The 57,671-nt window shown below is 37.1% G+C and carries 50 protein-coding genes, 1 other RNA gene and 1 riboswitch (2 of these 52 cut by a window edge); of the genes, 19 read left to right on the forward strand and 32 right to left on the reverse strand.

Annotated elements, in window-relative coordinates; all coding sequences use genetic code 11:
• The 5 genes from sucC to pdxH form a co-directional block, all read right to left on the reverse strand.
• Positions 1–711, reverse strand: the 5' portion of a protein-coding gene (gene sucC, locus BMY50_RS02335) for an ADP-forming succinate--CoA ligase subunit beta (RefSeq protein WP_093317787.1). It extends 480 nt beyond the left edge of the window; the window shows 711 of its 1,191 coding nt (coding positions 1–711); it begins with the start codon at positions 709–711; its stop codon lies beyond the left edge, outside the window.
• Between the two features lie 103 nt (positions 712–814).
• Positions 815–1,669, reverse strand: coding sequence for an HD domain-containing protein (locus BMY50_RS02340; RefSeq protein ID WP_093317812.1), 855 nt, complete (start codon positions 1,667–1,669; stop codon positions 815–817).
• Positions 1,670–1,906: 237 nt separating this feature from the next.
• Entirely contained in the window at positions 1,907–3,055 is a 1,149-nt protein-coding gene (locus BMY50_RS02345) for an NADH-quinone oxidoreductase subunit D (protein WP_093323492.1), read from the reverse strand.
• Positions 3,056–3,130: 75 nt separating this feature from the next.
• Positions 3,131–3,622 (reverse strand): NADH-quinone oxidoreductase subunit C, encoded by a 492-nt coding sequence (locus BMY50_RS02350; protein WP_093323499.1) that lies wholly within the window; start codon positions 3,620–3,622, stop codon positions 3,131–3,133.
• Positions 3,623–3,625: 3 nt separating this feature from the next.
• On the reverse strand, positions 3,626–4,273 hold the full coding sequence (gene pdxH / locus BMY50_RS02355) for a pyridoxamine 5'-phosphate oxidase (RefSeq protein WP_093317814.1): 648 nt from the start codon (positions 4,271–4,273) through the stop codon (positions 3,626–3,628).
• 204 nt (positions 4,274–4,477) lie between these two features.
• Between pdxH and BMY50_RS02360 the strand changes: the two genes are divergently transcribed.
• Positions 4,478–5,041 carry a YqgE/AlgH family protein gene (locus BMY50_RS02360; RefSeq protein ID WP_093317815.1) on the forward strand — a complete coding sequence of 188 codons (564 nt, stop codon included), beginning with the start codon at positions 4,478–4,480 and terminating at the stop codon, positions 5,039–5,041.
• Between the two features lie 95 nt (positions 5,042–5,136).
• Here BMY50_RS02360 and BMY50_RS02365 read toward each other — a convergent pair whose 3' ends face one another.
• The 7 genes from BMY50_RS02365 to BMY50_RS02395 all read right to left on the reverse strand — a co-directional run bounded on the left by BMY50_RS02365 (position 5,137) and on the right by BMY50_RS02395 (position 9,925).
• Positions 5,137–6,546, reverse strand: a complete 1,410-nt coding sequence (locus BMY50_RS02365; RefSeq protein ID WP_093323503.1) for a sigma-54-dependent transcriptional regulator — start codon at positions 6,544–6,546, stop codon at positions 5,137–5,139.
• Between the two features lie 41 nt (positions 6,547–6,587).
• An RNA gene (gene rnpB, locus BMY50_RS02370) (RNase P RNA component class A) lies at positions 6,588–6,965 on the reverse strand.
• A gap of 235 nt (positions 6,966–7,200) precedes the next feature.
• Positions 7,201–7,635, reverse strand: coding sequence for a c-type cytochrome (locus tag BMY50_RS02375; protein ID WP_093317816.1), 435 nt, complete (start codon positions 7,633–7,635; stop codon positions 7,201–7,203).
• A 1-nt stretch (position 7,636) separates the two neighbouring features.
• A complete protein-coding gene (locus tag BMY50_RS02380) occupies positions 7,637–8,269 on the reverse strand; it encodes an SCO family protein (protein WP_093317817.1) in 633 nt (210 codons plus the stop codon).
• A gap of 31 nt (positions 8,270–8,300) precedes the next feature.
• A complete protein-coding gene (locus BMY50_RS02385) occupies positions 8,301–8,741 on the reverse strand; it encodes a hypothetical protein (RefSeq protein WP_093317818.1) in 441 nt (146 codons plus the stop codon).
• Between the two features lie 17 nt (positions 8,742–8,758).
• Positions 8,759–9,388: an AlbA family DNA-binding domain-containing protein gene (locus BMY50_RS02390; RefSeq protein ID WP_093317819.1), complete on the reverse strand. Its 630-nt coding sequence runs from the start codon at positions 9,386–9,388 to the stop codon at positions 8,759–8,761.
• A 48-nt stretch (positions 9,389–9,436) separates the two neighbouring features.
• Entirely contained in the window at positions 9,437–9,925 is a 489-nt protein-coding gene (locus BMY50_RS02395) for a DUF4442 domain-containing protein (protein WP_093317820.1), read from the reverse strand.
• Positions 9,926–10,091: 166 nt separating this feature from the next.
• Here BMY50_RS02395 and BMY50_RS02400 point away from each other — a divergent pair, with 166 nt between their 5' ends.
• Entirely contained in the window at positions 10,092–11,324 is a 1,233-nt protein-coding gene (locus BMY50_RS02400; RefSeq protein WP_093317822.1) for an MFS transporter, read from the forward strand.
• Between the two features lie 46 nt (positions 11,325–11,370).
• On the opposite strand, the gene BMY50_RS02405 is transcribed toward BMY50_RS02400, so the two are convergent.
• The 6 genes from BMY50_RS02405 to BMY50_RS02430 form a co-directional block, all read right to left on the reverse strand.
• The gene (locus BMY50_RS02405) at positions 11,371–14,511 is read right to left on the reverse strand and encodes an efflux RND transporter permease subunit (RefSeq protein WP_093317828.1); all 3,141 of its coding nucleotides are present in this window, start codon (positions 14,509–14,511) and stop codon (positions 11,371–11,373) included.
• 140 nt (positions 14,512–14,651) lie between these two features.
• On the reverse strand, positions 14,652–14,957 hold the full coding sequence (locus tag BMY50_RS02410; RefSeq protein ID WP_093317829.1) for a DUF190 domain-containing protein: 306 nt from the start codon (positions 14,955–14,957) through the stop codon (positions 14,652–14,654).
• Between the two features lie 67 nt (positions 14,958–15,024).
• Positions 15,025–16,032: an efflux RND transporter periplasmic adaptor subunit gene (locus BMY50_RS02415; RefSeq protein ID WP_093317830.1), complete on the reverse strand. Its 1,008-nt coding sequence runs from the start codon at positions 16,030–16,032 to the stop codon at positions 15,025–15,027.
• 53 nt (positions 16,033–16,085) lie between these two features.
• Positions 16,086–17,339: a TolC family protein gene (locus BMY50_RS02420; protein WP_093317831.1), complete on the reverse strand. Its 1,254-nt coding sequence runs from the start codon at positions 17,337–17,339 to the stop codon at positions 16,086–16,088.
• Between the two features lie 308 nt (positions 17,340–17,647).
• Positions 17,648–19,021, reverse strand: coding sequence for a HAMP domain-containing sensor histidine kinase (locus BMY50_RS02425; protein ID WP_093317853.1), 1,374 nt, complete (start codon positions 19,019–19,021; stop codon positions 17,648–17,650).
• Between the two features lie 32 nt (positions 19,022–19,053).
• On the reverse strand, positions 19,054–19,737 hold the full coding sequence (locus BMY50_RS02430; RefSeq protein ID WP_093317854.1) for a response regulator transcription factor: 684 nt from the start codon (positions 19,735–19,737) through the stop codon (positions 19,054–19,056).
• A 515-nt stretch (positions 19,738–20,252) separates the two neighbouring features.
• Between BMY50_RS02430 and BMY50_RS02435 the strand changes: the two genes are divergently transcribed.
• The 5 genes from BMY50_RS02435 to BMY50_RS02455 all read left to right on the forward strand — a co-directional run bounded on the left by BMY50_RS02435 (position 20,253) and on the right by BMY50_RS02455 (position 27,012).
• On the forward strand, positions 20,253–20,888 hold the full coding sequence (locus tag BMY50_RS02435; protein ID WP_093317855.1) for a DUF6266 family protein: 636 nt from the start codon (positions 20,253–20,255) through the stop codon (positions 20,886–20,888).
• 18 nt (positions 20,889–20,906) lie between these two features.
• Positions 20,907–21,809: an oxygen-dependent coproporphyrinogen oxidase gene (gene hemF, locus BMY50_RS02440; protein ID WP_093317856.1), complete on the forward strand. Its 903-nt coding sequence runs from the start codon at positions 20,907–20,909 to the stop codon at positions 21,807–21,809.
• Between the two features lie 191 nt (positions 21,810–22,000).
• Positions 22,001–24,604 carry a DNA gyrase subunit A gene (gene gyrA, locus BMY50_RS02445; RefSeq protein WP_093317857.1) on the forward strand — a complete coding sequence of 868 codons (2,604 nt, stop codon included), beginning with the start codon at positions 22,001–22,003 and terminating at the stop codon, positions 24,602–24,604.
• A gap of 25 nt (positions 24,605–24,629) precedes the next feature.
• Positions 24,630–25,754: a tetratricopeptide repeat protein gene (locus BMY50_RS02450; protein ID WP_093317860.1), complete on the forward strand. Its 1,125-nt coding sequence runs from the start codon at positions 24,630–24,632 to the stop codon at positions 25,752–25,754.
• 70 nt (positions 25,755–25,824) lie between these two features.
• Positions 25,825–27,012, forward strand: coding sequence for a tetratricopeptide repeat protein (locus tag BMY50_RS02455; RefSeq protein ID WP_093317862.1), 1,188 nt, complete (start codon positions 25,825–25,827; stop codon positions 27,010–27,012).
• Positions 27,013–27,110: 98 nt separating this feature from the next.
• Here the strand turns inward: BMY50_RS02455 and BMY50_RS02460 are convergent, their stop codons facing one another.
• Positions 27,111–28,076, reverse strand: coding sequence for a KpsF/GutQ family sugar-phosphate isomerase (locus tag BMY50_RS02460; protein ID WP_093317864.1), 966 nt, complete (start codon positions 28,074–28,076; stop codon positions 27,111–27,113).
• A gap of 97 nt (positions 28,077–28,173) precedes the next feature.
• Here BMY50_RS02460 and recQ point away from each other — a divergent pair, with 97 nt between their 5' ends.
• Positions 28,174–30,363, forward strand: a complete 2,190-nt coding sequence (recQ, locus tag BMY50_RS02465; RefSeq protein WP_093317866.1) for a DNA helicase RecQ — start codon at positions 28,174–28,176, stop codon at positions 30,361–30,363.
• Positions 30,364–30,486: 123 nt separating this feature from the next.
• Positions 30,487–31,302, forward strand: coding sequence for a 3-deoxy-8-phosphooctulonate synthase (gene kdsA / locus BMY50_RS02470; protein ID WP_093317868.1), 816 nt, complete (start codon positions 30,487–30,489; stop codon positions 31,300–31,302).
• Between the two features lie 33 nt (positions 31,303–31,335).
• On the opposite strand, the gene BMY50_RS02475 is transcribed toward kdsA, so the two are convergent.
• From BMY50_RS02475 to BMY50_RS02485, 3 genes are read right to left on the reverse strand one after another with little or no spacing between them, the layout of a single operon-like run.
• The gene (locus tag BMY50_RS02475; protein WP_093317870.1) at positions 31,336–32,283 is read right to left on the reverse strand and encodes a transglutaminase family protein; all 948 of its coding nucleotides are present in this window, start codon (positions 32,281–32,283) and stop codon (positions 31,336–31,338) included.
• Between the two features lie 16 nt (positions 32,284–32,299).
• The gene (locus tag BMY50_RS02480) at positions 32,300–33,235 is read right to left on the reverse strand and encodes an alpha-E domain-containing protein (RefSeq protein WP_093317874.1); all 936 of its coding nucleotides are present in this window, start codon (positions 33,233–33,235) and stop codon (positions 32,300–32,302) included.
• Positions 33,236–33,237: 2 nt separating this feature from the next.
• Positions 33,238–34,698, reverse strand: a complete 1,461-nt coding sequence (locus BMY50_RS02485) for a circularly permuted type 2 ATP-grasp protein (RefSeq protein ID WP_093317877.1) — start codon at positions 34,696–34,698, stop codon at positions 33,238–33,240.
• A 563-nt stretch (positions 34,699–35,261) separates the two neighbouring features.
• Here BMY50_RS02485 and BMY50_RS02490 point away from each other — a divergent pair.
• Entirely contained in the window at positions 35,262–35,510 is a 249-nt protein-coding gene (locus BMY50_RS02490) for a hypothetical protein (protein ID WP_093317880.1), read from the forward strand.
• A 385-nt stretch (positions 35,511–35,895) separates the two neighbouring features.
• On the opposite strand, the gene BMY50_RS02495 is transcribed toward BMY50_RS02490, so the two are convergent.
• The 4 genes from BMY50_RS02495 to BMY50_RS02510 form a co-directional block, all read right to left on the reverse strand.
• Complete coding sequence (locus BMY50_RS02495; RefSeq protein ID WP_093317881.1) at positions 35,896–36,582, reverse strand: SIR2 family NAD-dependent protein deacylase; 687 nt, start codon at positions 36,580–36,582, stop codon at positions 35,896–35,898.
• A 93-nt stretch (positions 36,583–36,675) separates the two neighbouring features.
• Positions 36,676–37,263 (reverse strand): DUF6580 family putative transport protein, encoded by a 588-nt coding sequence (locus BMY50_RS02500; RefSeq protein ID WP_093317882.1) that lies wholly within the window; start codon positions 37,261–37,263, stop codon positions 36,676–36,678.
• A 117-nt stretch (positions 37,264–37,380) separates the two neighbouring features.
• Entirely contained in the window at positions 37,381–38,835 is a 1,455-nt protein-coding gene (locus BMY50_RS02505) for an alpha-L-fucosidase (protein ID WP_093317883.1), read from the reverse strand.
• A gap of 6 nt (positions 38,836–38,841) precedes the next feature.
• Positions 38,842–40,668 carry an alpha-L-fucosidase gene (locus tag BMY50_RS02510; protein WP_093317893.1) on the reverse strand — a complete coding sequence of 609 codons (1,827 nt, stop codon included), beginning with the start codon at positions 40,666–40,668 and terminating at the stop codon, positions 38,842–38,844.
• Positions 40,669–40,871: 203 nt separating this feature from the next.
• On the opposite strand from BMY50_RS02510, the gene BMY50_RS02515 reads away from it, so the two are divergent.
• Both BMY50_RS02515 and BMY50_RS02520 read left to right on the forward strand, forming a co-directional pair.
• On the forward strand, positions 40,872–41,981 hold the full coding sequence (locus tag BMY50_RS02515; protein WP_093317894.1) for an AI-2E family transporter: 1,110 nt from the start codon (positions 40,872–40,874) through the stop codon (positions 41,979–41,981).
• A 122-nt stretch (positions 41,982–42,103) separates the two neighbouring features.
• Positions 42,104–43,057 carry an aldo/keto reductase gene (locus tag BMY50_RS02520; protein WP_093317895.1) on the forward strand — a complete coding sequence of 318 codons (954 nt, stop codon included), beginning with the start codon at positions 42,104–42,106 and terminating at the stop codon, positions 43,055–43,057.
• Between the two features lie 70 nt (positions 43,058–43,127).
• Here BMY50_RS02520 and BMY50_RS02525 read toward each other — a convergent pair whose 3' ends face one another.
• From BMY50_RS02525 to mqnE, 3 genes are read right to left on the reverse strand one after another with little or no spacing between them, the layout of a single operon-like run.
• Positions 43,128–43,847 (reverse strand): menaquinone biosynthetic enzyme MqnA/MqnD family protein, encoded by a 720-nt coding sequence (locus BMY50_RS02525; RefSeq protein WP_093317896.1) that lies wholly within the window; start codon positions 43,845–43,847, stop codon positions 43,128–43,130.
• Positions 43,848–43,873: 26 nt separating this feature from the next.
• Positions 43,874–44,503: a histidine phosphatase family protein gene (locus tag BMY50_RS02530; RefSeq protein WP_093317897.1), complete on the reverse strand. Its 630-nt coding sequence runs from the start codon at positions 44,501–44,503 to the stop codon at positions 43,874–43,876.
• 24 nt (positions 44,504–44,527) lie between these two features.
• A complete protein-coding gene (gene mqnE / locus BMY50_RS02535) occupies positions 44,528–45,727 on the reverse strand; it encodes an aminofutalosine synthase MqnE (protein ID WP_093317899.1) in 1,200 nt (399 codons plus the stop codon).
• A gap of 214 nt (positions 45,728–45,941) precedes the next feature.
• Between mqnE and BMY50_RS02540 the strand changes: the two genes are divergently transcribed.
• The 4 genes from BMY50_RS02540 to BMY50_RS02555 all read left to right on the forward strand — a co-directional run bounded on the left by BMY50_RS02540 (position 45,942) and on the right by BMY50_RS02555 (position 50,722).
• Entirely contained in the window at positions 45,942–46,484 is a 543-nt protein-coding gene (locus BMY50_RS02540; protein ID WP_139202168.1) for a GNAT family N-acetyltransferase, read from the forward strand.
• A 279-nt stretch (positions 46,485–46,763) separates the two neighbouring features.
• A riboswitch (SAM riboswitch) is annotated at positions 46,764–46,872 on the forward strand.
• A gap of 243 nt (positions 46,873–47,115) precedes the next feature.
• Positions 47,116–48,420: an O-acetylhomoserine aminocarboxypropyltransferase/cysteine synthase family protein gene (locus tag BMY50_RS02545; RefSeq protein ID WP_093317906.1), complete on the forward strand. Its 1,305-nt coding sequence runs from the start codon at positions 47,116–47,118 to the stop codon at positions 48,418–48,420.
• 31 nt (positions 48,421–48,451) lie between these two features.
• The gene (locus BMY50_RS02550; RefSeq protein ID WP_093317911.1) at positions 48,452–49,510 is read left to right on the forward strand and encodes a homoserine O-acetyltransferase family protein; all 1,059 of its coding nucleotides are present in this window, start codon (positions 48,452–48,454) and stop codon (positions 49,508–49,510) included.
• A gap of 30 nt (positions 49,511–49,540) precedes the next feature.
• Complete coding sequence (locus tag BMY50_RS02555; protein ID WP_093317912.1) at positions 49,541–50,722, forward strand: homoserine dehydrogenase; 1,182 nt, start codon at positions 49,541–49,543, stop codon at positions 50,720–50,722.
• 74 nt (positions 50,723–50,796) lie between these two features.
• Here BMY50_RS02555 and BMY50_RS02560 read toward each other — a convergent pair whose 3' ends face one another.
• From BMY50_RS02560 to BMY50_RS02570, 3 genes are all read right to left on the reverse strand, one after another.
• Complete coding sequence (locus BMY50_RS02560) at positions 50,797–51,990, reverse strand: BaiN/RdsA family NAD(P)/FAD-dependent oxidoreductase (RefSeq protein ID WP_093317913.1); 1,194 nt, start codon at positions 51,988–51,990, stop codon at positions 50,797–50,799.
• Positions 51,987–53,048, reverse strand: a complete 1,062-nt coding sequence (locus BMY50_RS02565; RefSeq protein WP_093317914.1) for an oxidoreductase — start codon at positions 53,046–53,048, stop codon at positions 51,987–51,989. Before BMY50_RS02565 ends, BMY50_RS02560 begins: the two co-directional genes overlap by 4 nt.
• A gap of 137 nt (positions 53,049–53,185) precedes the next feature.
• Positions 53,186–54,277, reverse strand: a complete 1,092-nt coding sequence (locus BMY50_RS02570; RefSeq protein WP_093317915.1) for a YncE family protein — start codon at positions 54,275–54,277, stop codon at positions 53,186–53,188.
• Positions 54,278–54,574: 297 nt separating this feature from the next.
• On the opposite strand from BMY50_RS02570, the gene BMY50_RS02575 reads away from it, so the two are divergent.
• From BMY50_RS02575 to BMY50_RS02590, 3 genes are all read left to right on the forward strand, one after another.
• Positions 54,575–54,808 (forward strand): hypothetical protein, encoded by a 234-nt coding sequence (locus tag BMY50_RS02575; RefSeq protein WP_093317916.1) that lies wholly within the window; start codon positions 54,575–54,577, stop codon positions 54,806–54,808.
• Positions 54,809–55,229: 421 nt separating this feature from the next.
• A complete protein-coding gene (locus tag BMY50_RS02580; RefSeq protein WP_093317917.1) occupies positions 55,230–55,730 on the forward strand; it encodes a hypothetical protein in 501 nt (166 codons plus the stop codon).
• A 173-nt stretch (positions 55,731–55,903) separates the two neighbouring features.
• On the forward strand, positions 55,904–57,671 hold the 5' portion of the coding sequence (locus BMY50_RS02590) for an outer membrane beta-barrel protein (RefSeq protein WP_139202169.1). The gene runs 911 nt beyond the window's last position; only the first 1,768 of its 2,679 coding nucleotides appear in the window; its start codon is at positions 55,904–55,906; the stop codon falls past the right edge of the window.

Below are 57,671 nucleotides of genomic sequence, written 5' to 3' on the forward strand. Positions count from 1 at the left end.
ATCTGGATGACGGTATAAAGCATTTTCGTCTAGATTTACTTTCGCATCAACAGCCAATATTTTGTCATCAGATGTTTTAAGAACCGGATTAATTTCAAATTGAGAAGAATCAGTTGCGTCATAAGCTTTATATAAAGCAGCAACAAATTTAGTCATATCTTTAAAAGCAGCACCACTTAGCCCCAAATTAAAAGCAATTTTACGTGCTTGGAAACCTTGTAAACCAATCGCTGGATCTACTTCTTCTTTTTGAATTAGATGAGGCGTTTTTTCTGCAACTTCTTCGATATCCATACCACCTTCTGTCGAATACATAATGATGTTACGACCATGTGCTCTATCCAATAAAACACTCATGTAAAACTCTTTAGTCTCGCTAGCACCTGGATAGTAAACGTCTTGTGCAATAAGCACTTTATTTACTTTCTTGCCAGCTGGGCCAGTTTGAGGAGTTACCAATTGCATGCCGATGATTGCTTTTGTTTTCTCTCTAACTTCATCGATGTTTTTGGCAAGTTTAACGCCGCCGCCTTTTCCGCGACCCCCTGCATGGATTTGCGCTTTTACAACAACCCAGTCAGAATTGAAATCTTGTTTTAACTTTTTCGCAGCTTCTACCGCCTGTTCAGGATTATCAGCAACGATACCTTCCTGAATGCGCACTCCGAAACTCTTCAATATAGCTTTACCTTGATATTCGTGAATGTTCATTATTTAAGAATTTTGCGGTAAAAATAGCATTTTATATTGTATATCACAATGATAATAGTGGCTAAAATGAAAGATTTTATGTATTTATTAATAAAATTTATTTTCAAGAATATGTGGCGTCTATATATCGTTTTTTAATCTGAATTTCCGCTTTTTCTCTTAAGAAATTTTTAAAACCTTCGAGCGACTTAATAGCTTTTATTGACGTTACTCCTTCGTATGTGCTACGAATTTTGTTAAGTAATAACGTGTCAGTTAAAAAAAGATCATTTGCCGTTAAAACACCCTTTGTTAATCCTCTTTTTATAATCTTTGCTAACTGTATGTTAGCATAAACATATTCGGGGTGATTATAAATTTCCTGATTTACTTTTTTTGATAAATTATTGATCCAAATGGCCTGATTCTCCTTTTCAATAACAATCTTATTGTTTCTAATAGAAAGAAACCTAATGAAATTAATGGCTTCTTCTCTACTTATTAAACCATATTGTAAAGCATCTCGAAGCGTATAATCTATACGGTCTGCGCATAAGTTCGGTGAGGGTTGCTCTAAGATTTCAAAATTTCCTTCCGTTATTTCTTGAATGTGATAACCGTACTGATGCAAGACATCTGGAATATCTGATTTTAGCAATAGTTCCATAAATACTTTTTCATGATAACTCTCTGTTAGATCTTCCATAACGTAATCCCCAACATGTGAAAAAGCTGTATGAGATATATCATGAAGTAAACCTGCAATCTGTTCCATCTCACTTCCTCCAAGTTTTTTTATTAAAAGCATTACACCGATTGAATGGTCTAAACGGGTGTGGGAAGCCTGTGGATTAATAAGAAAGATGCCACCACTTTGATGTATACCTTGTAGTCTCTGAACGGCTTTTGTTTTTAAAAGACTAGCTATAACCATTGGCATCTCGAAATTTCCGTACAGAATATTACTAATATTTACCATAGCACATAAATGAGCAATACGTTTACTAAAAAAATTACTTTCAACATGCAATTATACTAAAAATAATAGTAAATAACGAAATTACTATCAAGTTAAATAGTAGAGTAGGGAAATAGTTGAATAGTTAAGTGGTTGAATAGTCAAGTAGTTGAATAGTCAAGTAGTTGAATAGTTAAATAGACTCACAACTCGTAACTGGCAACTCACAACTAATAACGAATAACGAATAACCAACACCTACCGATCTACTTCGCCCAATACAATATCAATAGAACCGAGTATAGCGATTAAATCTGCAATGAGTATGTTTTTCGACAATTCAGGAAGCACAGAGAGATTGTTAAAGCTTGGAGCCCTAGCTTTGACGCGTTTTGGAATATCAGAACGGCCATCTGTAATAAAATAAAATCCCAGCTCACCTTTTGGATTTTCAGCCCTTATATAATAGTCTTGCGCTTTTGGAGAAACTTTTTTAGGGACAAAGCCTCTCGGATCAAAGTCGGGTGTTCGCTTTAACTCTTTTTGTAACCTTTCTAAACATTGTTCAATGATTTTAACGGATTCTACAATTTCGTCTACTCTCACTTTATAACGATCCCAACAATCACCTTTTGCACCCATTTCTCCTTTTCCAATTGGAATATCAAATTCGATCTCAGGATATGCAGAATATTCATCAACACGTCGTAGATCCCATTTTAAGCCAGATGCACGTAACATCGGTCCTGAGCAACCGTAATTGATAGCCACTTCTAAAGGCAATACACCAACATTGGCCGTCCTTGAAATAAAAATTTGGTTGTTTGTTAATAATTCATCCAATTCAACCAATTTAGGTTTAAAATAATCAATGAATTCTTTACATCGTTCTTCAAAGCCTACAGGTAAGTCGTAAAATAAACCCCCAACCCATATATAATTGTAGAGCATTCGTGAGCCAGAGGCCCATTCTAGCATATTCATGATGTGTTCCCGATCTCTGAAACACCACATAAAAGGCGTAAATGCTCCAATATCAATACCATATGTGCCAATCGCGATCAGATGGGAAGCAATTCTATTTAGCTCACAAACTAGTACACGAATGTATTCGATTCTTTTCGGAATTTGTTTATCTATACCAAGCATACGTTCAACCCCCATAACAAAAGCATGGCTGTTATTCATTGATGCTAAATAATCCATTCTATCAGTAAATGGGATCGTCTTTCCATAATTCATGGATTCTGCATGCTTTTCGAAGCAACGATGCAGGTATCCCATGTGTGGAACAACTTCTTTTACGATCTCTCCGTCAGAAATAATTTCCAATCTTAATACACCATGGGTGGATGGATGTTGCGGCCCTATGTTTATAACCATTTCTTCTGGGCCTAAGTTTGCCATTTTTTCCTGGTAGGCTTTTAAGGCCGCATGTGTATCCGTTGTACTCACTTCGTTGTCTATAATATTTTATTGTCTCTACTTAATTGGTATCCCATGATAAAGCTCCGCGTCTTTATAGTCCTTTCGTAAAGGATACCCTTGCCAATCGTCAGGTAAGAGAATGCGTCTAAGGTCGGGATGCTTATCAAAAAATATTCCCATTAAGTCATATGTTTCACGTTCATGCCATTCGGCAGTTCGCCAAACGCTGCTGACACTCTCTATTTTAGGAAGCTGAGATTCTTCCCTTATGTTCGCAAGTTTTACTTTTAGTGTTAATTGTGTTTTATACGGAATGGACGCTAGGTGATAAACCACACCAAACCCTTCTTCGCCGTAATCTACACCCGAAATGCACGATAAAAAGTCGAACCAAGTCTCTTTATTTTCTTTTAATTCGGTACAAACACGCACAATATAATCTTCGTGTATAATCAAAGCAGGTTGCAACCCTTGCAATTCTTCATCTACTATACATTCTTGTCCAAATTTAGACAAAAGGATGTCTTTAATAACTGTTAATTCCATCATTTATGGCGCAAGCCTTTCTATATTCCAACCTTTGTCAATTTTAGTATAAAGTATTCTATCGTGTAAACGACTAGCACGACCTTGCCAAAATTCAATTAAAGTTGGTAAGAGCTTGTAACCTCCCCAATGTGGTGGTTTTGGTACTATTTGATCTTTATATTTTGCAACGATTGACTGTAAGTTTTGTTCCAAAACGTTTCTATCTGTAATGACTTGACTCTGAGGGGAAGCCCAAGCTCCAAACTGACTTTCTATTGGTCTACTGTGAAAATATTTTTCGGATGTCTCGGGGTTTACTTTTTTTACTAAACCGTTGATTCTTACCTGTCTTTGTAAAGCCGGCCAAAAAAAGACTAGAGAAGCATTCGGATTAGCTGTAAGTTCTTGCCCCTTATTACTTTGATAGTTTGTGTAAAAAACAAATCCGTTATCTTCTAAATCTTTAAGAAGAACAATACGCGCATTAGGGGTCCCATTAGTGCTTACGGTGGCTAAAGTCATCGCATTTACTTCTTCTAAGCCGGCCTGTACGGCTTGTTCAAACCAAATTGAAAATTGAATTAAAGGGTTTTTATCTACTTGTTTTTCATCTAGTTCTAGTAGACGATAGTCAGTTCTTATATCTTCAATATTAATATTCTTTTGCATCCACTGTATTATTATGCCATTTGTTATTCCCGTAGTACAAACTTAAAAAAACATACTAATTATTAAGACTTAAATATGTAAATTGATGGTAAATTAAGTTTGAAATCTGTTGGGGGGCAAAATCTGCAAAACATATTGTTATATGCTTAAAATTTCGGCCTCATATTTGTAGTAAAAGATTATACTTAATGATATAAATAGCATATGCTTAGCAACATAACCCCACAACAAGGTAGCTTACTGCTCTCCGAACCATTCATGTTAGATCCTAATTTCCAACGTTCAGTTATTTTGTTGTGTGAACATGGTGAAGAAGAATCGTTGGGACTAGTTTTGAACCAACCGAGCTCACTTCTTCTAAAAGACGTTATGCTTGATATGCCAGATGCAGAATATCAGTTATTTGTTGGCGGGCCAGTGGGACAAGATAGCGTGCAATTTATTCATAAATGTTATGATCGTTTAAATAGTGGAATTGAAATAAGAGAAGGGCTTTATTGGGGTGGGAATTTTGAAGCATTAAAGCTGTTGATTAATGATCGATCCATCCGGATGGACGAAATCAAATTTTTTATAGGATATTCGGGATGGGGAGACGGACAATTAGCAAAAGAATTAAAAGAAAATACCTGGATGATAGGAAACAGCTATAATCCGGATATTGTATTCGTAAATGATGAGGAAAATTTATGGAAGCAAGCTGTCATTAGTTTGGGGCCAAGATACGCACATGTAGCAGGATTTCCACAGAATCCGATGTGGAATTAAGTAGCAAGATATAAGACGCAAGTAGCAAGATAGATGTAGAACTTAATAAATATCTTGATACTTGATACTCGGTACTTGATACCAGCTTTCTTATCTCAATTCTCTCTCTTCAAACCGTATTTTTCGATTTTACTATAAAGATGACTTCGCTGAATTTCAATGTCATCGGCAGTCTTAGAAACATTCCAAGCGTTATTTTCGAGTTTATATTTTATATATTCCCTTTCCGCATAGTCTTTATATTCCTGAAAAGACGAAAATTGATCAAAATGATTAAAACCTGCAATAACAGTTGGTGGATCAACTTTCCCTCCTGTTTCTGTTGTAGAAGGTTCTATAATAGGTCCTCCAGGATTAGCATACGCATAGACGTCTTTATCTGTTATCGATTTATCACTCAATATAATAAGTCTTTCTACCATATTGCGTAGCTCGCGGATATTACCTGTCCATGGAAGAGATTTCAATGCGTCTATAGCACCATTTGATATTTTTTTGATAGGCATACCGTAGTCGCTACAAATTTCTTCACAAAATTGTTCAGCAATGGTGGGAATGTCACTTCTTCTTTCCGATAGAGGAGGTACATGAATTAGAATTACACTTAAACGGTGATACAAATCCATTCTAAAATTACCTGCTTCTATTTCTTTCGAGAGGTCCTTATTTGTTGCAGCAATAACACGTACATTTACCTCTATTTCTTTATCCCCGCCAACTCTGGTAATTTTATTTTCTTGTAAAGCACGTAGAACTTTAGCCTGGGCTGATAAGCTCATGTCCCCAATCTCATCTAAAAAAAGTGTTCCCTTATCTGCTTGCTCAAATTTACCAATGCGTTGTTTTACCGCCGACGTGAAAGATCCTTTTTCATGTCCAAATAGTTCACTTTCAATTAGCTCAGAAGGTATAGCAGCACAGTTAACTTCAATCAGAGGAGAATTAGCTCGATTAGACTTTTCATGTAGCCACCTAGCTACCAGCTCTTTACCACTTCCATTTGCACCAGTAATGAGCACCCTTGCTTCTGTAGGAGCAACGCGTTCAATGGTTTCTTTTATTTTCGAGATGGCTTCTGATTCGCCTAATATTTCTCTTGTTTTACTAACCCTACGTTTAAGAACCTTTGTTTCTGTAACTAAATTTCCACGCTCAAGTGCATTGCGCACCGTGATAAGCAATCTATTTAAATCGGGCGGTTTAGAGATAAAATCATAGGCTCCTTTTTTACTAGCTTCTACGGCAGTTTCAACTGTACCATGACCGGATATCATAATAAATGGTAGGTCAGGTTTTATTAACTGAGCTTCTGATAGCACTTCCATACCATCCATTCTGCCCATTTTTATATCGCATAACACCAAGTCGACATTGTCCTTTTTGAGAACCTCAAGCCCATCAATTCCATTATCAACATCTACTACGTGATAATCTTCATATTCTAATATCTCCCGCAACGTACTTCTTATCGCACGTTCATCATCAATAATTAATATTTTAGTCATAGTTGTATATTGCGTAATATTCGCAATTATATGTTGATTAAATAAAAAGTAAGCCTATAAGCCGGGTTCTGTTTCCGCCAGCAGGCGGATATCTATCATTTATCTAGCCCTACAATCACTCATAGGATCAAACGACCTACCCATTCTGAATCCGCTAAAAGCGAAGGGAGCGAGCAACCCCATTTCAGAACCTATTTGGCCTTTCAATTCCCGGGGTTTACCGCAATGTATGTCGCCATACAAGGCCGTGAGCTCTTACCTCACGTTTTCACCCTTACTCCGATAATCGGGGCGGTTTATTTTCTGTGGCACTTTCCGTTCCCGACGAATCGGGACCTTCCCGTTAGGAAGCGAGATGCTCTGTATTGCCCGGACTTTCCTCCTCATCTATAAGATGCGGCGATAGATCAGCTTACTTTTCCTGCAAACCTACTATAAAAATATTAAAATTGGAAATAGGTATGTTGGTTATTAGTTGTTGGTTATTTGTTATTGGTAGCAAGATAACCTTATTAGTTGTGAGTTGCCAGTTACGAGTTGTGAGCATGAGCGATAAGTGATCATACTCCAAAACTGATTTAACGGTTCTCCTATTAGACTAGTGAACTATTTAACCACTTAACTACTCAACTATTTCCCTATTTAACCACTTAACTATTCAACGATTTCACAATTCTTCAAACTAGTACTTACCTCTTCTGTACTGATAAGTCCCAATTCATTTCCAAATGAATTTCCTATATAAGTTAGGATATAAGCAATTTCCTGATCTGTTAAATTGCTATTTGCAGGCATTTTCGTGTCAAATTTCCGATTGTCTACGGTTAATTGTTGTCCTATTCCGTATTTGACAAAACAAGCCAATTGATTTCTATGGCCACGAAGAAAAGACGTATCCGTTAGGGGAGGGTAAAGGTCACTCAGTCCTTCACCATTTTGACTATGGCAATTTTCGCAATTGCTCGTATATAATGACTTTCCATTTGCAAAGAACTGAGCTTTCTTTATTTCCTCTTCTCCCTGGCATGCATTGGCAAGAACTAAAATTACTGCACAGACAAACAAAATGGAAATGAGCGGATTTCTCATATTAATGATATTCTTTTAATAATATGTCCATGTCATCCATCAATTGTGAAACTTGTTCATCATTCGTTCCATCGTAGGCACCGCGAATTCTTTTATCTTTATCAATAAGAATGAGCCACCCTTGGTGCTCAAAACCACCGGGAGCACTGCTGTTTTCTTTTGCGTAAACCATATATTTATCGGCAATACCGTAAATCGATTCCTGTGAGCCATGCACGAACTGCCATTGATCACCATTTACACCAAGTTTTGTGGCATATTTTTTTAATACCCAGGGGGTGTCATACTTCGTATCTATACTATGTGAGAGTATTTTTACCTCCTTATTACCTTTGTACTTATTGAGTACTTTTAATAGGTTTTTACTCATAATAGGACATATGCTCGGGCATGAGGTGAAGAAAAAATCGGCCACGTATATGCTGTTGTCGAAATCCTTATTGTTAATGATAACACTGTCTTGATTAATGAAAGAGAAGGGTGGTATCGTTTGATAAATCGTATCAGTTACCATTTTACCATCTATTTCCTTTGTAGTCGGTTCTCTTTCTCCTAATATAGGGAGCTTTTTATTGCTTTGACCGCACGCTATTAAAAATAGCATTACAATAAGCAATGCTGGGTATCCTTTCATTGATATGGTCGTTTTGTTTTTATGTGGCGCCTTATTTGCTATATTTTCCTAGGATCTGTTTGCTTTGTTGCTCGGCCGCCGCAAATTTGTCCTTTAATACCTTTACTTTTTCAAGCTCACTTTGAAGATATATTTTAACCTCATCAGCATTCTTGTTTTCTGGTGCCGGCTCAAAATCATGCATCCAATCTGTCATAGATTCGTTCGCATGCCCCAACGTAATCTGCAACTGGTTTAATGCCTCTTTCTCTTTTAAGGTATCAAGGCCTGGCGTTATCTTTTGTAAACTATCCATCCTTATGAGCAGGTTTTTAACTTTTATATTATCGCGTACAAAAGTACCCATCATCGGCATTATGGAATCGTGCACTGCTATAATTTCTGTTTGAAGTTGCTTGTTGTTATTTGTGTCATTATTGCAGGCAATGAAGAATACACCTAATAAAAGAGTGTTTATAAATATTTTAATCATGTTATTATTATTTTATTTTAAATAATGGCAGGTAGATAGAATTCGGCTTCCCTCGTTGTATCAACTTTTATAATTCCCGCTAAAATCATATTTACCAATAGGCGCTGTGTTTTTCTTCTGGATAACTGAAGGTGTTTGCAAATGTCTATGAGCAATACTTTCTCATTATCATTTAAGTAACTCAATAGCTGTTTTTCTTTTTCTGTATAAGCAATTAAAACGCCTTCTGGTTCAGCATGCCTCTTTAGGACATCTACAACTACCTTTCCGGCGAGAATACTCTTATCTTTTACTCGAATGTAAACCCACCATTTACCGTCTTCCCCAAGCGCATAATGTGGTTTTGTATCACTTTCGGGAATTTCGGCAATAAGCACTAATTTATCGTCGACAAACGTTTCCTCAAATTTAATATCTACCACAGGTTTGCAATATCTATTGGCTGCTTTTTCGAGAATATATCGTTCTTCATCTTCATTCTTTACTCCTGTAATATGGCCATCATCGGCAACGCCAATGAGTAATCTGCCCCCTTTGTTGTTTGCAAAAGCTACTAATGTTTTGGCTATTTTACTTTCATTGCTGATTTTATTCTTAAAGTCAATCTGTTCGCCTTCTCCTCTTATTATAGTTGCTCTTACATTCATCTAAAATAATTTATTTAAAGCCCAATTGTAATGATGGTTGAAAAGATATCAGTAAGCTATCGTAGGTTGCTCATCTCGATATTTCAGATTTCTAACGTAAACCTCATTTATCACCTGCGCGCATAAAACACCTTTACTATCTTTTATCTCCATCGGAAATTTTTTGATAAATTTTCCTAAGTTATCTAAGTCGTTTTTTGCCTGGTCAATTTCTTTCTCCGTGATTTTTATCTGAAAATATAGGGAAGTACGTCCAGGCTTAATATAATCAATAGAAGCACTTTTTAGCCAGACCCGCGTTTTGTATCCTTTTCTCTTAAATATCTGATCAAATAATAAAGCAAAAAAAGGATCTGAAGCGGCATAAATAGTTCCACCAAAAATAGAAGCATTGTAATTTCTATTAAGTATACTGCGGACAATTTTTACATCTACCCCCTTAAAACCTTTATGAAATTTCTTTACCCAAATTCGTTGGAATAGGAGTGGAGGATATAAACGCATTACCCATTTTAATGTACGCTCTGAAACCTTCATGAATATAGATTAAATGCGTGTTGGCATATACCGTTAACCGCCAAGATTGGCTAAAGTAATAAGATTTTTCTATTGGACATAATTTAAGTTTAAACTATGTGAATGTTTAACAAATACTTGACTAAAATTTCTATTTTAGCCCAGCAATTACTAGAATGCTAGCCGAATGAAAGATGAACAGTTAACGCAACAAACGTCAAAAGTATGGATGCTCGTTTTGGTTGCCTCTTTAGGTTATTTCGTAGATATTTATGACCTGGTTATTTTTTCTATCGTACGAGTTCCAAGTTTTAAAGAAATAGGAGTATCGACGGATTCTATGCGGACTGACGGAGAATATGTATTAAACATGCAAATGATTGGTCTTCTGCTGGGAGGTGTGATCTGGGGGATTATTGGCGACAAATATGGCAGGGTGAAGGTTCTTTTTGGTTCTATATTAATGTACTCATTAGCCAACATTGCCAATGGCTTTGTACAGGGAGTACATACTTATGCATGGATTAGGTTTATTGCAGGAATAGGACTCGCGGGGGAGTTGGGAGCAGGAGTAACCTTGGTGAGCGAAAGCATGCCCCGGAATAAGCGCGGTTACGGAACCATGTTAATCGCTGGAATAGGTGTTCTCGGTGCAATTGCAGCATTTTATGTGGCGGAGCATTTTAATTGGCGAAATGCCTACATGGTAGGAGGCGGTATGGGTTTGTTACTTTTAGGCATGCGTGTGGGAACTTTTGAATCTGGACTGTTTAAGCAGGCGGAACAGAAAAAAGTGGTAAAAGGTCAATTTTTGATGCTATTTCAAACAAAAGAACGGTTTTTAAGATATTTATATTGTTTACTCATTGGTTTGCCGATATGGTTTGTTGTTGGGGTATTAATTACGCAAGCACCTGAATTTGGCCAGGCATTAGGTGCTACCGAACCCTTAAGCGCAGGAAAAGGGATTATGTATGCTTATATAGGAATTTCCTTAGGTGATGTTTTTGCAGGACTCTATGCCCAAATCACCAAATCAAGGAAAAAAGCTGTTTTCTTTTTTCAGTTAATGATTATAATAAGTTCAATTTGGTATCTTATGAGTGCTGGTATTACTCCTGAGAAGTTTGTTTGGCTAGCTTTTTTTATGGGCTTTGCGGTAGGATATTGGGCAACATTTGTGACCATTGCTTCCGAGCAATTCGGAACCAATTTAAGGGCAACGGTGGCTACTACTGCACCAAATTTTGTTAGAGGCGCTTTGGTGCCAAGTACCTTTTTATTTGAATTTTTTGTGCACCAATTTAATATCATCACAGCTGCGACAATTATGGTTGTTTTATTGAGTGCTGTTGCTATATTCGCATTAACACAGCTAAAGGAAAGCTTCGATAAAGATCTGAATTATATAGAGGAATAAACAAAAGCAGCACTGTATTCATTCGCTGCTTTTGTTTAATTTTTAACTAATCTCCTTTCGATTTTTTTCGATTAACCCACCAAAACAACGGTGGAATTAATAAAGGAGCAAATAATAATGTACTTGTTAAACCTCCAATAATAACAGTTGCTAAGGGTCTTTGTACATCTGAACCAATCCCACTTGAGGTGGCTGCAGGAAAAAGACCTATTATAGCAACAACTAATATGGTTAAGACTGCCCTCAGCTGCTTCTTGGAAGTATCACCAATTAATTGTTTTTGCTGTTCTATAGGAAGCGCGTAGGTAGATAAATTATTGAATTTCCGATTGAGGGAAGAGACAATGAGTACACCAGCCATTACTGAAATTCCAAAAATGCTCACAAAACCTACACCGGCAGATACGTTAAAGTAATACCCCCTCAATAGTAAAGCAATAATTCCACCTCCTAAAGCGAACAGAATGCAACTCATTGTTAAGAAAGTATCTTTGAAATTGCGGTACAAGAGGTAGAGAAAAGCAAATACTAAAGTAATGGTTAAAGGAATAGTAAATAGAAGTTGTTTTCCTGCTCTTTCCAAATTTTCATATTGTCCTCCATAAATGATATCATAACCTTTAGGGATATGTATTTGATGATATATTTTCCGCTGTAATTCCTTTACAAAACTTACCTGATCCCTGCCTTCAATATTCGTGCGAACGGTTATCATTCGTTTACTTCCGTAATGATAAATATTCGTTTGACCTTCCATAAAACCAATGTCTGCTAATTGATTCATCGGAATCAAATTTCCTGAAGCAGACGTTACTAATAAACTTTTTAAAGCGTCGATGTTGTCTCTATATTGCGGAAGATATCTCACCACGATATCATATCGTTTTGTTCCATCGTATATTTCGGAGATGGTTTTACCCCCAATGGCAGCTTCAATCATATTCTGAATATCCGAGATGTTTATCCCAAAGCGTGCGGCATTCTCTCGATTTATCTTGACTGCTATCTGTTCTTGGGGTCCTTCTTGTTCAATATTCACAGATTCACTTCCTTTCATGTTCCGAACGATATTCGCAATGCTATCTGCCTTCTGTCGCATCATGTTTAAATCCTCGCCAACAATAGAAACAGCTAAATCCGCAGCTGAGCCTGTTACGATTTCCATCACTTGATCGATAATTGGCTGACCACTGGAGAAACTAACGCTTGGTAGTGCTTGGGATAGATCAGTTTTAATATTATTTACTAAGATAGTTTTAGCAATGGTATCACTCCACAGCTTATAGTCTTTTAAGCCCACTAAAATTTCATTTCTATTGGCAGGAAACGGGTCAGTACCATCATCATTACGACCCGTTTGGGTAATAACAAAAGCAATCTGCGGATATTTAGCGATTGTTTTTCTAATAAGTGGAGCGTATTTGGCATTCTCTTGAATATTAATACCAGATGGGAAGTTGCCACGGAGAAATATAGAGCCTTCGTCGAGAGAGGGGAGGAATTCTGATCCTAATTTTGCTCCAGCTAAGATAAAAATTGCTACCACCGAAAAACCAACAATAACGGTAAGTTTATATTTTCCCATAAATTGCTGTAATGTTTTACCGTAAGCATTCTCCATAAAATCCAATATCCGGTTACGGCGCTCCTTTAAAGGTTTATCAGGGTTGTTGAGCGCTTTGTGGTAAACAAAGGAAATTAAAACGGGAATGATTGTTAACGCGGCAATCATAGATCCTATAACTGCAAAGGCCAGCGTTAATGCCATGGGTGAAAATAGCTTACCCTCTACACGTGTCATTAATAAAATAGGCATATAAGCCAATATAATGATGGTTACGGAAAAGAAGATCTCGCGACCTACTTCCTGAGCGGATAACAAAGTGATTTTAATAATCCCTTCACTTTTCTCTTCCTTAGTTGCACTTCGATATCTTCGAATAAGATGTTCTACCATGACACATGCGCCATCTACTATAATTCCAAAGTCGATGGCTCCTAACGACAACAAGTTCGCCGGAATACCGGTTAATCGCATCAATATAAATGCAAAGAGCAAGGAAAAAGGAATGGTCAATGCCACTACCAACGCGCTACGAACACTCCCGAGAAAAAAGATTAAGAGGATGATGACAATGCTTACACCTTCAAAGAGCGTATGCGCAACTGTTTCCAAAGAATGGTTTATAAGGAAGCTCCTGTCGTAAAGCGGGCGGATTTTTACACCCTCGGGCAAATCATGATCCTGAACATCCTGTATGCGCTGTTTTAATTGCGCTAAGGCATCACTTGGGTTTTCATACCTACGCAATAAAACCACTCCCTCCACACCATTATTAACATCTATACTGTCGGCCGTAACAGTATAACCCAACACACCATTTGGTGGTGGTGGACCCACCTCAACGTTCGCCACATCCCTAACAAATATAGGCATGCCATTTACCGACTTCAGTACTATGTTAAGTATATCATTTTCCGATTTTATAGCTCCAAGTCCGCGAACAGCAAAACCCTGCCCACCACGATTTATGATATTTCCCCCAGTATTTTGATTATTATTATCAACAGCTGTTTCGATATCAGCAATACTCAGGCTGTATTTGCGTAACTTCTCAGGCGAAGCAAAAATATGATATTGCTTCATTGGTCCACCGAATGTTGTCACATCTGCAATTCCAGGGGTCTGTAAAAGTGCTGGTTTAATCACCCAATCTTGTAGATCACGTAGTTGAGTGGGGGTGAAGCTTGGTGGTGCTTCCACTACATAGCGCATAATTTCACCGACAGCCGTTGATAGTGGCGCTAATTCGGGAGAAACCCCATCGGGAAGTTCTACGGATGATAAACGCTCTAATACCTGCTGACGGGCAAAATAATCGTCTGTACCGTCTTTAAAGGTTAACTGTACAACACTTAAACCAAAAATAGTACGGCTTCTACGATCCAATACATTTGGCGTATTTTGTAAAGCTCTTTCTATTGGAACAGTAACCTGTTGTTCTACTTCTTCGGCGGCGCGACCAGGGAAAGGCGCAACTACAATTACATTTGTATCTGCAATATCAGGATAGGCTTCAATTTTCAGTTGCGTAAAGCAATAGTATCCTACCGCCATTAAAAGAATACCGATGGCAACAACTGTCCAACGATTTTTTAATGAGAATATTAATAAATTCCTTATCATTGTTTTTCCTATTTATTTTGCTGATTATCAGTAGCAAGATTATGTTAGTTGTGAGTTATCAGTTACGAGTTGTGAGTATCAAGACATATTCAACTACTCTCTACTTGACTACTCAACTATTTCCCTACTCAACTACTTAACTAATCCACCCATTCTCTTACCTCATGTACCACGATGTAACCTGCTTTGGTAACGGTTCTGAAGGCTTTTAATACTTCGTTTACTTTGTCATTTTCATCGATAAAGGTGATAAGAAGTGGTACCTCATCGAAACTAAATAAATCGTTAGGCCTATTGAGATGATGTCCGTTTATATATCCAAGGCTTCCGTTAAAAGCGGTGGCCCCTTTAATGCGATGTTTTATTAGAAACTGCATAATGAATTCATAAAGCGGCTGGCTGTGCATGAATTCGTTCTTGTCGATAAATATCTGTACCTGTAACATGTTTGTGTGATTTTTACTTCGGCTTGAGCTCTCGGTGATTCAGGCCATTTTTTTTTGAACCATTAACTTAGTAGCCAAATGACAATCCTTTTAATTGAATTGCTCCTGTAGTGACAACCTGATCTTTTGGTTTTAATCCATCTAGAATAACCAGGCGTTCACCTATCTGTTGTCCGGTATGGATTTGTTTCCGTTCAAATTGGCCATCGCCTTTTTTAATAAAAACATAGTCTTTCCCATCAACCGTAATGAGTGATTCTTTTCCTATAGTAATATTGTCGCCGGTATTTTTTAGGTCGAAAGAAGCCTGTGCAAACATACCCGCTTTTAACAGCTCACTGTTTCCCAAAATACTGACGCGGAGCTTGATCATTCTGGTAATATTGTCGACTACATCCGCGACGTCTTCTACTACACCTGTGAAGGTTTTATTCGGGTATGCAGAGAAAGTAATGTTACATTTAGCCCCCTCATGAATATTACTGATTTGATTTTCAGGAATATCGCATATTACATAGGCCTTACCAACGGGTGCTCTGCGAAGTGCTTCCGGGTTAAATCCTCCTTGCTTTAAATCAGCCTCATGTTGTATAAGTGCAGCTTTTTCATTTGCAAGGTTACTTTTTTCTGAAGCAAGAGCTGTTTGTGCTTCCAATACGTCTCTACCAGTGGCTGCACCATGATTAAGTAAATCGGATGCTCTTTCCAATTCGATTTCTTTTTGTTTGATATTTATCTGTTGAATTTGATGGATATTCGTTTGATGTTGAGCCAGCGCAGTATAACTACTCGCCAAATCAGGATTATCAAATAATACCACGTTTTGCGAAGCTCCGGCAACGGAAGCAACAACAGTAGCGGCAATTTTTCCGGGAGCGGTATAGGAAGCTGATAACGCACCGTCGCTTACCTTATCCGTTTTAAAGAAACTCTTCATGGCATTATCTTTAAAAATAATCTGCTGTCCGCCATTGTTTATTATTGGCGCCTCGACTTTAGTGGAGGTATCGGCCTGATGAGAGGTACAACTTACCCCTAGTAGGGATGTGCACAATAAAAAAATATATGATTTCATTAGAAATTGATTGTTAAACATTAAATGGACAATTCATTTTAATTAATAGCGACCTACTGAACCAGTTGTGTAATCAACCCGGTAGCATAGAGCAATTGGATATAGCTTTGTCGATAAGATTGGAGTGCGTCATAGTATTGCTGCTGCGTTTCAAGCCAGCTCCTTTGCGCTTCCAGGAAATCAATAAGGGTGGTGCCACCCCTTAGATATGCATACTTAACGTTGTTTAAAATATGTTCAGACTGCAGCAGTAAACCGTCCGTAAACTTATGTGTATTCTGTTGCTGTGTTAGATAACTTGCATAAGCGGTTGTAACTTCCGACTGTGCCTTGTTTTTAATGGCCTGGTATTGTTGTTCGGATTGGTTTTTAAGAACATATGCTTTTTTTATCTCCCCTTGATTACGTGAAAAAAGAGGGAGATCAAAAGTTAGCGCAAACCCAACGTAATTTATGGTGTTCTGTGGGTTCCACATAAAACCAAATTCAGGTACCGGAACGGCCAAGCTTTTTTGTAAACTAATATTTTTATCGGAAACAGTAATGAGTGATTGTGCCAGTTTGATATCACTTCTATAAGATAAAGCTTTCTGCAGCAAAGTGTCACCATTATTCGCTATCCCTAATACAAATTGATCATTCATGTCTATATCTTCCAATGATTTAGCCCCAACGAGGTAAGAAAGTTCTGTTAATCTATTTTTTAGATCTTGTTCCGCAGATCTTACTTTTAACTCATATTCTTTTGCCAATAACTGGGTACGCATGAAATCCGTTTGTGTAATCACCTGTTTTTCCATGCGAATCGAATTGATGTCGCTGAGCGAATCGACATTACTTTTAGCTATTCGAAGTATATCCAATTGTTTATGAGCAGTATATACTTCCATCCATTTTAATGCAACATCCGCAAATACTTGTCGCTGATTTTCTTGGTAACCTTTTTGAGCAAGATCAATATGCTGATTTGCGAGTTGAATTTTTTTCTGACGTTGACCAGCTAACTGAAAAGGCTTGGTGAGGGTAAACATAACCTGCCTGTTTAAAGGATCCGACCACGTTGTATTCGCGGCAAAATTTTTATTCTGCGCCAACTGAATGGTTTCATTATGGAAAATAGGGTTTGGCCGTAAAGCTGCCGTTGTACTGTCGGCTTGTGCCACATTTATTTGATAAGCTACTGTTTTTAAATCAGGATTTGATTTACTAGCTTGCTTAAGCGCCTCCATAAGCTTTAATTTTTGCGCATAGACGGATGGCAGGAGAAACAAGCTGAACAATAGGCTCATGAAAACAATTTTTTTCATCTGTTTATATTTTGTTTTTTAGCTGTTAGATGGAGCCTTTGATGATTAAGATAATCATTGCCCTGTGCGTTTAATGATTATCTTAATCATGTTGGGTTCATAAATTCATTTTTTAATTCATGACAAAATTGAAAAATGATAAGCTGAACAGCCGTTAGAAAGCCTTTATATTTTTATTAGAAAATCGTTAGAGCGAAGTGAGTGATGAACTATGAATGAAGAACTATGAGTAATGAACTATGAACGAGTAAATGGTTTGATGCTCACAACTCATAACTGGCAACTCACAACTAATGTAATCTTGCTACTTAACTACTTACGTGCGGGAGCATTATTTTAAAGTTTGTACCCACATTTATTGAAGAAGAGACTCTTATCTGACCATGGTGTAGTCCGATAATTTTTTTGCAAAGGGCCATACCAACCCCATATCCTGGGGAATGGATTTTATTTCTTCCGCGATAAAAAGGAGTGAAGATTTTATTGATATCTTCCTCGCTTATACCGACCCCTTTATCAGTAAAACTAAGTATTGTATATTGGTTTTGATAAGATATATATACATCGCAAGCATGGTCGTCGGAAAATTTGCATGCATTATCCATAATATTTGCAAATGCCACCTGTAGGAGATAAGCATTTCCATTCATCATAATAACCTCTTCAATAGCCGGAATTTCGTCAAAATTAATTTTGATATAATAGAGGGGATTTTGCTTTTGGAGCTGTTGTCTTGCATCTAAGAGAACTTCGTCTATCCTGATCGTTCTGAAAGATATCTGCGCTGGGTCATAGCTTGCTTTTGCTAAATCTAATAAGCTATTAGTAAGCTTAGCGAGCGATTGCGCATCCGTTAGCGTTAGTTTTATAATATCTTGATATTGCTGGATACTCCGTTGCTTATTTGTAGATAATTCCAGTTCAGTAATAATTGAAGAAAGAGGAGTACGCAATTCATGCGCTATATTAGAAACAAATTCTTTCTGTGCCGTAAAAGATTTTTCTAATCTATTAAGCATTTCATTAAAGGTAATAGCCAGTTCTGCTAGTTCATCTTTTCCATTACCAATACTTATTCTCGAATCAAGATTGTTGGCCGTTATTTCGTCTACATTTTTTACCATGTTCGATACAGGTTTAAGCGCCTGTTCGGCAGAGAACCTACCAGCAACTATGATTAATAAGATGGAAAGGCAGAAAGCAATAGCAAGGTATTCAAGAATAGTACCCAATTTTTCTTCGCCATATCGATCTATTGCCGCTGCAGTAATTATGTATGATTTATTATCGTGTTCGAGTGTAAATGCGGTGACATTGTATTTGCCGAAATGATATCGAACCTCTTTGTGCAGGGCTATAGAATCGAGAAGTCCTTTTGTTTCTTTAACAATATCTTTATTTTCCGCATCGTGATATACCAGGTGATAATTATGATCGTATATGGCCACTTCCTCATTAACTATTCTCGGCGTGTTATTGGCGTAAATTGTTTGAAGCACTTCAGGTTTGATGTTTAAATCAAATAAGAAGTAAACTTTGGTAATAGCGCGTTGTTTAATTTGGTCATAGAATTCCTCTTTTTGATCATTAGAAAAGGAAATATAAAAAAAGAGCGCGAATACTAATAGGATACCAGCAAAAAGCAATGAATACAATAATGTAAGTTTGGTTCTTATCTTCATTAGAAATATGCTTTTAACTTAACAAGAAAGAATTATGGGATAGTTTTAAAAATAAAGCCCATACCAGGCTTCGTGTGTATATACTTTATATCATAATCCTTATCTATTTTTTTTCGTAGATAATTTATATATACATCAATAAAATTAGTGCCTGTATCAAAAGTGGTATCCCAGACCTTATCGGCTATCTCTACTCGTGGAAGCACCCTGTCTTTATTTCTGATCATATATTCCAGCAGCTTAAATTCTTTTGGGGTTAAACTAATTTCATTTTCGCCCCGTTTAACCGTTTTTGAGTGGAGATTCATTTCTAAATCGCCTACGCGTAGAACAGCAGAAACAATACCCGATGTATTATCTTTTCTTTTTAGCAGTACCTTAATGCGTGCTTCCAACTCCCTAAAATCAAAGGGTTTGACTAAGTAATCGTCTGCGCCGGCATCAAAACCCTCTACTTTATCATCGGTGGTTCCCAACGCCGTTAACATAATGATAGGCAGGTCCGGATTTACCTCCTTGATTTCTCTACATAAATCGATACCATTGAGTTTAGGAAGAATAATATCAGTAATAATAAGATCATATGCGTTTTGAAACGCTAGTTTCTTCCCCAGCAGACCGTCGTATGCGACAGTTACTTTATAACCAGTTTCTTCAAGGCCTCTTTGAATGAGCTGCGCAATACGCGCTTCATCTTCAATTATTAGGATTTTCATATGCGTAAGAATAGACAAATGTAAGTGTTAATAAAAGAAAAATTTAATGTAGAAATGTTTTCAATTAGCCCTAAACAAAAAAAGGCCTCAACCGGGGAGATTGAGGACCTTTACTAACCAATTATAAACCTAAATTATGATAGAACAAAGATAAGTTGATTTACCTGGATTTCCAATATATGCAAGAGACCCAGGTAAGTGTTTATTGTTTTTTACGCTTAAATACAGCTTGTTATGTCTTTTTACTGATAATATTTTGACCGAATTTAATAAGTTCTATGACCCTGTAGCTGATCAGATTCAATTGTCACGGTATAGAAGTAACCAAGTTACCTATTTTAATAGGGACTTTATAGGGAGATAACAGGGACATAACAGGGAGATTATAGGGATATATCCTTGTAATCTCCCTGTTATGTTCGATTGATTATTTATTAAATATTCTGTTAGATATAAAAACTTTACTGACTTTTTGTTAAATTCGTTTCATTATAAACCTATTATTCAAACAAGAAATGGCAATCAATAGAAACGGAGCAAATGGCACCTTTAAAGGCAAAGTAGGAAGTGTTATTGGGTATGAATGGCGTGGAATACCTGTGATAAGAGGACTTCCCAAAAAAAGAACAAAAAAACCTTCAGATAAAGAACTAAGTAACCGTGAGCGCATGCGTATTACGCAAGTTTTTCTTCAGAAGATTAAAAATTTTATTCGTTTGGGTTTTGCCGAGGATGCCAGAATAAAAAACATCTCTGCCTTTAATGCGGCCATCAGCTATAATAAAAAGTATGCTATAGCAGGTGAATATCCTGAACTTACTTTAAATTACAGCGCAGTGTTAGTAGCTAAGGGGAATCTCCTTCCTCCACAGCATCCATTTGTAAAACTTATTGATGATAAACTAATTTTTAGTTGGAAACGTCATATAAACTGCAAGAGACAACGTGTGATGTTGCTGGTTTTTGACGAACATAATACATATGGGCATATGATCTTGGGCGGTGCTTCTCATGACGAGGAGCAAGAAGTAATTTCAATTGAAGGCGAGGACCTTTCATCAGGAACTGTTTTACATAGCTATATAGCCTTCATATCCGATATGCACGATGCGATATCTGATAGCGTATATTGTGGATCGCTTAAAGTGTAAATTATTATCTTTGCTCCCATGATTAATAGAGATGATATTGCTGTGGCCTACCAGCAAATTCAAGATGAAATATGTAAGGGATTGGAAATAGCTGATGGAGGTGCAATCTTTAAAGAAGAAGTCTGGGAAAGGGAAGGTGGAGGCGGTGGACGCACGAGGATTATTGAAAATGGAGATGTAATTGAAAGAGGGGGTGTTAATTTTTCAGCGGTACATGGTAAGCTTCCGGAAAAAATCAAAACAGCTTTTAATGTTAATGAAGATGATTTTTTTGCTACGGGTGTATCTATTGTGATTCATCCAAGTAATCCATGGGTTCCTATTATACATATGAATATACGTTATTTTGAGCTTAATGAGGAGGTGAGGTGGTTTGGGGGAGGCATAGATTTAACACCTCATTACGTTATTCCGGAAGACGCCTCCTTTTTTCATCAGTATTTAAACAATACGTGTACCCTTTACAAGGATAGCTTCTATCAACAGTTTAAAAAATGGGCAGATGATTATTTCTTTATAAAACATAGAAATGAAACCAGAGGAATAGGCGGTATTTTTTATGATCGTTTAAAACCCGATAATACCAATATTAGTTATGAACAGCTGTTTGCCTTTTCAAAAGATGTTGGAAGAAGTTTCCTCCCTATCTATACTGAATTAATTACAAGAAATAGAAAAAAGATCTATACCGAGGCTCATAAACAATGGCAGTTTATGAGACGAAGCCGTTATGTGGAGTTTAATTTAGCGTACGATTCGGGTACTAAATTTGGACTTGAAACGAATGGAAGAATCGAATCTATTCTAATGAGTTTACCACCGCAAGCCAATTGGGTGTATGATTTCCATGCAAAACCCGGTTCAGAAGAAGAAAAAACTTTAAGGCTTTTGAGAAAGGGAGTCGACTGGCTTGATTTCTAATTGAATTAAATTGTGGAACGGCTAATTAACAGGAGAGAGAACCTCTTTTAAAATTGCCAAAAAAATAGGCTATAAAGGGGCGCTTATGGGGTTAAATGCTAATACCCAACACCTATTATTCTATTCCCAAAGATTTTTATTAATTTCGCATGCACTTAAGCGAAATAGTTTATATAACGAACTAAAAAAGTATGGCTGACGAAACAGAAAATGAAGATAATTTGGTTCCGGCGAACGACCGGATTATACCTATAAGTATAGAAGAGGAAATGAAGGCTGCCTACATCGATTATTCGATGTCGGTAATCGTTTCAAGAGCCCTGCCAGATGTGCGTGATGGATTAAAACCGGTGCACCGTAGAGTTTTATATGGGATGCTTGATTTGGGAGTAACGAGTAGTAAACCTTATAAGAAGTCGGCACGTATTGTAGGGGATGTTCTCGGAAAGTATCACCCCCATGGTGATTCTTCTGTTTACGATACCATGGTCAGAATGGCGCAGGACTGGAGTTTGAGGTATCCTTTAGTTGATGGTCAGGGTAACTTTGGCTCAATTGACGGTGATAGCCCAGCGGCCATGCGTTATACAGAAGCGAGGCTGAAAAAGATCGCTGAAGAAATGCTGGCAGACATCAATAAGGATACTATTGATTACCAGCTGAATTTTGATGACTCATTGCAGGAACCTACTGTTCTTCCAACAAAAATCCCTAATTTATTAGTAAATGGTGCATCTGGTATTGCCGTGGGTATGGCAACTAATATGGCACCTCATAATTTAAGTGAGGTGATTGATGGTACCATTGCTTACATTGATAATCGAGATATCGAAATCAGCGAGCTGATGCAGCATGTTAAGGCACCCGATTTTCCAACAGGCGGCGTAATCTATGGGCACGCAGGTGTGCAAGATGCTTTTGAAACGGGTAGGGGACGTGTAGTAATGCGCGCTAAAGCTGAAATTGAAGTTTCAAAAGGAGATAGGGAAACAATTATCGTAACGGAAATACCTTACCAAGTTAATAAGGCTGATATGATTAAGCGTACGGCTGACCTTGTTAACGATAAAAAAATAGAAGGAATTTCTGCTATAAGAGATGAGTCCGACCGCGAAGGGATGCGTATTGTTTATGAAATAAAGCGCGACGCCAATGCTTCTATTGTACTTAATAATCTGTTTAAATACACCTCTTTACAAACTTCATTTAGTGTAAATAATATTGCCCTTGTTCATGGCAGGCCAATGTTATTAAACCTGAAAGACATGATTCACCATTTCGTGGAACATCGTCATGAAGTAATTATCCGTCGTACGAAGTTTGAATTGGCGGAGGCAGAGAAAAGAGCGCATATTCTTGAAGGGTTGCTGATAGCGCTCGATCATCTTGATGAAGTTATTCAGCTTATCCGTGCTTCAGAAACACCAGAAGACGCCCGCATAGGCTTGATGGAGAAATTTGGGTTGTCAGATATACAAGCCCGTGCTATCTTAGATATGACGCTAAGAAGGCTTACCGGACTAGAGCGTGATAAAATTAAGGAAGAGTATGCTGAATTAATGAAAACTATTGAGTACTTGAAATCTATTCTGGCAGATGAAGGTTTAAGGATGAAGATCATTAAAGATGAGCTGTTGGAGGTTAAGGAAAAATATGGTGATGAACGGCGTTCCATCATCGTGCATTCAGCAGAAGATATGCGCATGGAGGACTTTATTGATGATGAAGAAATTGTTATCACTATTTCGCATGAAGGCTACGTTAAGCGCACACCTTTGACCGAATATAGGATACAAGCGAGAGGAGGAAAGGGCTCCTTAGGTTCTACCACAAAAGAAGAAGACTTTACTGAGCATATTATAACTGCTTCAGCTCATAATTATATGCTTTTCTTTACAGAAGCAGGGCGCTGTTTCTGGCTTAGAGCTTTTGAAATTCCAGAAGGTACCCGGACTTCAAGAGGAAGGGCTATCCAGAACATTATTAATATTCCGAAGGAAGAGAAAATCAAGGCTTACATTAAAGTGAAAAATTTAAAAGATCAGGAATATCTGGAGAATAATTTCATCATAATGTGTACAAAGCGCGGCACCATTAAGAAAACCTCGTTGGAAGCTTATTCAAGGCCAAGAGCAAACGGAATCAATGCTATTAACATTAATGAAGGTGATCAGCTCTTGGAAGCTTCTTTAACAAATGGTAGTAGCGAGATTGTTATGGCACTAAAATCAGGTAGAGCCATTCGTTTTAATGAATCTACTGTTAGACCAATGGGTAGAACTGCCACAGGAGTGCGCGGCGTTACCTTAGCTGGAGCCGATGATGAAGTTGTTGGCATGATTAGTGTTGATAATAATGATGTAACCATTCTCGTAGTTTCCGAGAAAGGATACGGGAAACGTACAGATATTGACGATTACCGTGTAACCAATAGAGGGGGAAAAGGAGTTAAAACCTTAAACGTTACTGAAAAAACAGGACAATTGGTTGCCATCAAAGGTGTAACTGATAATGATGACTTGATGATTATTAATCGATCTGGAATCGTTATTCGTATTGCCGTAAGCAAATTACGTACAATGGGAAGGGCTACTCAGGGCGTTCGTTTAATTAATTTAAAAGAAACCGATCAGATTGCTTCTATTACAAAGGTAGAACATGAGGATGAAGTAATAGAAAATCTGGATGATGTGGTTGTAGGTGATGATGCAATTGCGGATGATACGAGTACGTCAGCTGCATCGGATGACAATCAGCCCGAAGACCAGCAAAAAGAAGATGAAGAGAACGATTGATCTATTAGTTATAATTAATTAATCAATGAATAATAGTCATTTTATAAAACAAATCAGCAGCTGTTTGGCCCTCTTCTTTATGTTGGGGGTAACAGCTAGTTATGCTCAATCTAATCTGAAGGAAGGTAACAATAATTTTGCCAGGTACACTAAATCCGGAGATATTAAGGATCTATTGGAGGCGCGGAAATTTGCCGATTTAGCTTATAAAGAAAAAAGGGATTCTGCCGCTTATAACAACACGTTGCTTAGAGGTTTGGTTTACAGTAGCTTAGCTGTTGCTGATTCCAGTAGATCACAAACTTATGTAAAGGATCCTATTGATGAAGCAGAGTTTATGTTGAGTAGGCTTAATGATGATCAATTGAACTATGAAAATGAGGCGCAGATAACCTATTTAAAGAAGCGGTTGGCTAATGCTTATTTAATAAGAGCAAATAGAGCTTTAATTAACAACAGTTATGAGGATGCCTATAAGCTCTTTACAAAGGTTGACTCTTATAGTGATGGTGATAGCGTGAAACATAATTTGGCTTTCATAAGCGAGCAATTAGGTAGGAAAGATGAAGCCATAAAATTTTATAGTGATTTTGTTAAAGATAAGTCGACAGCTAAACCTAACTACATTTTAACACTGGCTAAGCTGCATCTAAATAATGACGACAATAACGCTGCGCAAAATGTGTTATTAAAAGGCCGGGAGTTTTTTCCGACAAACAAAGATATCCTATTTGCGTTATTAAATCTTTACGCGGGAAATGGTGCATATGATGCCATAGTGCCATTAGCTGATGAGGCGTTAGCGCTTGAACCCGGAAGTGTTAACCTCAATTATTTGCTTGGTTTCGCTTACGAGGTAACGGGCGACAGAGAGAAAGCTGAAGTTTTTTTTAAGAAGACTTTAGAATTGGACCCGGATGATTATAACAGTAATTATGAGCTTGGTTTATTATACCTACGTGATTTTGTGAAAGATACTTCGAATCTGGAGAAACAGTATACCGCACAAGAGTATTTACTAAAAGCCAATGAAATCAATCCAAATGCTGTTAATGCCCTAAAATCTTTAGCAGTTTTGTTTGATAAATCTGGCAATAGTGTACAATTGGAAAGAGTAAATAATCAGTTGAATCAAATTAACATTAATTAGAAGACGATGAAACCTTTATAAGCAATAAAAAGCTTATAAAAGTTTTATCACCATTAAACAAATTATTAAAATGAAAATCAAATCAATTTTATTAGCTGCACTGTTATTAGGCTCAACCGGCGCTTTTGCTCAAAAAGGAGAGCTTAATAAGGCGAAAAGTAAATATAGTTCTTTTGCTACTTTAACAGGAGGAGCTGTCGAAAAACTACCTGAACTTGCAATGAAAGAGTTGGGTGAAGCAAAAGAAGCTATTGATAAGGCAGCAGCTCATGAAAAAACAAAGGATCTTCCAGAAACATGGACTTATCTGGCTTTGATTAATTCTGAATATGCTATTATTAACCAAAAGGCAGGAAAGGCTCCTGAGGGAGAAACTTCTTACAAAGCTGCTGGCGAGGCTTTTTTAAAGGCTAAAAGCTTAAATGAAGGCTCAGAAGATGCTGAAATTAAGGGGAATATGGAGCGTGCCGGAAGCTTACTAGCCAATTATGAGATTGGTAACGGTGTGAAAGCATTTGAAACCAATAGTTTTGAAGCGGCTTATACTGCATTTAATAATGGATTAAAGTACATGCCTGGCGATTCAATTTTGACACTTTACGCTGGTATCGCTGCGCAAAACAGTCAAAAATATGATGAAGCGATCGATAAATTTAAGCAGTTGATTCCAAAAAGTGCTGATGCTTATCTAAATTTATCAGATGCCTATTTACGCAAAGGAGATACTACATCAGCTGTTCAATATATTGATGAGGCAGCATCTAAGTTCCCTGACAGCGCTAAAATAGTCAATCAAAAAATTGTGTTGAATATAACTACCGGAAAAAGTGAGAAAGTAATCAGTGATATTGAAGCACAGATGGCAGCGGATCCTAAAAATGGTGATCTTCCTTTTTACTTGGGATATGCATATGAATCAATTAAGCAACCTGAAAAAGCTCTTGCCGCTTATAAAAAAGGAACCGAAGCGAAACCAGACGATGCAAGAAATTATGGAGCAGCTGCAGCGATTATTTTGAATCAGGCAAGAGATGTTTATAATGCAGCGAGTGGAATTCCTACTAATAAAGAAGCTGAATATAAAGCTAAATTGCAAGAGGCTTATACAATAGCTGATACTGCTTTACCCTATTTGCAAAAAGCAACAGAGTTGGATGCAAAATCAAAAGGTTATTGGGAAAATATGCGTTTTTATTATCAGTTAAAAGGTGATGATGCGAAAGCAAAAGAAATTACTGAAAAGATGAATGCACTATAATTTTTTATCACCAACAGATATAGGGGCTGCAATTCTAACGGATTGCAGCCTTTTTTTAGATATATTCATGACCATAATCGGCGGCGACCTATATATTATTAAATGATACCCTCTTTTAGAAGATCATGTAAATGAATTATTCCAAAGTAAGCACCTTCTTTTACAGCTAGTAATTGCGTGATATTATTATTTCGCATCATATCTAAAGCGTGAACGGCTAGTTCTTTATAATCGATAACTTTTGGTTTTTTACCCATGATATCCGATGCCCTTAACTGTTCGATACGTTGATGCTGTTCCAGCATTCTTCTAATATCCCCATCGGTGATAATGCCTGCAATTTTTGAATTGTCTACTACTGCTACAGCCCCCAGTCTATTCTTAGTTATTTCAACCAATACCTCTTTAATTCCTGTGGTTGAGCTTACCTGCGGTTTTGTATTGTGACTAGCTAGATCCTCCACTTTTAAATATAACCTTTTGCCAAGTGCACCACCGGGATGATATTTTGCAAAATCATCGTTAGTAAAAGACCGACACTCCAATAAACAGATCGCTAAGGCATCTCCCATAGCCAATTGAGCCGTAGTACTGGTAGTAGGAGCAAGGTTTAAAGGGCATGCCTCTCTTGTCACCGTAGTGTCCAGTATAAAATCTGCTTGTTCTGCTAAGAATGATTTTGTATTTCCAACCATTGCGACTATCTTTGCGCTGGAATTTTTTAGCAGTGGTACAAGCACCTTAATTTCAGGAGTATCTCCACTTTTAGAAATTGCTATGACAATATCGTCTTGTTGTATCATTCCTAAGTCGCCATGGATAGCGTCGGCCGCATGCATAAAGATGGCCGGTGTGCCGGTTGAATTCATGGTAGCGACAATTTTCTGTGCTATTATGGCACTTTTACCAATTCCGGTTATAATTACTCGTCCTTTTATGTCGAGAATGGCAAAAACAGCATTAATGAATTCGTCGTTGATATTTTTAGTCAAATTTGTGATGGCCTCTGCTTCAAGCTTTAATGCATTAATGGCAATATTTTCAATGTCGGATTTGGTTTTCACGAATATTTTTTATTAATTTTAGTAAGAATTAAGGCAAATTTATGTTATTTTGAGCAGTAAAAAGACATAAGCCTTTCTTTAATTTTTTGGAAGGACAATGGAGATAGAAAAAACATTATTTGACAATTTGCAGAATTTTTTTGGCTTTGATACGTTCAAAGGAGACCAAGAAGCCATTATAACTAATATTCTGCAAAAGAAAGACACATTTGTGATCATGCCGACCGGTGGGGGGAAATCGATATGCTACCAATTGCCGGCATTAATGAGCGAAGGGACTGCTGTTGTAATATCACCACTGATTGCATTAATGAAAAACCAGGTTGATCAGTTGAGAGCTTTTGGGGGGACAGATAGCATAGCACATTTTTTAAATTCATCACTTAATAAAAGCGATATTACCAGGGTAAAGCAAGATGTACTGGATGGTAAAACAAAATTACTTTATGTAGCACCCGAATCTTTAGCAAAAGCCGATAACATTGAGTTTTTAAAACTCATCACGGTTTCTTTCGTAGCAGTAGATGAGGCACATTGTATTTCTGAATGGGGGCATGATTTCAGACCTGAATATAGGAAAATTAGACAAGTAATAAATGGTATTGGAAATGATATACCTATTATAGCTTTAACAGCCACAGCAACTCCAAAGGTACAATCGGACATTCGTAAAAATCTGCAAATGAACGATGCAACCTTATTTAAGTCGTCCTTTAATAGGCCCAATCTATACTATGAAGTAAGGCCGAAAAATAACGTTGTAAAAGAGATTGTTCGTTTTATTAAAAACAATGCTACTAAATCCGGTATCATTTATTGTTTGAGTCGTAAGAAAGTAGAAGAGATAGCAGAAGTTTTGAATATTAATGGCATTAAAGCTTTACCCTATCATGCAGGTTTGGATGCAAAAACACGTGCAGATACGCAGGATAGGTTTTTGATGGAAGATGTTGAAGTAATTGTAGCTACGATTGCTTTTGGTATGGGCATAGATAAGCCAGATGTCAGATATGTTATTCACCATGATATTCCCAAAAGCATGGAAGGATATTATCAGGAAACTGGTAGAGCTGGACGCGATGGCGGAGAAGGTGTTTGTGTAGCCTTCTATTCTGAAAAAGATATAGAAAAGCTTACCAAGTTCATGAAAGATAAGCCTGTTTCGGAAAGAGAAATAGGAACACAGATATTAAAGGAAGTTATTGATTATTCTGAATCCTCAGTTTGTAGACGAAAACAGATTCTTCACTACTTTGGTGAAAATTTCAATGAAACTGGTTGTAATAATATGTGCGACAACTGCAATAGTCATCGCGCACAATTTGACGCGGAAGATTCGTTACATAAAGTATTGAGTTTCATTAAAGAACAGGGAGAAAAATTTGACGATTTTCACATCATAAATGTGATGATTGGTCAGAATAATCAACCTGTATCCTCTTACAAGCACGATATACATCCTTTTTTTGGATCAGGAAAGGAAGAAGGACTTACTTATTGGAAATCATTGCTCCGCCAGTCGGTATTAAATAATTTTCTTTCAAAAGATATAGATAATTATGGGTTATTAAAGCTTACAAGAGGAGGATTGGACTTTATCAATAATCCTTATTCCATTAAATTTTACATGAATAACCCAATGGAAAAAGGAGAGGAGGAAGGGGAAGAAACGCCATCGCACGGTGGGGGAGCCCTTGATACACAATTGCTTCAAATGCTAAAAGATCTGCGTAAGAAGATTGCAAAAGCAAAAGGCTTGCCTCCATTTGTAATATTTCAGGATCCTTCCCTTGAAGAGATGTGTACACATTATCCGATAACAATTGATGAGTTAAAGCAGATTCATGGAGTGGGAGGGGGAAAGGCAGTTAAATTTGGTGGTCAATTTGTTAGTTTAATCAAAACTTATGTTGAAGAAAACGATATTGATAGACCCGTTGACCTCGTAATTAAGGGTACAGCGAACAAGTCTGCTTTGAAAGTTTCCATCATTCAGAACATTGATAGAAAAATCGGATTGGATGATATCGCTTCAGCGAAAGGCATTTCTTATGAAGACATCTTAAGAGAAGTGGAATCTATTGTAAATTCGGGCACTAAATTAAACCTCAATTATTTTATTGATGAAATGATAGATGGCGATCGTCAGGATGAAGTATTTGATTATTTCCGTACTGCAGAAATTGATTCCATCGATAGCGCATTAAAGGACCTAGGTACAGAAGATTACACATTTGAAGAAATTCAGCTTATGCGAATTAAATTCATGTCAGAACTGGGGAATTAAAAGAGCATAGATAATAAAACGTCAAGCAGCAAGATAAAGCCGTTCTAATGTTAATAGGTAGGTTTTTTTCTTGATACTTATGTCTTGATACTTATATCTTTACATCCAAATACTAAAAATATAATGATTATAAATTCTTTAGCTGGAATAAAACATGGCAATTCTAGCAATTTTTTTCTAATGGCTGGGCCATGTGCTATTGAAGGTGAAGAGATCGCTTTACGCATTGCCGACCGTATTGTTCATATAACAGATAAATTAAATATTCCTTATATTTTCAAGGGTTCTTATCGTAAGGCGAATCGTTCCCGTGTTGATTCTTTTACCGGAATTGGAGATGAAAAGGCACTTAAGATACTGCAAGAGGTAAAGAATACCTTTGGCGTTCCAACGGTTACCGATATTCACGAAAGTCATGAAGCCGAAATGGCGGCTCATTATGTAGATGTGTTGCAAATACCTGCTTTCTTGTGCCGACAAACAGAATTATTGGTAGCTGCAGGAAAAACAGGAAAAGTTGTAAACATAAAAAAAGGCCAATTCTTGTCGGCCGAATCTATGCAATTTGCCGTGGATAAGGTAATAGAAACTGGTAATGATAAGGTCATTCTGACAGATAGGGGGAATACTTTTGGATACCAAGATTTAATAGTCGATTTCCGAGGAATTCCAGTAATGAAATCTTTTGATGTTCCGGTGGTGATGGATTGTACACATTCCTTACAGCAACCAAATCAAAGTACAGGGGTGACCGGCGGGAAGCCTGCCCTAATAGAGACAATCGCAAAAGCTGCGATAGCCGTCGGTGCAGACGGTCTTTTTATTGAAACACATCCAGACCCCGCCAATGCTAAATCCGATGGTGCGAACATGTTACATCTGGATTTGCTGGAAGAGCTGCTTGTTAAGCTAACTCGGATAAGAGAGGCCCTTTTATAAAATACCCAGGAGGAATAGAAAATATTAAAAATATTATTGCTGTTGCTGTTGGTTACCCATTGGATTATTATCTAAATATTCAGGAATCAAAAACGGATCACGTCTTTTAACTGCGTTTGTTTGTTCAAAAGACTTTCCGTCTTCGTAACGGATGGAAACATGGACAGAAAGTGACTGATGGCAATTGCCTCGAAAGGTTCCTTTGACGGGAGAGCAATCTTTAAAGCTCCTGCCTATCGCTAATTTAACGTGATAATTCGTTACCCAGGTATTATTTGTAGGATCAATCCCCGCCCAACCAAATTGTGGGATATAGGCTTCAATCCACGCGTGTGTGGCACCCTCACCACGCATATCGGTTTTATTCGGACAGATGTATCCGCTTACATAACGACAAGGGATATTTAGTGTTCTAAGTATTTGTAACATTAAATGAGCGAAATCTTGACATACTCCTGCTTTATGCTGAAGAATTTCATCAATAGTTGTTTCAATGTCCGTGATACCTTGCACATATTTAAAATGTTTAAATATATAACTGCTACATTTTTCAACAGCTTGTGCTACACTTAAGTTGTCTTGCGTAATACTAGTTGCTATTTCATTAATCAGTTGCTGATTTCTTATTTTTTCTGACTTCATTAATTCAATAAGGTACAAGTTTTTAGAAGCCTCTATGCTTAACTGCGTGAAATCACTATGAAAATTCACTTGGATTAAATGTGGGGAGGTGGTTCTAACGGTGAGATGATTTTCTACCACCAACTCCTGGTGGGGATGTAATATCGAGAAAGTGGCTACTTTATTTTTCCAATAATCTGTGTAAATATGCAGGATAGGTGAGTAGCTGATATTTAGATCCTGATTTAGCAATTCTTGTTCTTTACAGATATAAGGGAAAATACGAATCTCGTTTATACTTTCAATCACTGGTTTTTCATAAGTGTATTTAGTGATATGAGTTATTGTGTAGATAGCCATGGCAGAAAGATTTTATTTAATAGGAGAAAAAAAGTAACCTCAATTTTGTATTAAAACTATGTAAATCTTGTTTAAGCTCCTGGAAAAATTGTTTAATATCCGTTTCCATAAGGGATGACGGTTCAGTGAAGCGTATCTTGCTATGGATTCTTCCAAAAGTTCTTAAGAGGTCTGGAACCTCCGGACTGCTGTTTTCTTTAATAAGTATAGCCAACGAACGTTCTATCTGGTTCAATCCATATATCACGGAGTGCGGAAAATCGGCATTAAATATTACCTGTTGAAGTATTTGCAAGTTATGCTTTGAACTTCTATAACCTTTGAGGTATGCTTCATAACCGGCCAATGATAAAAGTAGAAAACGCCAATTGGTAATATCTTGTTCCTTTGATAAGTCGTAATCAAATAATTCACATTGCTTATCAGTGAGGACAAGCGCTTCAATGCTACGCTCAACAAACTTTCCTAATTTCATTACATTCCAACCCGTTCCTCTCTGCATTGTCACATCCGCAACGCCAGCGTACATCATGCTGTGTTTTAAGAATAAATCAATGATTTCTAATGCATCTGAGCTGGCTAATTTAAGCTTTACAAAAGGTCTATTGGTTAAGTGATAGATAGAATTTACTTCCTCCCAAACCTCTCTAGTAATATGATCCTGGATACCTCGTGCGTTTTCACGTGCACGATGAATAATGTTTTTAGTTGAATTCTCATTGCTATTATCCAGCAATAAGTAGTGTAGCGCTGCATAACTATCATTCTCAAAGAGCTCGGCCTTTTCATCCTGCAAATCACTAAAAGCCTGTAGGATAGGTTTCCAATTACCGCTGTTAATGTTTTTATCAAGTGAGTATATATAATGCGTTCTGGCTACACGAAGCATTTCTTCTACACGTTCCATATACCTACTTAACCAGAATAAGGAATCTGCTATTCTACTTAACATATTTAATTACTTGTTGGGTTATCAATGATCCACGTATCTTTACTGCCTCCGCCTTGAGAAGAATTAACTACTAATGAACCTTCTGTTAAGGCTACTCTAGTTAAACCACCAGGCACGAGCTTAATACCTTGAGGACCGTATAGTGCGTAAGGACGGAGGTCCACATGCCGAGGTTGTATTTTGCCGTTAATAAAACAGGGAACGGTACTTAATTGAATAATGGGTTGCGCAACGTAATTCCGTGGATTTTTCTCTATTTCAGCCTTTGCTTTCAGCCAATCACGTTCATTTATTGAGTTTCCCATAATCATTCCATATCCACCCGATTGGTTCGTGTTTTTTATAACCAGGTTGTTGATGTTTGATATAGCGTATTTAAGTGCCTCAGGATCGCTAAGTTGGTATGTAGGTATATTGTTTAGAATAGGTTCCTCATTTAAGTAGTACTTAATCATTTCGGGCACGTAGGCGTATACCGCTTTATCATCTGCTACGCCATTTCCCACGGCATTAACAATGGCAACATTTCCCTTACGATAAGTACTTAATAAGCCAGGAACACCTAACAAACTATCTTGCTTGAAGACCAAGGGATCTAAATACTCGTCATCCACACGGCGATAAATAACATTAACTTGTTTCAATCCCTTTGTGGTTTTCGTATAAACTTTATGGTTATCAACAACCAGATCTCTTCCTTCAACCAAATCTACGCCCATTTGTTTGGCCAAGAAAGTATGCTCGTAATAAGCAGAATTAAATATGCCTGGCGTTAAGATAACGATATATGGATCAGCTATCTGAGAGGCTGCAAGCTCAAGTAAAATTTCATGTAAGAGCATAGGGTAGTGGGTTACGCTTCGCACATTAGAAGTAGAAAGTATATCGGGAAATATCCGTTTGGTTACTTCTCTATTTTCGAGCATATAGCTTACACCTGATGGTGTTCGCAAATTATCTTCTAACACATAAAATTTGCCATCGCTTCCTCTGATTAAATCTATACCCGATATGTGTACATAAATATCATGTGGTACTCGAATGCCATATGCCTCACGTGTATAATGAGGACAGCTAGCAATTAGCTCTAATGGCACAATACCATCATGGAGTATCTGTTGTTCATGGTAAATATCTTTTAGAAATAAGTTTAAAGCTTTTAAGCGTTGTATAATGCCTTTTTCAATTTCGTTCCATTCATCTCCGGTAATTATTCGCGGAATGATGTCGAAGGGAAAAATACGTTCAATACCCTCGTTATTATTATAAACGGTAAATGTAATTCCCTGATTGAGGAATAGCTCACCAGCTAAACGATGCCTATTACTCATGCTATCAACATCCAGATTCTTTAACATCGAAAAGACATGACTGTATTGTTGTCTGATATTTTTTGAATCATACATCTCATCCCATGTATTTTCATGATATATGTATTCATTTAGAAAGTGTTCTTTCGACATATCAGTTGTATTTAATGATTATTTGATAATTTTAAGTAATTTTCGTTGTATTTGCAACAATAAAACATATAATATTTTAAATATTGTTCAATATATGTGTATAAATGTTAAAATACTTTAAATATATAACTTTTTTGACAGATATAATGAATTTTTATGTCTATATATCATGTGTTTTTTTAATTTTTTTAAGTTTAATGTTGGTGTTGTTGAAAAAAATAATATATTTTGTAGGAAATGTTGGAAAATAACTGGCGGATATTTCATTTAAGCCATTAGTCCGCTCAAAAAAGCCAAAAGAATGGCTTTATATAAAATTGCTGCAAAAGTAATACGATTGATAGTCTTCTTATAAGGCTACTATATTATTCTTATAATTTATATTATGTTAAATAGAAATTTTTGAATAGTAATACACTCCTCTTAACGGTTCTATTACTAATAAGCGCATTGAATTGGGATTGCTTTATTTGGCGTTGTAATGACCCATAGCTGAAAGAACAAATAATAAAAGCGTATTCTTTTAATTGCTTATTTTTGGGCCTTTCAAAAAATAAATTTATATGAGAGCAATTGCAGAACTACCACATAAAGATTGTAAGATCAGCATATTTTCAATGAACCAGAAATTCATTATAAAATTTGAACAAGGTGTCTTAGAGCAAACTTATAAAATAGCTGAACTAGACATTACCGATGGTGTTAATGGTGTGTTCCAGTTGCTGGATGATGCATTTATGAAAACGATAGTAGATCGCTTTGCTGCTATGCGAGCTGATTTCAAGGAAACCTATGATCGGCACGAGTTCTAAACGCTTATCGGGTTTTATCTCCTCCTCTTCTCCCCTCCTTTTAAGTTTTATATAAACTAATAAATTAGTTTATATTGTGTGGTGTCTATACTTTTATGATAAATAAATGTGTGTAATGCGTTGTAATATAGCTGTTTATTATTTTATTGAGGATCTTTCGGAATATTATTTGGTCTTTTCAATATATCTACTTGGTGTGTTTGCTTTAAATTGAAACGTAATATTTATATAAAATATATAATATATTTATTTTCAATTACTTAAAGTATGTGCAAAAATAAAATTTGGTGTACTAAATGGGTGAAATAAAATTTGGATCTTGATATAAAATAGACGCCAAAAAGTACATATAGGCCTTTATGTTAATAATTGTATGAAGGGGAAATTATTGGTTCAACAGTTGCCTCACTACTTTGGGGACACCGAGACTGGCTTTCTCGGGGATGTTTAAGATGGTTTTATTTTGCTGGTTAAGTACTTCGGCGGCCGGATCTATCAGGATTCTTTTTGCCTGATAAGATACATAATTTATAAGGGTAGCGGCAGGATAAACTTGTAAGGAGGTGCCTATAATAAGAAAAATGTCTGCTGTTTTACAAACTTCAATAGCCTTCGTCATCATGGGAACAGCCTCTCCAAACCATACAACATGCGGTCTTAATTGCGACCTTTTTTCGCAAAGTTGGCCCATTTTTATTTCGTCGCCCACGATGTTATAGATGAGATTTGAATCTAATGAAGATTGAGATTTGGTAATCAGGCCATGAAGATGAATAATATTCTTTGAACCTGCCCGTTCATGGAGATCGTCAATATTCTGTGTAATCACCACAACATCAAATTTCTCCTCAAGTTGAGCGATCGCCTTATGTGCCGCGTTCGGTTGCGCATTACGGACAGCCTTTCTTCTGATATTGTAGAAATGCTGAACAAGTTCAGGGTCCTTATGCCAAGCCTCGGGGGTTGCTACATCCTCTACTCGGTAGCCTTCCCACAAACCATCTTCACCTCTAAAAGTCTTAAGGCCGCTTTCAGCGGAGATTCCTGCGCCGGTGAAGACTACTATATTCATTATTATTTAGTTGTGAGTTGTCAGTTATGAGTTGCGAGTGTTAAGAAGATAGTTGTTAGTATGAGTAGCAAGACGTAAGTATCAAAATATGAACTACTTTGCCCAATTAACTTTAGTTGATAGACTTGGGAAAGAACGTTTTGCCCATTCAAAGCCACCGTACAAGAGGGCTCCATAAGCCAAGTTGCCTAATAGAAGATTTTTTTCGAAAGGAATGGCTTTGATATAACAATCAGCTAGGCCAGCCAATGTTTGTGGGTATAGCATTCCGCCTAGCCAAACACCAAAATTCGTTATCAGCCAGTGAATAACAACACTTCCGATAGCAGCCAGGAGAACGTTTATTGCTGACACACGTTTTATGAAGCTACCTATCAATACCATTAAAGCAAATGCTGCATAAACCCACACAATGCCTTCATAAAACAAGGTTGTTTTTCCATAATAGCCATAATTAACAATGATGTCCGATAAAAACAATGTCAGTAATGGAGTAAGGTAAGCTGCCCACCTGTTCTTAAAATGCGTGCCAGCAAATAGCGCGATGGCACCCACAGGAGTAAAGTTTGCCCAATCGCCGAATTTACCTACATTCAGAACGCGCAGTATGCCAGCACTTATAATGATTAATACAAGAATCAAGCTTCTAGTATTGATTTTATTTACAGCATTTTCAGTCATAACTAAGATAATTTATATGCAAAGTAAAGAAAAATTTTACAGCCTTGGCGCTAAAAAAATAAATGCTTAACCTAAAAGTATATTACCTTGCGTAAACTACCCACGTGTGGAATAAAGTTACAGATACACATATTCTAATTTTATCAAAGTAGCATAATTGTCTTTTTCAGTTTTGCGTAAATTCTTAGGAATTTTTATTTCAATCATTTTACCGATTTTTTTCCAGTTGATTTTGTCCGTTGACCCTATTATGCTTATTTTTTCAAGTTTCCCGCTCTCCTTTAATGGAATATTTATCACAGCGGGTAATTCCTTTGTGTTCGCTTCATTTAGTATAAAGGCATACACAGTGTTTTCCTCTCTATTTTGTGTGAAATATATGTTTTCTGTAGAGTAAGGCGGCACAGCGTGACTGCCATATATGCCTTCCCCATTTTGTGAAATCCACTTTCCAATTTCCTTTAGTCGTTCATAAGCAGCGGGATCCCAATCGCCAGTTGGTCCAGGAGCTATATTCAATAAATAATTTCCACCTCTCGATACAATTTTGATTAGATTATGCACAATCTCACGTGCAGGCTTATACTGATCATTCGGTACATAGCTAAAAGAGTTGCCCATGGTCATACAAGACTCCCATGGGATATCTAAGGGTTTCTCAGGAATGGTTTGCTCAGGCGTAACATAGTTTTCGTATTCACCTGGAACAGTTCTGTCTACCACGATTATTCCCGGTTGCTTATTTCTAGCCATAGAAGCGATTCTAGGCATATCTATATCCTGTTCCGTCTTTATCCCCCTTTGCCATTCAACTGTTGTATCCACTGTTGCGAGTGGGCGAACCCAACCGCCATCAAGCCATAAGATATCAATTTTACCATAGTCCGTCATTAACTCTTCAATCTGATTAAAAGTAAAATCTTTAAATTTCTGCCATCTATCAGGATATTTCTTCGGATCGTAGTTCACGTTACGATCTTTCGGTGGAAAGTAAGGCCACCAATAAAAAGGTGTATGCCAGTCGGGTTTTGAAAAATAGGCTCCTATTTTGAAGTTATCTTTTCGGAAAGCAGTAAATATCTCTTTTGCTACGTTGGCCCTGGGGTTCTTTGAAAAAGGTGATTTAACATCGGTTATCTTATAATCACTTTGTTTGGTGTCGAACATAGCAAAGCCGTCATGGTGCTTAGTTGTAAATACAACATATTTCATCCCAGCCATTTTTGCTGCTTCAGCCCATTTTTCCGGATTGAATTGTGTTGGGTTAAACTGGGTTTGCAGGTTTTCATAAGCTTTTACATAATCGTAGTAATTTGCTGCATGAGGCCCTTTTCGCTGTGTCCAACCTTCGTCTTCCGGACAAAGGCTCCAGCTTTCAACAATGCCCCATTGACTGTAGGTTCCCCAATGCATAAATAATCCAAATTTGAGCTCACCCCATTCAGCCAAGTTTTTTTGTACTAAGGGGTCTGAGGGTTTAATGTAATTAGCAGATGTATTATGTTCCTGTCCAACAACCGTGTATGTGTTAATTAAAAGGCAGCAGCCTATACTCAATATTAATTTCTTCATAGATCTTTATAAATTACTTTCAATCGCCCCAACCTCTTCCCTATATAAATCGACCGGACCATCCAATAATAATGCAATCACCGTAACATCCTTATCTAGACGATCAGACGGCAGCGGTAAATATACGATGCCGGGGACAGCACTCCAATATAATTTGTTATAGATTTCAGGCGTAATTAAGGTCCCCTCGCCCACTATTCTGGCCCTTTGGATATTATTTTTAAGACCTTTAATGGCGATAGGTCCTGTTGGTTTGCCTTTTACAAACAGATAAAGGGTCTGTTTGTCGGCAGAAAGTGCAGATGAACCCGAAAAATGACCATCAGGAATGCCCTTTCCCGTTTGATACAGGGCTTCTGCATGCTTTTTTATCCAAGACTCTACTGTTTTATTATTAGGTAAAGTATAATCTAATCCGTCAATAGTTAAATTTGTGTTAATGAATGGATTATATCCATCATTTATCGATTTAATAATTCGTTCAACTGGATGGTCATTACCTAAATCGGAAAGGGACAAGCTTTCTAATTGGCGAGGCGATGCTACGCTGTTTATACTTAACTCATCTGTTAAGGTTATACACACTACCGTTACATCTTGATCTTCCAATTGTTTTGGGATTTCAACCGTTAGTGCCTCCCCATCCTTTTTATAAGTCAATTTATCAGGGTGTCCAACAATATATATATTATTAATGCTGTTCTTTAATCCATTTATTGTTAAGCTATTATTATCCTTTTGCTCAAGAAATAAATAAACTTTCTTTTTGTCTTTAGATAGTGCTGTTTTGCCAAAAAAATGACCTGGAGGTAGCCCCTCACGTGTACTATAGATGGCTTCTTGATGTTTTCGCGTCCATCTTCCCAAGCCCTTTAATATAGCAATCTGTTCCTGAGGAATGCTACCGTCGGCCTTTGGTCCGATGTCCAATAGCAAGTTTCCACCCATACTGATACAATCAACCAAAGTTCTGATGATCATGTTAGCAGATTTGTAATTAAGGTCATAGGGCTGGTATCCCCACGAATCATTTGTCGTATAACAGAGCTCCCAATAAGGGTTCGCAGGTTTGGTTACGGGTACACCCTGTTCAGGCGTGTCATAATCACCATGACCAGTTAAACGGGCATTTACAATAATATCTGGATTATACTTTCTCAAATTAGTTAAGATCTTATCCGCCTGCCATTCTTCTGCAGTATGCTCCCAATCACCATCGAACCACAAGAGATCTGGATTGAACGCTTGTGACAATTCGTTTAACTGTTGTTGAAAGTAATGCTGATAGGCTTTCCATCTTTCAGGGTGCTCTTTTAGGGTATATCGCTTGCGGGTGCGGGTAAAGACATCATAATTTGGGTAACTCCAATCAGGTAAGGAAAAATAAATACCTGTCTTTATATCTTTTGCCTTTAAAGCTGTCACAAAAGGACTGATAACATCCTTTTTTGCAGCACTGTTACGGCTGGTTGTTAGTGCATCTTGCGCTTTGCTGTCCCACAAGGCTACTCCGTCATGATGCTTCGACGTAATGACAGCATACTTAGCACCACTTTCAGTAATTAAATCTACCCATTCATTTGCTTGATAGTTATTTGCGGTAAACCCATCAAGCTGTTTCATGTATAGATCATGATTGATATAATTGTTAAAAAAGGACCAAGATTCTGAAATTCCATTGACAGAATAGATGCCCCAGTGTACAAAAATACCTAATTTTGCATCTTTAAACCACTCCATTTTTTTTGCTTCCTGCTGTTTTGAAAGCTGAGCAGCCGCATGAAGATTTAAAAGTAAAGCAAACAGAACAAAACATTTAAGTTGTTTTACCATAAGTGTAGGTTAGATTTTAAAATATTCGATAAAGATAACCTAATATTTCATGAACAAGAACAATTTGGCAAAAAATTGAGTCTTTCAGCCTTTAATAGTATAGTAGTAAGTTTTAAATGTATGATTCACCATTTTTGCCAGGTCGTAATTTGTGCTTTTATTTTAGTGTACTTGCGTTACATTTGTAAACTAAAACGATACTTATGAAAAACTTTACGCTACCATTTTATGTTAAACTGGCTTGTGTCTTACTCAGTATACTGCTTTTAGGATACCTAGCAATTTTAGGGCATACCATTCTAGCACCCTTAATTTTCGGATTTCTTTGCTCGGTACTATTATTGCCGCTTGCAAATTTCTTAGAACGCAAGCTGAGAATGCCACGATCCCTAGCTTCTTTATTAGCATCTGTCGCTCTATTGTTGATTATTGCAGCTGTGTTTACACTTCTTGGAACGCAATTATCAAACTTAGCGAAGGATTTACCAGCATTCAAAAAGCAATTATTAACATCAGCTGCTGACCTTCAGTTATGGATTTCGAATACTTTTCACGTAAATAACAAAGCCCAGATAGACTATATAAACCAGGCAGCATCAAAGTCGTTAAGCACCGGCACCACTATTCTGAGTAAAACGCTGATGTCGCTTTCATCCCTATTCCTTTTGCTTCTATTTTCATTTTTGTATACCTTCTTTATGTTGTTTCATAGACGACTCATAATTAGATTTTTAGTTAGTTTATTTAAAGAAAAACATAGTGTTGTCGTTTACGATATTGTACACCAGATTCAATACATAATAAAGCGGTATATCGTAGGCTTGTTTTTACAGATGACAATCGTAACGATTCTAGCCTGTACAGCTTTTTATTTTATCGGAGTAAAGTATAGTTTTCTTTTAGGACTCATAACGGGAATATTTAATATCATCCCCTATATTGGTATTTTTACAGCCTTGTTACTAACTGTGATTATTACTTTTGCGACCTCTTCTGCCACCCATGTTTTCATTGTTATTATCGCTTTGATAGTCATTCATGCAATCGACAGTAATTATATAATGCCAAAGATTGTTGGATCGAAGGTGCAGATAAATACACTTATTGCTTTGATTGGATTGGTTTTAGGTGAAATGATATGGGGAATTACGGGTATGTTTCTATCCATCCCTATGATCGCTATTATGAAAGTTGTTTTTGATAGGATTCCGGAACTGAAACCTTGGGGCATGTTACTTGGAGAGGAAGAAGGCGATAAAGCTATCACAAAAGAGGAAAAAAAGCTAGAAGAAAGCATAGACGGCCTTGAATAAACAAGACGTCACCTCATTCCTAATCGTTAACGTGATGTCATTTTCAATATTAAGAGGTTACTTGAAAAACTTATTTTATAAGTTGTCGTTTTTATACGTAACAATAAATTGATGAATGTATTATGGCAAATAAAAGAAAGTTAGGTTTATCGGATTTAGAAGTATCTCCCATTACCTTTGGTGGGAATGTGTTTGGTTGGACATTAAATGAACAGGAATCATTTAACATCTTAGATGCGTTGATTGATAATGGATTCAATTTTATAGATACCGCAGATGTATATTCGAAATGGGTTCCTGGTAATAAAGGAGGTGAGTCGGAAACAATTATAGGGAATTGGCTGGCAAAAAGAGGAAAGCGTGACGATGTAATAATCGCCACAAAACTTGGCGCTGAAATGAGTGAAAATAAGAAGGGCCTGAAAGCTGCTTATGTTAAATCTGCCATTGAAACGTCTCTTCAGCGGTTGAAAACAGATTATGTAGATCTTTATCAAACGCATTATGATGACGAAGATACACCAGTTGGTGAAACTATTCAGGCATTAAATGATCTTATCAAGGAAGGGAAAGTACGCTATATTGGCGCTTCTAACTATAAGGCTGAACGTGTATACGAATCGAATGAGTTTGCAAGAAAGAACAATCTGCAACCCTATATAAGCTTGCAACCCCTCTATAATCTTTTCGATCGTGAGCATTTCGAAAAAGAATATCTTCCATTAGTGCAAGATGAGAATTTAGCGGTACTAAATTATTACGCTTTAGCAAGCGGCTTTTTAAGTGGGAAATATAGAAGCGAATCCGACTTGAATAAAAGCCCACGCGGCGAGGGAATAAAGAAATATTTGAATGACCGTGGTTACCGTATCTTGACAGTAATGGACGAAATAGCCGCTAATAAAAATATTGCCCCTGCGCAAATTGCTATTGCCTGGCTTTTGCATAAACCATTCATTACGGCACCTATTGCCAGCGCGACCAATCAAAAACAATTAGATGATTTATTAAAAGCTACTGAAATAAAACTTTCTGATGAAGAGGTACGTTTATTGGATCGTGCGAGTGAATGGTAGCTATTAATAATAGTCGAGAAGCTAAAGAAGAGCGATGTTTTTAATATCGCTCTTCCTTTTACGTCATTATTTATAACTCCTTGATATATGCATGAAAGCGTGCGATGGCTTCCTTCTTTTCTGCAGTTAACATAAAATCTATCGAATGATTTAAATAATGGGCAATATCGAAATCGTCACGTTTCGGTAATTCATTGATAACTTTATCACGATTATCTAAACCAAATTTCATTGCCTGATTAAATTCAGTGATGAATGTTTGCGGTAAATGTTTATTAGCGGCCCATACTGCAAAAGCGAAGGGTAAGCCCGTAAAATTCATCCACTCCTCTCCCATATCATATGCAAATGGATAATGACCTTTCTTACCAAAGGTTCTATCTCCAATTTCAACAAAGGCATCTGCTTCGTTACTATCTACTAATTCAACTGATTGTTTCCAGTAATTTTTCAGTAACACCCTTGCTAGATTATTAGATGTGCGTGATTGTAAGTCCAATCGAAGGGTCTTGATTTCTTGAACAGGTTTGTTGCTGAAAATAAAGACCGAGTTTACTGCTCCCGTAGCGCCGATGCAATAATCACTTATGATTTGATAGTCCGGAATATGAAGCAGGGCAGCTACTGGAACCAATCCTACGTCTACAGTATTGTCGATTAGCTTTTGCGCGCATGTACTCGGGATATCCAGACTGAGATCAATATTATCTAAAAGTGATGTGTTTTTTATACCGTAAATAAAGGGTGTAGTATTGGTGTAAGAAACTGCGGAAACTTTAATTTTATTCATGTATTTTACTATTGCCAATTTAAACCTTATCCTACACGTTCTAATTCAACAAGGTGATTGATATTATAATGATCTTCGATATGGAACAAGCCCTTTTCATACGAAACAATGTATAAGGCAGTATTCATATGTGGAAAATCATCCATCTCTGATAATGGTTTATTGGTAAGTAAACATAATAAAATGCGCATAGCCCTTCCATGCATACATATTAATATTTTTCGATCCTCTTCTTTTGAAACGATGTGATCGATAGCCTCTTTTTGACGTTCTTGAACTTGAATAGGGCTTTCTCCACCATCAACACTTATGTTCAAATCGCCTTCACTCCATTTTTTGGTGATAGCATTAAAACCTGTTAATAGTTTATCACTTTGCTCTTGGCCTTCATAAATGCCCCAACTTATCTCATCCAGCCCTGCTAATTGTTCCCAAGGCAATCCATCATTCACGAAATTCGCTACCGTTTGATGTGTCCTTAATAAGGTAGAAGTATAAACTCTATCAAAATCAACCCCTTTATATGCCTCATAAAAAGCATGCGCCTGTTTTTGTCCCAATTCGTTCAATGGCGAGTTAACGCCTTTTCCTTGTACAATTCCTTTTTTATTTAAATCCGTTTCGCCGTGTCTAATGATATAAAGTAGTTTTTTCAAAGTATGTTATTTTATGTAAGGGTTTTAATTTAGCACCGGTAAGCTGTAGTAATTTGCTTTTTTGCCGTCTTTTTCTTCAAAAGCAACTTCGTTATAGTCGGTTACCACATTATAAAGCGTGTCGCGCTCTATTGGGTGTCTTCCTACTTGTTTGATAAGTTCTACTAACTGCTGGGTACTCATTGCGGGGGTTTGCTCTTCCGCACCTGCCATTGAATAGATCTTAGTAGTATCGTCCAAGGTACCGTCTATATCGTCGACTCCAAAACTCAAAGAAAGCTGAGCGGTATCTCTACTGATCATAGCCCAGTAAGCTTTAATATGCTGAAAGTTATCAAGATATATTCTGGCAATAGCATAGTTTCGTAAGTCTTCTATGACAGTTGATTCAGGAACATGCGACATCTGGTTGTCCTTATTTCTGAATTTAAGGGGGATAAATGTTTGAAAACCACCTGTTTTATCCTGCAAGGCACGAAGTCTTTCCATGTGGTCTACCCGGTGGTGATATTCCTCTATGTGCCCATAAAGCATCGTTGCATTGGAATGCATACCCAACTTATGCCATTCTTCGTGTATGGCCAGCCATTGTTCTGCATTACACTTATCATTGGCTATCTGTTCTCGTATCTCCGGTGCAAAGATCTCTGCCCCTCCGCCAGGCATTGATTCCAACCCAGCCTCCTTCATCATGCGCATACCGGTAGCGTAGTCAACCTTCGCTTTTTTAAATATGTAATGATATTCAACAGGGGTTAAGGCTTTAACATGCAAATTCGGTCGATGTTTTTTTATCGCAGAAAAAAGATCCATATAGAATTGCATATTGTATTGAGGCAATACACCTCCAACGATATGAACCTCTGTTATGGGCTCGTTATCATATTTTTTAACTAATTCAAGCATCTCATCCATGGTGGCCTCCCACCCTTCAGACCGCTCTTTTATTAGACGGGAGTAAGAACAGAATTTGCAATCATAAACACAAAGATTTGTCGGTTCTATATGGAAATTGCGATTAAAATAGGTGAAATTTCCATTTTTCTTTTCTCTAATATAATTAGCCAATACGCCAAGATAACCCAACTCACCTTTTTTATATAAGGTTACCCCTTCTTCAAAAGTAATTCTTTGATTATTAAATACTTTTAAGGCTATAGCTTTTAAATCTGTGTCAAGGTGGGGATCTTCTATTACTAAATTCAACCTATTTACTGCTTCCATACGCGAATATCTTATCAGCAAATGTACAAAAACTGACTAAAAACAATTATCAATTATATGTAAGAAATATATAGAAGGATCGGTGCATGTCTATTTAAAAATAATTTTAATAAAAAATCAAGACTTAAAACAATCTGGAGATGTATTTGTTCCTACTATATCAATTGAGGGTGCTCCTGCGCGCAATTATTGTTTTACTAATCTAATTAAGGATATGGATAATTTGAAGGCCGAACCTATCATCATTAGGAAGCTATCGCAAGCTAATTCTGAGATATTCACAAATATCTACACACGACCAGATTTGTTCTGGAAAATTAATGTTGACGACAATTCTGACAAGGAATCTGCCGAGGAATTTACTAAAAGGATGTTGTGGATGTGTAAATACATTTATACCATCCGTTTAAAACATGATCCGGATACGGTTTTAGGTTCTTGTGTTTTGTATAACTGGAACAAAAAAACGAAAGAAATTTATTTTGGAGGAGCACTTGATCCGAAGTATTGGGGTATGGGAATAATGCCGAGTGCATTTAATCAAATGGTAGAAATGGCTAAATATTGTATTGGTGCGTCTTTTATTAAAATTCGCATCAGTGATGATAATAAACCAGCGAGTCGAATGGTAGAAAAACTGGGTTTTTTTAATGCTTTTAAAGACAACGGACTGGTTACTTATACCCGGCCTGTAGACCTACCTGCTTCCACTGCCAAACTTATAAATAAGGGCAAGGGCTTTCAGCAGGCGATCTGATTAGTTGTTAGTTATTGGTTGTGAGTTGTTAGTTATTGGTTGTTAGTTGCTAGTGGTGAGTTACGAGTTGTGAGTTTGGTCAGTAGCAAGACGCAAGTAGCAAGACAGTTATATTCACAATAAACCTATTTATTTGTTCAAGTATTTAGCTACTCAACTCACGACCAAACTACTTAACGATAAGCCAAAACAAAAAATATTTGGCGCTATTGAAATAAAGCGTATATTTGCGGCATACATTTAACAATGTATTGATCAATTCCTCTTAAAAAGAGTCTTGATTTATAAAGAAGTGGCGAGAGACCGGCTCTAAGACCCACTGGCAACCATCCATAATTTGTGGAAAAGGTGCCAAATCCTGTCCCAGATTAGTGGGAGCATATAAATGACAAAAGACAATGAAACCAACATTAACTAGCAATCCATTGAATTCAGCTGTCAAGATAACAAAATCTTCAGCGGAACGGCCATTTGGTAATTCAAAAAGAAATTTACAGACTACTTTTTCTTGTTGTATGTGCATGTGTTGCTAGGTTAAGGTTTTTCTATTTTTTGCAAAAACCTGCCTTTCTTAAGTGTACTTTTATGTGCGCTTCTTAACAAAAATGTTCATCCTAATAAGAAAAAACTTATGTCACAAGAAAACTTACATTTTGAAACCTTACAGATTCATGCGGGCCAGGAGGTTGATTCAGCAACCAATTCCCGTGCAGTTCCTATTTACCAAACTACTTCTTATGTTTTCAATAACTCTGAGCACGGTGCCAATCTGTTTGCTTTAAAAGAATTTGGTAATATCTATACCCGGATCATGAATCCCACTACTGACGTATTCGAGAAGAGAATAGCGGCGTTAGAAGGAGGTGTAGCCGCTGTTGCTGTTGCATCAGGACAGGCAGCTCAATTTATTGCGATCACAAATATCCTGGAAAGTGGCGATAATTTTGTTTCTGGAGCAAACTTATATGGCGGCACCTATAATCAATTTAAGGTATCGTTTAAAAGATTGGGTATTGAAGCACGTTTTGCAAAAAATGATAGTGCAGAGAACATAGAAGCGCTAATTGATAATAAAACGAAAGCTATATTTCTTGAAACCATCGGAAACCCCAGTTTTAATATCCCTGATTTTGATGCTGTGGCTAAAGTGGCCCAAAAGCATAATATTCCTTTAATAGTTGATAACACTTTTGGAGCTGGAGGTTATCTTTTCAGACCTTTTGACCATGGTGCTAATGTAGTGGTAGAATCGGCGACAAAATGGATTGGTGGCCATGGAACCAGTATTGGAGGTGTTATTGTCGACGGAGGAAATTACGATTGGGGCAATGGTAAATTCAAGCAATTTAGTGAGCCTTCTGAAGGATACCACGGTTTAGTATTTAAAGACGTGTTTGGCGTTGGTGGTCCGTTTGGCAATATACAATTTGCTATTCGTGCACGTGTGGAAGGTCTTCGTGACTTTGGCCCAGCGCTCTCCCCTTTCAATTCTTTTTTATTGATACAAGGTCTAGAGACGCTTTCTTTACGCGTTCAACGGCATGTTGACAATGCTTTGGAATTGGCAAAGTGGCTTCAAAAACATCCACAGGTACAATTGGTGAATTATCCAGGATTAGAAGACAGCCCTACACACGAACAGGCAAAGAAATATTTAAAAAACGGTTTTGGTGCAGTGTTATCGTTTGAAGTGAAAGGAGAAAAAGAAAATGCAACCAAGCTCGTGGATAGCTTGAAATTGATTAGCCACCTTGCCAATGTAGGCGATACAAAGACACTTATTATACAGCCAGCAGCCACAACACATCAGCAATTGAGCGACGAAGAGCAAGCTGCCGCCGGTGTAACACCTACTCTACTAAGAATTTCAGTTGGTTTAGAGCATATTCAGGATATTAAGGCCGACTTACAACAAGCTTTTGAGAAGATAATATAATTTAAAGTGCTAACCCCACTTACGTACATATATGAGCATCCATACATTTAACTATAATAAAACCTTTAAATTAGAGAGCGGGAAACGGCTTAAGGGGCTGAATATCGCCTATCATACCTACGGAAGATTAAACACCCGGAAGGATAATGTGATATGGGTATGTCATGCACTAACGGCCAATGCCGATGTGTTCGACTGGTGGCCCGGTTTATTCGGTGAAAAAGATCTATTTAATCCACATGAGCATTTTATAGTTTGTGCCAACATTATTGGATCTCATTATGGAACCACTAGTCCGCTTAGTATTAATCCAGCTACAGGATTACCTTATTATTTAGCTTTTCCTACATTTTCCATTCGAGATCTCGCTGTGGCACATGAGCTTCTGGCTGAACATTTAGGCATTCATAAAATTAAAGTACTTACTGGAGGATCATTAGGCGGTCAACAGGCGATGGAATGGGCCATTATGCATCCAGAACGAATGGAAAACCTCATTTTGCTGGCCACAAATGCACAGCATTCTCCATGGGGAGTGGCCTTTAACGAGAGTCAACGCCTCGCGATAAGTGCTGATAGGACCTTTTATGCTAATAAACCTAATGGAGGTGCTAAAGGATTGAAAGTTGCCAGAAGTATTGCCTTGCTTTCTTATAGAACATACGAAACGTATGGTGCTACGCAATTGGAAACATCCGATGAGAAACAGGATGATTTCAAAGCTTCTTCCTATCAGAATTACCAGGGAGAAAAACTTGTAAAGCGATTTAATGCATACAGCTATTGGTTTTTAAGTAAAGCGATGGACGGTCATAATGTAGGACGCGGCAGAAATGGTGCACCTAATGCACTTAAAAAAATTAAAGCCAAAACGTTGGTAATAGGTATTACCAGCGATATACTTTTTCCAGAGGAGGAGCAGAAGTTTTTAACAAAACACATCCCCGGAGCGAAGTTTATTTCAATCGATTCCTTTTATGGTCATGATGGTTTTCTGATTGAAACCAAACAGATAAGTAAGGAGATCTCTTCTTTTTTGAAACAAGTATATCCTAACAAGCAAGCTATCAGTTTACAACCCCTTATTTAATATATAAAGAGAAGAAAGATAAATCAAAGAATGAGTAAAAAACTAACATTAGGACTTTTTGGCTTTGGCGTGGTGGGTCAAGGTCTTTACGATATTATTAAAACTAAAAAACTAAACCTTGAAATCAAGCGTTTTGCTATTAAAAATCCCGAAAAAAAGAGGACGTTACCGCTTGATTTATTTACGACTAAAGCAGACGATCTATTAGATGACCCTGAGATTAACACCATTGTGGAGCTCATAGATGATGCCGAAGCGGCCTTTGAAATTGTATCAAAAGCCTTGAAGACGGGTAAAAATGTGGTGTCGGCCAATAAAAAAATGATTGCTAATCATTTAGAAGAATTGGTAGATATACAACAAGCCTATGGAACCAGCCTTTTATATGAGGGTGCCGTTTGTGGGAGTATTCCAATTATTCGAAACCTGGAAGAATATTATGATAATGAATTATTACACTCTGTAAGTGGCATATTTAACGGTTCCTCAAATTATATCTTATCTAAAATATTCAATGAGCATTTGGATTATGACACGGCTTTAAAGCACGCACAAAATTTAGGTTTTGCAGAGACGGATCCTACATTGGATGTAGGCGGTTTTGATGCTAAATTCAAATTGGCCATCGTTGCTTCCCATGCCTATGGGCTGTATGTTCAACCATCCAACATATTAAATATAGGAATAGATAAGCTTTCTGACTATGATGTTCGTTTTGCCCGTGAGAAAAAATACAAAATCAAGCTCGTTCCTACAGCAAAAGAGATTGGTAATGAACGGGTAATATTATATGTTATTCCGAAATTTGTTACTGAAAAGAGCATTTTATATGCTGTAGAAAATGAATATAACGGTGTAGTGGTGCAGGCTGCATTTGCGGATCAGCAATTCTTTTATGGTAAAGGCGCGGGTGGGCATCCAACGGGCTCTGCTGTTCTTTCTGATATTACTGCCTTGCGTTACGATTACCGTTATGAGTATAAAAAACACTTGGCAGCGACACAATTAGTGCATAGCAATAACCATAAAATCACGGTATATCTTCGATACAATGATGAGGCTGTTATTGAAAAGCTTAATTTTATTAAAGTTTCAGAGCGATTTTATGCCCGTGAATTCAAATATGTAATTGGCGACATCAATTTGGAGTCCTTAATAGCAAATAAAGAACTATTAGCTGCAGACGATAGTTTTGTAGTGGAGGTTGACTGATTGGTTATTAGTTGTTGGTTATTGGTTATTAGCTTTTCGGGTGATACGAACAACGAGTAACGAATAACTAACAACTAAATATGTTGCGCAATCACATATCCGCTGGCCCAGGCCCATTGGAAATTATAGCCGCCGAGCCATCCTGTTACATCTACGCATTCCCCTCCGAAGAAAAGGCCTTTGCATTTTAATGCTTCTAATGACTTAGAAGATAATTCCTCTGTATCAACTCCTCCCCTCATCACCTCAGCTTTGTCGTATCCTTTATCACCCGCAGGTTTAACCTGAAAGTGATGGATTGTTTGATATACCTGCTGTGCCTCAACCTTACTCATAGAAGCTATTTTTTTATCAACGGGCAGATATTTACCTAGCGCATCAGCAAATTTCCTGGTGAAAAGATCTTGCAGAACGTGCAATAAAAGTCGCTTCCCTCCTTTTTGCCGTTCCTCTTTGATAATGGATGTAATATCTTGGTGTGGTAAGAGGTTAATCGTGATCAATTCTCCCGGGCGCCAGTAAGAGGAAATCTGTAAGATAGCAGGGCCACTTAGTCCCCAGTGCGTAAATAATATATTCTCCTCAAAACTGATCTTTTCATTAGAAACCTTACAAAAAACGCTGTTTCCTGCCAGCGCACCAAACCATTCGGCATCCTTTCCTGTAATGGTTAAGGGAACCAGTGCCGGTGCTGTGGGTACAACTTTTAAGTCGAATTGCCTTGCCATCTTGAGCGAGAAATCGCTCGCACCCATTTTGGCGATGGGAAGACCGCCACTGGCCATCACTACTGATCTAGATTGAACAGTTTCTTGTCGATCTAGGTGCCTATAGTGCACATTAAATAACAGGGTCTCCTCTTGAGAAATGGCAGTTACCTCACTGTTCATTAGTAGGTCCTGTCCTAATTCTTTCATTAAACGTTCAAACACGGACACTACATCTTTTGCCTTATTGCTAGTAGGAAATAGTTGACCCAATGTTTTCTCCTGGCCAAAAATACCGTTCGTTTCAAAAAAATTAACGGTATCGTCTACTGTCCACTGGGCAAGTGTGGAAGTACAAAAATGTTCATTCTGAGAGAGAAAGTTAGTAGGACCTGCATACAGATTAGTGTAATTGCAGCGACCACCACCCGATATCAATATTTTAGCCCCCGCTTTATCATTCTTTTCTAATACCAATACCTTTTTTCCAAGATAACCCGCCTGTACCGCACACATTAAACCACAGGCACCACCCCCTACTATGACAGCATCGTATATCATGAAAGATCTATTATTCTCTTTTCTTGTGAACTTTGCTCTCCTAATACTAATAGTTGAATGACGTCTCTTGCCTGTTCAGGTTTTACAATCAACTCTGCCGTTCCATTTATAACATCTCTTATATTTTCATAGTAAGCAGGATAATTACCTTTTTCGCTGGGAACAATCCTTCGGGCATTCGGACCTTCGTTGGTGGTGTTTAATATTCCCCAAATAGTCTCCGGCTCTTGTCCCCAATTTTCAGTGTTGCGCGGTGTTTTCCCTTCCTTCAGCGCTACTTCTTGTGGATCGACTCCCTGTTTTACAAAAGCTCCTTCCGTGCCGTATAAGGCATAACGTGGCGTAGGTTCTTTGATGAGCATACTTCCTTTGAGCGACACCTTCAAATTTGGATAAAGAAGAATTGCCTCAAAGTCGTCAACAGCTCCCACCCCTTCACGCATTTTCCGGAGGTAGGCAAAAATACTTTGCGGTTTTCCAAATAATTGTAGGCTCTGGTCGATCAAATGAGCACCTAGGTCAAAGAAAATACCCGAACCAGGCAGGTCATCTTCCCGCCAAGCGTTCGGTCTTAAATAATTACGAAAACGATCGTAACGAATTTCCAATGTTACAAGCCGACCTAGCTCACCGCTGTTTAGGACTTCTTTTACCGTAAGGTAATCACTGTGCCAGCGTGCACTATGAAAAACTGATAGTATTCTATTTTGTTCTTTAGCTAGGGCGATAAGCTCATCCGCTTCGGCCACGGTATTGGTAAAAGGTTTTTCTACCACAACGTGTTTACCTGCCAAAAGCGCTTGTCTCGTCAGGCTGAAGTGAACGGCATTAGCGGTAGCAATCACCACTAAATCGATCTCCGGATCATTTATAATGTCATCTACCACTGTGCTAATAATAGTATCAGAGTATTTCTCTTGAAGAATAGCCTGTTGTTCTGGTCTGCGGGCGTATACTTTATGAAGACGAAGACCTTGTACTGAAGTGATAAGTGGGGCGTGGAAAACCTGTCCGGCCATCCCAAAGCCAATTAAACCGACATTGATAGATTGCTGCATGGGAGACGAAGATAGGGAATTGAGTGGAAATAAGAAAGCGATGCATTAGCATCGTTTTGATGGTTTATTTAGCTTTGTTCATAAAAAAAGAGTTGTTTCGGGTTAAATGAAACAACTCCTTTTTTGAAAAGACATTGTTATTTCTTTTCGTTAATATTAAAAGCAAATGCTTTAGGACTTACACCAGCATTAAAAGAGCCTCCAAACTGGCTGCTACCATTTTGATATAAAGTGTAAATGTGGAATTTGCCTTTACTGGTATAATCTGACTTCGCGTCACCAATTAACAGTAACCCTCCTGCTGATAATAAAAATCTTATACTGTACGGATTTTCCATATTTGCATCGTTGCCAAAGTTTTGAACTGTTTGGTTGGTTAAATTCATGAGTAGGCAAGTAGCTTTCTCAGAATTGTTGTAGTTACGACTAATCATATACGCCTGCTTTGTTTCTGGGACAACTGCAATATCTTCAGCACCAAAATTCATTGGTGTAATCTGATTATTTGCCGTATTCACGACATATAATTTTGACGGTTTGACTGGTTGACTGCTATAAGTAGGTGCCGCATTTACATATAGTACATTTTGCGTAGTGTCCGCCGCTATAGTTTGAATATTTTCAGCAACAGTAATACTATTTTCAACTGTTAATGAGCTTGCGTTTACAACAGAAATTCGATCATCATAATCACCTCCGTTGCTTGCCTCTCTCCACCCAGAATTAGCTACGTAAATTTTACCACTAATTGCAGTCAATTGTTCAGGAGACCTTCCAACGCTTACGCTATTTACTGAGTAATTTGATGTATCAACTGCTACCAACTTGTTTTCTCCTTGGCTTGTAACGTAAATTTTTCCTCTATAGCTAAGGATACTTCTAGGAAACGATATATTTATAGTTTCTAATTCCGATCTCGATGCGGCATCTAATACTAATAATTTATTTTCATCTGTCACTGCTACGTACAATTTTGTGCCGTAGATAGCAATATCATTTGCACCCTTCCCTATACCTCCTGGGTATACTTCGTCTGTATATTGTGTAGTGCTAAGGCTCAAAAAACCTAAGCCTGAGTTCATATTTGCTCCCTCATTTAATACATAAATACCAATTTCTTCCGGTGTGGGCGGTAAAGGTTCGGGATCATCATTCTTGCTACATGCCCCCAATGTTAAAAGTGCTCCCCCTAATAAGCTTAGGTAAAAATGGTTGAATTTTCTTTTCATTTGAAATTTGTTTGTTTTAAAACGTCATGGCGTCGGCAGCCTCTTACAAAAGAAAATTGAAGTAAAGGTTGATCCATGTCGGTTTCGTTGTTGTTTATAAATGTGAATTTCTTCGTTTGTATTGCTATAACGGCCAGCAGCTATTAAACGCTACTACAAACCTGTATTTTTATTTATTTAGCTACGTAGCCTACATAAAATTCCTTCAAAGATAATATATCCAATGAAAATATGGCACACACATTCTTGCCATGTAGGAAACTATTTTCTATTTTAGTTGCATAAAGCCGCAACCTTATGAGAAAAATACTATTTTTTCTATTTTCCATCTTCTTAATGAAAGCATCTGCCCAACAAGCTGACACTGTTTTTCTGAAAAAACTTATTGAAAGTCATCCTGATCTATTTGACGCTGTTCTAAAAGACCCCGAGCATAAGCAAGTACAATTAATTTATACGCAAATTGATTATGACAAACATAATGCTCCAAAATTTACTAATTATAGTTATCGGTTAGATCCTATACTGTAAAACTTTATACTAGATATTTGCGTGTTATAAAAAATTAATGATCTCGACATAAAAGGTCTTATCAAAGAAATTTCTTTAAAGATTGATAGTGCTTTGGAAAAACAAACGGGTGTAGGTACTAATAGCTCTTGGCCAACAATTTATGGGAGGTATGAATGGTGTCTGAAGGAAAGAGGGCAATTGAAATATTCTTCAATGATATCAAACAGCTCCTAAAGATAAAGTCACTTGCGTTAATTGAAATTTGTTTAATATAACTAGAGCGTTCAATTATTTAAATTGCAAATATCAATTCACCAAGTTTACTTTTTTACCTTAAAAACTATTTTAGAAGTTCAAGTAAATGACGCTTGTGTGGCAATTTGTTTGTGTTTAGTAATTATAATTGTTTAATTATTTTTAATTACTTAAATTATTTTTTATGAAACTAAATTACTTTTTTAGCTTTTCGACGGCAGTTTTTCTTTTACTTTTCTTTTTTCAAGCTTCAGGTCAAACGGTGGCTATCACTTATGTTCGAGATATTACAACGGGAACTGATACTCGAACGTCAGGAATTCCTAGTGCTGTTCGGCAGATTGAATTAAGGGTAAAAGTCAGTGGTGTTAGTAGTCCTGTTAATGTGGCTTCAGCGGCGGCACTTAGTTTTAACGTGGGCAATTCTTCTTATCCAGTTTATTATACTCCAGTGCCTATCACTGGTGAGCCTGCTATCTGGCAAGTTGCTAATTGGGTCAATGAGTCTTCTACACAGGCGTCATTTACGATTTGGGTACCTATCAATACTGTATTTGATTCTGGTGTTATGCCAGTACTTGGAATGAGAATTGGGCAGGGGAGAAAAACTGGAATTTTTGGATCGGCTTTAGAGATCGTCTATGCTACTGGGAGTGTTAGTTTTCCACCTCTTGTTGTCCTCTAACATTTTCGCTAGACTATTTATTTATGTTGTGAGGAATTTAACAAGTTTTCTACTACAATATAGTAGAAAACTTGTTATCTAATAGAAAGAATTATCTTTCTCATTTCAATTCCGTAATATAGTCTGATGTAAACGACATATTTTTATATAAATGCTTGTTATAAATCAATGGTTTGCTTAGAGTAGTACTTTTTCCGTTTCTATTTTTTTTAAACTTATTTTTTGCAATCCACTCGTTTGCCCAAGAGAAAGAAATAATTAAAGGAGTAGTTTTAGACAGTGTGACAAGGCTGCCTGTTTTCGGGGTGAATGTGGTTGTGCAAACTAATGACAGTGTTCCACTTAAAATCACGTCTGATGCCAAAGGCGAATTTTGCTTCTCGTTTTCTAGTACAAATTGCATAAAAAATATCCGACTTTCGCATTTGACCTACGACACAGGACTTCTCAAGAATTTTGTGACAAGAAGGGACCAAAAGTATACTTTCCTATTAGCTCCTAGAATTAAAGAACTAAAAGAGGTTGATATCGAGGATGACGAGCCAATAAGGAGAATAAGGGGGGATACCACCGATTATGAGCTATCTCATATTAAATATAGGAAAAATGCCGATGCCGACGAAACACTTTTTCTTATTCCGGAAATTATGTTAAAAGATGGACGAATTTTTTCTAATGGTGAAGAAGTTGTAAAAATCACTGTAGACGGAAGATCCTTTTTTACGTCCGATCCAATGACGTTATTTAAGCTACTTCCAGCGGATGCAATCAAGAAGATACAACTAATTAACGGTTTAAGTGAAGAAGATATCTTCATGGGATATGATTCAGGCGAAAGGCTAAAGGAAATTAATGTTGTTTTAAAAGATGATATGAAAAATGGGGTGTTTGGAAAACAGATAGCTGGTATTGGATCTTCCAAAACGTATAAAAGCGACACATATTTCAATATGTTCAGAAATGATAAAAGATTTTCAGCTATATTTAATAATAACAATATTAATGAGGAAGCAAATAATTATTCTTCTTTATTACAGTCAAGCTCCCTTTCGGGTCCGGATGTAAGGAAACGATCTTTGAAAATAAACGTCAATGAGAATATTTTTAACTATTTTGATGTCGATTTAGAAACAGCGTTTAAGCAAGATAAGGCAAAAATTGAGACCTATAGGGAAAGGAATTTGTTTTCGATCGAAGGGGCGGAAACCGCAAACAGAGGAAACAATATAGCATTGACAAAAAATAATATAAATACTATTTTATTGAAGCTGAAAAATAGTCAGTCAGCGAAGACAAGGATACTGATAGATCCTAGAATAAACATCTCAAAAATACAACAAACATTGAGTTCCACTTATGACAATTTTATTCTAGATACTCTATCAAGCTCTATTAATAATAATAGTTCAACTGATATTGATAATATAAGCCTAGGAGGTACAGCTATGTTAAGCAGGGTACTTATACCTGGGAAAAATAATCTAGGAGTGGTATTTAATGCCGTTAGAGATATGAGTAATAGCTCCTCAGACAATGAAACTTTTGATGCGTTAAAGCCAGATTTATCAGGAATAGGGAGCTATAGACAAAAATCCAAGACTATAAGGAAAAATATCAACGCTAAAATAGTTTATTCACATCTGTTTAATAAATTCTTGAAGGGCTATTTGGCTTATGAGATCTTGAAATCACATTATACGCTTGTTAACGAATCAGTTAATACTAAGGATTCAACACTCATGGGTTTTAGTATAGATAGTATTCTTTCTAATAATGTGAGGTGGAGACAAAGGACGAATAAAGCTTTTGGAAATCTTAATTTTTCTAACAACCATTTCATGCTGGCAAGTAATATTAGTTTCTTCTCTGACGACTTGGATACTGAGAAAGGTCAAAAAAAAAAATTTAATTACTTAAATTCTGATTTAAATCTAAGTTATG

Origin of the sequence: Olivibacter domesticus (assembly GCF_900109575.1) — a bacterium.
GTDB classification, from domain to species: domain Bacteria; phylum Bacteroidota; class Bacteroidia; order Sphingobacteriales; family Sphingobacteriaceae; genus Olivibacter; species Olivibacter domesticus.

Coding starts and splice junctions, on each gene's coding strand:
- BMY50_RS02400 (WP_093317822.1), top strand. CDS start 10,092: ATGAAAGATGAACAGTTAACGCAACAAACGTCAAAAGTATGGATGCTC.
- BMY50_RS02395 (WP_093317820.1), bottom strand. CDS start 9,925: ATGAAGGTTTCAGAGCGTACATTAAAATGGGTAATGCGTTTATATCCT.
- BMY50_RS02545 (WP_093317906.1), top strand. CDS start 47,116: ATGTCACAAGAAAACTTACATTTTGAAACCTTACAGATTCATGCGGGC.
- recQ (WP_093317866.1), top strand. CDS start 28,174: ATGGAGATAGAAAAAACATTATTTGACAATTTGCAGAATTTTTTTGGC.
- BMY50_RS02435 (WP_093317855.1), top strand. CDS start 20,253: ATGGCAATCAATAGAAACGGAGCAAATGGCACCTTTAAAGGCAAAGTA.
- BMY50_RS02385 (WP_093317818.1), bottom strand. CDS start 8,741: ATGATTAAAATATTTATAAACACTCTTTTATTAGGTGTATTCTTCATT.
- BMY50_RS02340 (WP_093317812.1), bottom strand. CDS start 1,669: ATGGTAAATATTAGTAATATTCTGTACGGAAATTTCGAGATGCCAATG.
- BMY50_RS02515 (WP_093317894.1), top strand. CDS start 40,872: ATGAAAAACTTTACGCTACCATTTTATGTTAAACTGGCTTGTGTCTTA.
- BMY50_RS02420 (WP_093317831.1), bottom strand. CDS start 17,339: ATGAAAAAAATTGTTTTCATGAGCCTATTGTTCAGCTTGTTTCTCCTG.
- BMY50_RS02380 (WP_093317817.1), bottom strand. CDS start 8,269: ATGAAAGGATACCCAGCATTGCTTATTGTAATGCTATTTTTAATAGCG.
- BMY50_RS02365 (WP_093323503.1), bottom strand. CDS start 6,546: ATGACTAAAATATTAATTATTGATGATGAACGTGCGATAAGAAGTACG.
- BMY50_RS02455 (WP_093317862.1), top strand. CDS start 25,825: ATGAAAATCAAATCAATTTTATTAGCTGCACTGTTATTAGGCTCAACC.
- BMY50_RS02550 (WP_093317911.1), top strand. CDS start 48,452: ATGAGCATCCATACATTTAACTATAATAAAACCTTTAAATTAGAGAGC.
- BMY50_RS02390 (WP_093317819.1), bottom strand. CDS start 9,388: ATGAATGTAAGAGCAACTATAATAAGAGGAGAAGGCGAACAGATTGAC.
- BMY50_RS02575 (WP_093317916.1), top strand. CDS start 54,575: ATGAGAAAAATACTATTTTTTCTATTTTCCATCTTCTTAATGAAAGCA.
- BMY50_RS02375 (WP_093317816.1), bottom strand. CDS start 7,635: ATGAGAAATCCGCTCATTTCCATTTTGTTTGTCTGTGCAGTAATTTTA.
- mqnE (WP_093317899.1), bottom strand. CDS start 45,727: ATGGAAGCAGTAAATAGGTTGAATTTAGTAATAGAAGATCCCCACCTT.
- BMY50_RS02560 (WP_093317913.1), bottom strand. CDS start 51,990: ATGATATACGATGCTGTCATAGTAGGGGGTGGTGCCTGTGGTTTAATG.
- BMY50_RS02510 (WP_093317893.1), bottom strand. CDS start 40,668: ATGGTAAAACAACTTAAATGTTTTGTTCTGTTTGCTTTACTTTTAAAT.
- BMY50_RS02495 (WP_093317881.1), bottom strand. CDS start 36,582: ATGAATATAGTAGTCTTCACCGGCGCAGGAATCTCCGCTGAAAGCGGC.
- BMY50_RS02475 (WP_093317870.1), bottom strand. CDS start 32,283: ATGGCTATCTACACAATAACTCATATCACTAAATACACTTATGAAAAA.
- BMY50_RS02555 (WP_093317912.1), top strand. CDS start 49,541: ATGAGTAAAAAACTAACATTAGGACTTTTTGGCTTTGGCGTGGTGGGT.
- gyrA (WP_093317857.1), top strand. CDS start 22,001: ATGGCTGACGAAACAGAAAATGAAGATAATTTGGTTCCGGCGAACGAC.
- pdxH (WP_093317814.1), bottom strand. CDS start 4,273: ATGCAAAAGAATATTAATATTGAAGATATAAGAACTGACTATCGTCTA.
- BMY50_RS02500 (WP_093317882.1), bottom strand. CDS start 37,263: ATGACTGAAAATGCTGTAAATAAAATCAATACTAGAAGCTTGATTCTT.
- BMY50_RS02570 (WP_093317915.1), bottom strand. CDS start 54,277: ATGAAAAGAAAATTCAACCATTTTTACCTAAGCTTATTAGGGGGAGCA.
- BMY50_RS02360 (WP_093317815.1), top strand. CDS start 4,478: ATGCTTAGCAACATAACCCCACAACAAGGTAGCTTACTGCTCTCCGAA.
- BMY50_RS02350 (WP_093323499.1), bottom strand. CDS start 3,622: ATGGAATTAACAGTTATTAAAGACATCCTTTTGTCTAAATTTGGACAA.
- BMY50_RS02490 (WP_093317880.1), top strand. CDS start 35,262: ATGAGAGCAATTGCAGAACTACCACATAAAGATTGTAAGATCAGCATA.
- BMY50_RS02565 (WP_093317914.1), bottom strand. CDS start 53,048: ATGCAGCAATCTATCAATGTCGGTTTAATTGGCTTTGGGATGGCCGGA.
- BMY50_RS02405 (WP_093317828.1), bottom strand. CDS start 14,511: ATGATAAGGAATTTATTAATATTCTCATTAAAAAATCGTTGGACAGTT.
- kdsA (WP_093317868.1), top strand. CDS start 30,487: ATGATTATAAATTCTTTAGCTGGAATAAAACATGGCAATTCTAGCAAT.
- BMY50_RS02450 (WP_093317860.1), top strand. CDS start 24,630: ATGAATAATAGTCATTTTATAAAACAAATCAGCAGCTGTTTGGCCCTC.
- BMY50_RS02485 (WP_093317877.1), bottom strand. CDS start 34,698: ATGTCGAAAGAACACTTTCTAAATGAATACATATATCATGAAAATACA.
- BMY50_RS02425 (WP_093317853.1), bottom strand. CDS start 19,021: ATGAAGATAAGAACCAAACTTACATTATTGTATTCATTGCTTTTTGCT.
- hemF (WP_093317856.1), top strand. CDS start 20,907: ATGATTAATAGAGATGATATTGCTGTGGCCTACCAGCAAATTCAAGAT.
- BMY50_RS02580 (WP_093317917.1), top strand. CDS start 55,230: ATGAAACTAAATTACTTTTTTAGCTTTTCGACGGCAGTTTTTCTTTTA.
- BMY50_RS02505 (WP_093317883.1), bottom strand. CDS start 38,835: ATGAAGAAATTAATATTGAGTATAGGCTGCTGCCTTTTAATTAACACA.
- BMY50_RS02520 (WP_093317895.1), top strand. CDS start 42,104: ATGGCAAATAAAAGAAAGTTAGGTTTATCGGATTTAGAAGTATCTCCC.
- BMY50_RS02415 (WP_093317830.1), bottom strand. CDS start 16,032: ATGAAATCATATATTTTTTTATTGTGCACATCCCTACTAGGGGTAAGT.
- BMY50_RS02525 (WP_093317896.1), bottom strand. CDS start 43,847: ATGAATAAAATTAAAGTTTCCGCAGTTTCTTACACCAATACTACACCC.
- BMY50_RS02480 (WP_093317874.1), bottom strand. CDS start 33,235: ATGTTAAGTAGAATAGCAGATTCCTTATTCTGGTTAAGTAGGTATATG.
- BMY50_RS02540 (WP_139202168.1), top strand. CDS start 45,942: ATGGATAATTTGAAGGCCGAACCTATCATCATTAGGAAGCTATCGCAA.
- BMY50_RS02430 (WP_093317854.1), bottom strand. CDS start 19,737: ATGAAAATCCTAATAATTGAAGATGAAGCGCGTATTGCGCAGCTCATT.
- BMY50_RS02410 (WP_093317829.1), bottom strand. CDS start 14,957: ATGTTACAGGTACAGATATTTATCGACAAGAACGAATTCATGCACAGC.
- BMY50_RS02345 (WP_093323492.1), bottom strand. CDS start 3,055: ATGGCAAACTTAGGCCCAGAAGAAATGGTTATAAACATAGGGCCGCAA.